Annotated in this window: 40 protein-coding genes and 2 tRNA genes (1 of these 42 cut by a window edge); 8 read left to right on the top strand and 34 right to left on the bottom strand. The window is 71.1% G+C overall.

Annotated elements, in window-relative coordinates; translation table 11 throughout:
• Nucleotides 1–763: 763 nt before the first annotated feature.
• From ACFY3J_RS01175 to leuS, 3 genes are all read right to left on the bottom strand, one after another.
• Nucleotides 764–1609 carry a DegV family protein gene (locus ACFY3J_RS01175; RefSeq protein ID WP_384173149.1) on the bottom strand — a complete coding sequence of 282 codons (846 nt, stop codon included), beginning with the start codon at nucleotides 1607–1609 and terminating at the stop codon, nucleotides 764–766.
• Nucleotides 1610–1691: 82 nt separating this feature from the next.
• Nucleotides 1692–2438, bottom strand: coding sequence for a hypothetical protein (locus tag ACFY3J_RS01180; protein ID WP_384173146.1), 747 nt, complete (start codon nucleotides 2436–2438; stop codon nucleotides 1692–1694).
• Between the two features lie 213 nt (nucleotides 2439–2651).
• On the bottom strand, nucleotides 2652–5525 hold the full coding sequence (gene leuS / locus ACFY3J_RS01185; RefSeq protein WP_384173143.1) for a leucine--tRNA ligase: 2874 nt from the start codon (nucleotides 5523–5525) through the stop codon (nucleotides 2652–2654).
• A 447-nt stretch (nucleotides 5526–5972) separates the two neighbouring features.
• Here leuS and ACFY3J_RS01190 point away from each other — a divergent pair, with 447 nt between their 5' ends.
• Nucleotides 5973–7298, top strand: coding sequence for a cytochrome b/b6 domain-containing protein (locus tag ACFY3J_RS01190; RefSeq protein ID WP_384173140.1), 1326 nt, complete (start codon nucleotides 5973–5975; stop codon nucleotides 7296–7298).
• Nucleotides 7295–8905: an NADH-ubiquinone oxidoreductase-F iron-sulfur binding region domain-containing protein gene (locus ACFY3J_RS01195; protein ID WP_384173138.1), complete on the top strand. Its 1611-nt coding sequence runs from the start codon at nucleotides 7295–7297 to the stop codon at nucleotides 8903–8905. Before ACFY3J_RS01190 ends, ACFY3J_RS01195 begins: the two co-directional genes overlap by 4 nt.
• A 133-nt stretch (nucleotides 8906–9038) precedes the next feature.
• Here ACFY3J_RS01195 and ACFY3J_RS01200 read toward each other — a convergent pair.
• From ACFY3J_RS01200 to ACFY3J_RS01245, 10 genes are all read right to left on the bottom strand, one after another.
• A tRNA-Ala gene (locus ACFY3J_RS01200) sits at nucleotides 9039–9111 on the bottom strand.
• A gap of 141 nt (nucleotides 9112–9252) precedes the next feature.
• A complete protein-coding gene (locus ACFY3J_RS01205; protein ID WP_100566877.1) occupies nucleotides 9253–9486 on the bottom strand; it encodes a hypothetical protein in 234 nt (77 codons plus the stop codon).
• A gap of 3 nt (nucleotides 9487–9489) precedes the next feature.
• On the bottom strand, nucleotides 9490–9663 hold the full coding sequence (locus tag ACFY3J_RS01210) for a hypothetical protein (RefSeq protein ID WP_361408565.1): 174 nt from the start codon (nucleotides 9661–9663) through the stop codon (nucleotides 9490–9492).
• 280 nt (nucleotides 9664–9943) lie between these two features.
• A tRNA-Ala gene (locus tag ACFY3J_RS01215) sits at nucleotides 9944–10016 on the bottom strand.
• A 119-nt stretch (nucleotides 10017–10135) separates the two neighbouring features.
• Complete coding sequence (locus ACFY3J_RS01220) at nucleotides 10136–10813, bottom strand: histidine phosphatase family protein (RefSeq protein WP_384173133.1); 678 nt, start codon at nucleotides 10811–10813, stop codon at nucleotides 10136–10138.
• Nucleotides 10804–11250 (bottom strand): ribosome silencing factor, encoded by a 447-nt coding sequence (rsfS, locus tag ACFY3J_RS01225; RefSeq protein ID WP_384173130.1) that lies wholly within the window; start codon nucleotides 11248–11250, stop codon nucleotides 10804–10806. The genes ACFY3J_RS01220 and rsfS overlap by 10 nt, the downstream gene beginning before the upstream one ends.
• A 77-nt stretch (nucleotides 11251–11327) precedes the next feature.
• Nucleotides 11328–13091 (bottom strand): LCP family protein, encoded by a 1764-nt coding sequence (locus ACFY3J_RS01230; protein WP_390839742.1) that lies wholly within the window; start codon nucleotides 13089–13091, stop codon nucleotides 11328–11330.
• A gap of 16 nt (nucleotides 13092–13107) precedes the next feature.
• Nucleotides 13108–13782 carry a nicotinate-nucleotide adenylyltransferase gene (gene nadD / locus ACFY3J_RS01235; protein ID WP_384173124.1) on the bottom strand — a complete coding sequence of 225 codons (675 nt, stop codon included), beginning with the start codon at nucleotides 13780–13782 and terminating at the stop codon, nucleotides 13108–13110.
• A 70-nt stretch (nucleotides 13783–13852) separates the two neighbouring features.
• Entirely contained in the window at nucleotides 13853–14008 is a 156-nt protein-coding gene (locus ACFY3J_RS01240; protein WP_225075111.1) for a hypothetical protein, read from the bottom strand.
• 186 nt (nucleotides 14009–14194) lie between these two features.
• Complete coding sequence (locus ACFY3J_RS01245) at nucleotides 14195–14359, bottom strand: hypothetical protein (RefSeq protein ID WP_384173121.1); 165 nt, start codon at nucleotides 14357–14359, stop codon at nucleotides 14195–14197.
• A gap of 89 nt (nucleotides 14360–14448) precedes the next feature.
• Between ACFY3J_RS01245 and ACFY3J_RS01250 the strand changes: the two genes are divergently transcribed.
• Nucleotides 14449–15570 (top strand): M48 family metallopeptidase, encoded by a 1122-nt coding sequence (locus ACFY3J_RS01250; protein ID WP_384173118.1) that lies wholly within the window; start codon nucleotides 14449–14451, stop codon nucleotides 15568–15570.
• A 51-nt stretch (nucleotides 15571–15621) separates the two neighbouring features.
• Here ACFY3J_RS01250 and ACFY3J_RS01255 read toward each other — a convergent pair whose 3' ends face one another.
• The 7 genes from ACFY3J_RS01255 to ACFY3J_RS01285 all read right to left on the bottom strand — a co-directional run bounded on the left by ACFY3J_RS01255 (nucleotide 15622) and on the right by ACFY3J_RS01285 (nucleotide 26281).
• Nucleotides 15622–16692 carry a hypothetical protein gene (locus ACFY3J_RS01255; protein ID WP_384173115.1) on the bottom strand — a complete coding sequence of 357 codons (1071 nt, stop codon included), beginning with the start codon at nucleotides 16690–16692 and terminating at the stop codon, nucleotides 15622–15624.
• A gap of 89 nt (nucleotides 16693–16781) precedes the next feature.
• Entirely contained in the window at nucleotides 16782–17372 is a 591-nt protein-coding gene (locus ACFY3J_RS01260) for a hypothetical protein (RefSeq protein ID WP_384173112.1), read from the bottom strand.
• A 63-nt stretch (nucleotides 17373–17435) separates the two neighbouring features.
• Nucleotides 17436–18722, bottom strand: coding sequence for a glutamate-5-semialdehyde dehydrogenase (locus ACFY3J_RS01265; RefSeq protein WP_384173109.1), 1287 nt, complete (start codon nucleotides 18720–18722; stop codon nucleotides 17436–17438).
• Nucleotides 18723–18782: 60 nt separating this feature from the next.
• Entirely contained in the window at nucleotides 18783–19202 is a 420-nt protein-coding gene (locus ACFY3J_RS01270; RefSeq protein WP_373996244.1) for a hypothetical protein, read from the bottom strand.
• A gap of 165 nt (nucleotides 19203–19367) precedes the next feature.
• Nucleotides 19368–20546 (bottom strand): glutamate 5-kinase, encoded by a 1179-nt coding sequence (proB, locus tag ACFY3J_RS01275; protein ID WP_384173106.1) that lies wholly within the window; start codon nucleotides 20544–20546, stop codon nucleotides 19368–19370.
• Between the two features lie 346 nt (nucleotides 20547–20892).
• Nucleotides 20893–21879, bottom strand: a complete 987-nt coding sequence (galE, locus tag ACFY3J_RS01280; RefSeq protein WP_390839745.1) for a UDP-glucose 4-epimerase GalE — start codon at nucleotides 21877–21879, stop codon at nucleotides 20893–20895.
• Between the two features lie 7 nt (nucleotides 21880–21886).
• Nucleotides 21887–26281 (bottom strand): glycosyltransferase, encoded by a 4395-nt coding sequence (locus tag ACFY3J_RS01285; RefSeq protein WP_390839747.1) that lies wholly within the window; start codon nucleotides 26279–26281, stop codon nucleotides 21887–21889.
• 546 nt (nucleotides 26282–26827) lie between these two features.
• Between ACFY3J_RS01285 and ACFY3J_RS01290 the strand changes: the two genes are divergently transcribed.
• Nucleotides 26828–27817 (top strand): CDP-alcohol phosphatidyltransferase family protein, encoded by a 990-nt coding sequence (locus tag ACFY3J_RS01290; protein WP_384173096.1) that lies wholly within the window; start codon nucleotides 26828–26830, stop codon nucleotides 27815–27817.
• Nucleotides 27818–27934: 117 nt separating this feature from the next.
• Nucleotides 27935–29341 carry a glycosyltransferase family 2 protein gene (locus tag ACFY3J_RS01295; protein WP_384173093.1) on the top strand — a complete coding sequence of 469 codons (1407 nt, stop codon included), beginning with the start codon at nucleotides 27935–27937 and terminating at the stop codon, nucleotides 29339–29341.
• A gap of 7 nt (nucleotides 29342–29348) precedes the next feature.
• Here ACFY3J_RS01295 and obgE read toward each other — a convergent pair whose 3' ends face one another.
• From obgE to ACFY3J_RS01335, 8 genes are all read right to left on the bottom strand, one after another.
• On the bottom strand, nucleotides 29349–30791 hold the full coding sequence (gene obgE / locus ACFY3J_RS01300; RefSeq protein ID WP_390839750.1) for a GTPase ObgE: 1443 nt from the start codon (nucleotides 30789–30791) through the stop codon (nucleotides 29349–29351).
• A 113-nt stretch (nucleotides 30792–30904) separates the two neighbouring features.
• Nucleotides 30905–31159, bottom strand: coding sequence for a 50S ribosomal protein L27 (rpmA, locus tag ACFY3J_RS01305; protein WP_030051735.1), 255 nt, complete (start codon nucleotides 31157–31159; stop codon nucleotides 30905–30907).
• A gap of 14 nt (nucleotides 31160–31173) precedes the next feature.
• A complete protein-coding gene (rplU, locus tag ACFY3J_RS01310) occupies nucleotides 31174–31494 on the bottom strand; it encodes a 50S ribosomal protein L21 (RefSeq protein ID WP_030749991.1) in 321 nt (106 codons plus the stop codon).
• A 218-nt stretch (nucleotides 31495–31712) separates the two neighbouring features.
• Complete coding sequence (locus ACFY3J_RS01315) at nucleotides 31713–32084, bottom strand: hypothetical protein (RefSeq protein ID WP_384173086.1); 372 nt, start codon at nucleotides 32082–32084, stop codon at nucleotides 31713–31715.
• An 8-nt stretch (nucleotides 32085–32092) separates the two neighbouring features.
• The gene (locus tag ACFY3J_RS01320; protein WP_390839752.1) at nucleotides 32093–39010 is read right to left on the bottom strand and encodes a polymorphic toxin-type HINT domain-containing protein; all 6918 of its coding nucleotides are present in this window, start codon (nucleotides 39008–39010) and stop codon (nucleotides 32093–32095) included.
• A 157-nt stretch (nucleotides 39011–39167) separates the two neighbouring features.
• Nucleotides 39168–42896, bottom strand: a complete 3729-nt coding sequence (locus ACFY3J_RS01325) for a LamG domain-containing protein (RefSeq protein WP_390839754.1) — start codon at nucleotides 42894–42896, stop codon at nucleotides 39168–39170.
• A gap of 92 nt (nucleotides 42897–42988) precedes the next feature.
• A complete protein-coding gene (locus ACFY3J_RS01330; protein WP_390839756.1) occupies nucleotides 42989–44485 on the bottom strand; it encodes an FG-GAP repeat protein in 1497 nt (498 codons plus the stop codon).
• A gap of 164 nt (nucleotides 44486–44649) precedes the next feature.
• Entirely contained in the window at nucleotides 44650–46143 is a 1494-nt protein-coding gene (locus ACFY3J_RS01335; RefSeq protein WP_384173074.1) for an FG-GAP repeat protein, read from the bottom strand.
• A 280-nt stretch (nucleotides 46144–46423) separates the two neighbouring features.
• Here ACFY3J_RS01335 and ACFY3J_RS01340 point away from each other — a divergent pair, with 280 nt between their 5' ends.
• The gene (locus ACFY3J_RS01340; protein WP_384173071.1) at nucleotides 46424–47020 is read left to right on the top strand and encodes an acyltransferase; all 597 of its coding nucleotides are present in this window, start codon (nucleotides 46424–46426) and stop codon (nucleotides 47018–47020) included.
• Nucleotides 47021–47126: 106 nt separating this feature from the next.
• Here the strand turns inward: ACFY3J_RS01340 and ACFY3J_RS01345 are convergent, their stop codons facing one another.
• Nucleotides 47127–49217, bottom strand: a complete 2091-nt coding sequence (locus ACFY3J_RS01345; RefSeq protein ID WP_390839991.1) for a glycosyltransferase family 1 protein — start codon at nucleotides 49215–49217, stop codon at nucleotides 47127–47129.
• Complete coding sequence (locus ACFY3J_RS01350) at nucleotides 49217–50596, bottom strand: glycosyltransferase (RefSeq protein WP_384173065.1); 1380 nt, start codon at nucleotides 50594–50596, stop codon at nucleotides 49217–49219. The genes ACFY3J_RS01345 and ACFY3J_RS01350 overlap by 1 nt, the downstream gene beginning before the upstream one ends.
• Nucleotides 50597–50915: 319 nt before the next feature.
• Here ACFY3J_RS01350 and ACFY3J_RS01355 point away from each other — a divergent pair, with 319 nt between their 5' ends.
• The gene (locus tag ACFY3J_RS01355) at nucleotides 50916–52067 is read left to right on the top strand and encodes an acyltransferase family protein (RefSeq protein WP_384173062.1); all 1152 of its coding nucleotides are present in this window, start codon (nucleotides 50916–50918) and stop codon (nucleotides 52065–52067) included.
• Between the two features lie 47 nt (nucleotides 52068–52114).
• Entirely contained in the window at nucleotides 52115–53206 is a 1092-nt protein-coding gene (gene wecB, locus ACFY3J_RS01360) for a non-hydrolyzing UDP-N-acetylglucosamine 2-epimerase (RefSeq protein ID WP_384173059.1), read from the top strand.
• A gap of 71 nt (nucleotides 53207–53277) precedes the next feature.
• Here the strand turns inward: wecB and ACFY3J_RS01365 are convergent, their stop codons facing one another.
• The 4 genes from ACFY3J_RS01365 to ACFY3J_RS01380 form a co-directional block, all read right to left on the bottom strand.
• Complete coding sequence (locus tag ACFY3J_RS01365; protein WP_390839759.1) at nucleotides 53278–54561, bottom strand: nucleotide sugar dehydrogenase; 1284 nt, start codon at nucleotides 54559–54561, stop codon at nucleotides 53278–53280.
• Nucleotides 54562–54636: 75 nt separating this feature from the next.
• Nucleotides 54637–55662, bottom strand: a complete 1026-nt coding sequence (locus ACFY3J_RS01370) for a Gfo/Idh/MocA family protein (protein ID WP_384173053.1) — start codon at nucleotides 55660–55662, stop codon at nucleotides 54637–54639.
• Complete coding sequence (locus ACFY3J_RS01375) at nucleotides 55659–56774, bottom strand: DegT/DnrJ/EryC1/StrS family aminotransferase (RefSeq protein WP_384173050.1); 1116 nt, start codon at nucleotides 56772–56774, stop codon at nucleotides 55659–55661. Before ACFY3J_RS01375 ends, ACFY3J_RS01370 begins: the two co-directional genes overlap by 4 nt.
• Before the next feature lie 688 nt (nucleotides 56775–57462).
• Nucleotides 57463–57671, bottom strand: the final stretch of a protein-coding gene (locus tag ACFY3J_RS01380) for a ribonuclease E/G (RefSeq protein WP_390839761.1). The gene runs 4357 nt beyond the window's last position; only the last 209 of its 4566 coding nucleotides appear in the window; its start codon lies off the right edge, out of view; its stop codon occupies nucleotides 57463–57465.

Consider the following 57671-nt stretch of genomic DNA (forward strand, 5'->3'; position numbering starts at 1 on the left):
CCACAACGCCAAGTCCCACATCAGCCACACCATTCGGATCCGCACCACCCGCCACAAGCAGGCCCGTGACCGCCGCACTCGGCTCACTCGTGGCAACAACGGCGTCGGCCAGGACAGGCGGCGCCGCACCACCCGACGCAAGCGGGCCCACGGCAGCCACGCCCGTCCTCCCCACAACGCCAAGTCCCACATCAGCCACACCATTCGGATCCGCACCACCCGCCACAAGCAGGCCCGTGACCGCCGCACTCGGCTCACTCGTGGCAGCGCGGCCGAAGTCGCCCCCGGCCATCGCCCCCTCAGCACCCACAGGGGCCGACCCCGCGCCAACCGCCGCAGCCGCGCTTGCCGCGTCCGGTGGGCGGCCCGTCCGCCCAGGCGTCGCGGTGGCCCAGGACGGCCCAGGACGAGGGGGCCGAATCGGCGTCGCCGGGTCAGGGCCGGTCTTGTGCTTGCCCGCGACCTCCCAGGAATCACTTCCCGGTTCCCCCGCCCGCGCCGCGCGTTCGGCGAACAGTGCCTGCGCGCGTCGGTGCAGATCCTCCGCCGAGGCATGGGAGCCCCGGCGGGCCGGTGGGCGGCGGTGGCGGGTGCGGCCGTCCGAGTCGGGGGCGCGGCCCGGGCCGCTGGTCGCCGCCGCTGTGCGTGAGCGTGATCGAAGTGCCATGCCAGGAGCATCCGGCAACCCGGCACATCCGCGATGATCTTGCTCAATTCCCGGGGACTACCGCCCAGTTGTGGACAACTCGCTCACCCGTACGGGTCAGCGCGGCGAGACCACGACCCCCAGCAGCCCCGGACCGGTGTGCGCGCCGATCACCGCTCCGACCTCGCTGACGTGCAGGTCGGCCAGGCCGGGCACCCGTGTGCGCAGCCGGTCCGCGAGGGCCGACGCCCGTTCGGGAGCGGCGAGATGGTGGACGGCGACATCGACGTCGGCGCCGCCCGCGCGCTCGGCCACGATCTCCTCCAGGCGGGCGATCGCCTTCGAGGCGGTGCGCACCTTCTCCAGGAGTTCGATCCGGCCGTCCTGCAGCTGGAGCAGCGGTTTCACGGCGAGCGCGGAACCCAGCAACGCCTGCGCCGCGCCGATGCGGCCGCCGCGGCGCAGATAGTCGAGGGTGTCGACGTAGAAGAAGGCGGAGGTGCCCCCGGCACGCTTCTCCGCGGCCGCGACCGCCTCGTCCACCGTGCCGCCGCCCTCCGCGGTCTCGGCCGCGGCCAGGGCGCAGAAGCCGAGCGCCATCGCGACCATCCCGGTGTCCACCACCCGTACCGGCACCGGCGCCTCACGCGTGGCGAGCACCGCGGCGTCGTACGTGCCGGAGAGCTCCGCGGACAGGTGCAGGGAGACGATGCCGCTCGCGCCGGACGCCGCGACCCTGCGGTAGGTCTCGGCGAACAGCTCGGGGCTGGGCCGCGAGGTGGTGACGGGCCGCCGCTTCTGCAGCGCCTGGGCGAGTGAACGCGTCGAGATCTCGGTGCCCTCTTCGAGCGCCTGGTCGCCGAGGACCACGGTCAGCGGAACCGCGGTGATGCCGTGGCGCTCCATCGTCCGCGGCGGCAGGTAGGCCGTTGAATCGGTGACGATCGCGACATGGCGGGACATGAGCTGGAGGTTACCTGCCGTAGTGCCCCGACGGCAGCCCAGCCCCTCTCACCGGGTCACGTGTGGCCGGATCGGGCCGTGTTCAAGTCGTGCTCTCGGGCCGGGGCTTCTTCTGCCAGGGGTAGACGGGGCGACGGCCCGACGGGGTGATGGCGGGCCGGGCCGGCTCCTCGGCGGAGGCCTGCCGTGGGGCCCCGTGCCAGGTCCGGGGGTCCGGCGCGGCGGCCGGTGGCTCGGTCGTCGGCTCGGAGGGCTCGGTCCTGGCCGTCGGCTCGGACGGCTCGGTCCTGGTCCAGTGGCGCAGCGCGCCGGCCTCCACGTCGATCTGGGCGCTCAGCGTGTCCAGGTCGTCGTCGGCGAAGCGGCGGGCGCGGTCGCGGGCCGCCCAGCGCAGGGAGTCGGCTGATTCCGTGATGCGCCGGGTGCGTTCGCGCAGGGCCGGGAGCCGCTCGGTGAGCGTCGTCCGGTCCGGGTCGGCCTCCAGTCGCCTGAGGTCGCCCTCGAGTTCGCGCCCGTGCACGCTGAGCCGCTCGAACAGGGCGATGGATTCCTTGAGGGACTCGTCCTCGTGCACGCCCGCGTACAGGGCGTCCTGGGTGGCGCGCATCGAGGTGCGCAGGGTGAGCCGCAGCTGGGCCAGTTCGCCCCCCGGGCCGGGCTGGGCGAAGGACTTGGCCCGCAGCGTGTGGTCCTCGACCGTGCGGCGGGCCTGGGTGATGGTGCGGTCCACACTGCGCTTGGCCGCCCCGACCACCTTCACCGCGGCGTAGGCGCCGAGCACCACGAAGACCGCGAAGAGGAGGACGAGGACGGTGACGACTGTTTCCACAGCGCTCCTCCTCCGGCTCGCGCGGCACCGGTCGCGCCGCCCTTCCACGGTAAACGCAACGGGCAGGCCCCGGGTTCCAAAAGAACCCCGAACCTGCCCGTAGGGGACTACCCCGAGGCACTCACACCCCGGCCCCCACGCGTACACGTACACACGCGCTCACGCGCACGGCACCTCGCGCCCCGGCCCACACGCACTCACGCACTCACGCACTCACGCAGGAACGATGTTCACCAGCTTCGGCGCCCGCACGATCACCTTGCGGATGCCCGCGCCCTCCAGGGCCGCGACGACCTTCTCGTCGGCCAGCGCCACCTTCTCCAGCTCCTCCTCGGAGATGGCCGGGGAGACCTCCAGACGCGCCTTCACCTTGCCCTTGACCTGGACGACGCAGGTCACGGTCTCGTCGACGACGTACGCCGGGTCGGCGACGGGGAAGTCCTGGTGGACGACCGAGCCGGAGTGGCCCAGCTTGTGCCACAGCTCCTCGGCGATGTGCGGGGCCAGCGGGGCGGCCATCAGCACCAGCGCCCCGGCGACCGAGCGCGGCACGGGCCGGCCCGTCTTGGTCAGGTGGTTGTTCAGCTCCGTCACCTTGGCGATGGCGGTGTTGAAGCGCAGCCCCTCCAGGTCCTGACGGACGCCGTCGATCGCCTTGTGCAGGGCGCGCAGCGTCTCCTCGTCCGGCTCGGCGTCGACGACGGTGACCTCGCCGGTCGCCTCGTCGACGATGTTGCGCCACAGCCGCTGCAGCAGCCGGAACTGGCCCACCACCGCGCGCGTGTCCCACGGCCGGGACACGTCCAGCGGGCCCATCGCCATCTCGTACAGGCGCAGCGTGTCGGCCCCGTACTCGGCGCAGATCTCGTCCGGAGTGACCGCGTTCTTCAGGGACTTGCCCATCTTGCCCAGCAGCCGGGAGACCTTCTCGCCCTGGTAGTGGTAGGCGCCGTCGCGCTCCTCGACCTCGGCGGCCGGCACCGCGATGCCGCGGGCGTCCCGGTAGACGTAGGCCTGGATCATGCCCTGGTTGAACAGCTTGTGGAACGGCTCCGCGGAGGAGACGTGCCCCAGGTCGTACAGGACCTTGGACCAGAAGCGTGCGTACAGCAGGTGCAGCACGGCGTGCTCGGCGCCGCCGACGTACAGGTCGACGCCGCCGTGGGGCATGCCCTCGCGCGGGCCCATCCAGTAGCGCTCGATCTCCGGGTCGACCAGCTGCCGGTCGTTGTGCGGGTCCAGGTAGCGGAACTCGTACCAGCAGGAACCGGCCCAGTTGGGCATGGTGTTGGTCTCGCGGCGGTACTTCTTCGGTCCGTCGCCCAGGTCCAGGGTGACGTTGACCCAGTCCTCGTTGCGCGACAGCGGCGTCTCGGGCTGGGTGTCGGCGTCGTCCGGGTCGAAGGTGCGCGGCGAGTAGTCCTCGACCTCGGGCAGCTCCAGCGGCAGCATCGACTCGGGCAGCGCGTGGGCCACGCCGTCCTCGTCGTAGACGATCGGGAAGGGCTCGCCCCAGTAGCGCTGGCGGCTGAACAGCCAGTCGCGCAGGCGGAAGTTGACGGTGCCCTCGCCGATGCCCTTGCGCTCCAGCCACTCGGTGACGCGCGCCTTGGCGTCGACGACGCCCAGGCCGTCCAGCTTCACGTCGTCGCCGGCGGAGTTCACGATCTTCGCGTCGTACGAAGCGAAGGCGTCGTCCCAGGTCGAGGGGTCCGTGCCACGGTCGTCGGCCGGCTCGACCACGCAGCGCATCGGCAGTTCGAAGGCGCGCGCGAAGGCGAAGTCGCGGCTGTCGTGGGCGGGGACGGCCATGATCGCGCCGGTGCCGTAGCCCATCAGGACGTAGTCGGCGATGAAGACCGGGACCTTCTCGCCGTTGACCGGGTTGACGGCGAACGCGCCGGTGAAGACGCCGGTCTTGTCCTTGGCCTCGGCCTGGCGCTCCACGTCCGACTTCGAGGCGGCCTGGGCGCGGTAGGCGGCGACGGCCTCGGCCGGGGTGGCGTGGCCGCCCGTCCACACCTCGTGGGTGCCCTCCGGCCAGGCGGCCGGGGTGAACTTCTCCACCAGCGGGTGCTCGGGCGCCAGCACCATGTAGGTGGCGCCGAACAGGGTGTCCTGGCGGGTGGTGAAGATCGTGATCCGCTCGCCGTCGATCGGGAAGTCGACGCGGGCGCCCTCGGAGCGGCCGATCCAGTTGCGCTGCTGGAGCTTGATGGCCTCGGGCCAGTCCAACTCCTCCAGGTCGTCCAGCAGCCGGTCGGCGTAGGCGGTGATGCGCATGTTCCACTGGCGCAGCTTGGCCTTGAAGACCGGGAAGTTGCCGCGCTCGGAGCGGCCGTCGGCGGTGACCTCCTCGTTGGCCAGCACGGTGCCGAGGCCGGGGCACCAGTTGACGGGCGCGTCGGAGGCGTAGGCCAGGCGGAACTCGCCCAGGACCTCGGCGCGCTCGGCGGCGCTCAGCTCGGGCCACGCGCGCGTGTGCCCCGGCACGGCCCGCTCACCGGACTCGAACTGGGCGATCAGCTGCGAGATCGGACGGGCCTTCCCGGCCTCGTCGTCGTACCAGGAGTTGAAGATCTGCAGGAAGATCCACTGGGTCCACTTGTAGTAGTCCGGGTCGATCGTGGCGAACGACCGGCGCTTGTCGTGGCCCAGGCCCAGCCGGCGCAGCTGCGCCTTCATGTTCTCGATGTTGGCCTCGGTGGACACCCGCGGGTGGGTGCCGGTCTGCACGGCGTACTGCTCGGCGGGCAGGCCGAAGGCGTCGAAGCCCAGGGTGTGCAGGACGTTGTGGCCGGTCATCCGCTGGAAGCGGGCGTACACGTCGGTGGCGATGTACCCGAGCGGGTGACCGACGTGCAGGCCCGCACCGGAGGGGTACGGGAACATGTCCATGATGAACTTCTTGGGCCGGGCGACCAGCCCGGGGTCGCCCGCCAGGTCACCCTTGGGGTTCGGCGCCGCGTAGGTGCCGTCGGCGTCCCAGAAGTCCTGCCAGCGTGCCTCGATGTCGGCCGCCACGGCGGCCGTGTAGCGGTGCGGCGCTGCCACCTCGGAGGGGGCAGCGGGGTTCGTCTCGCTCATGGTCCTCAAAGCTCCATCGATCGTCTCTGCCCACGGCTGCGACTTTCGGAAACGAAAAATCCCCTCGCACAGGAGGGGACGCCGCGCCGATGCCGACCATCCGATTGGTCCGGCGGTCGGGACTGATCAGCGCGGCTCGCTAAGCAGAAGGCGTACGGCACGCATGGCGTCAGGGTACCGCAGCCGTCGAGTGCGGGGCGACGGGCGTCCGCGGGGCGGGACGCCGGCCCCGGCGAGCCGCGAGGGACCGGGGGTCCGTTTGTGAAGGTTCAGAAAAACTGAACATCGTTCAAATTTAACCCGGCGTAATGGATCCTATGGGGACAACACGAGCCCCGGCAGCGCCGTTGGTAACAACGCAATAACTCAAACGGCGTACTGCTCGGTTTGGAGCCACTTAGAGTTCGTGCCCGGGACCGCTTTCCCGAACCGCTCGGAGTCGCCCCCATGAACCCTCGTCGCAGTAACAGCTCCCTCCCCAAACCGGGCCGCTCGGCCTATGGGGTGGCGTCGGCTGTCGTCCTGCTCCTCATACCCGTGGTCGTGCTGGCCGGAGGCAGCCAGTTCCGCGAGTTCCTGAACTTCGGCGCGGGTGTGCTCTCCCTCGTCTCGCTCAGCTGCTCGGTGATCTGGGGCCTGGTCGCCCAGGACCGGATCATCCTCAACACGCGCCAGCGGATCGTGGGCCAGGCGGTGCACCGGACCACCGCGGTCGCCTCGATCGCGTTCCTCCTGGTGCACATCACCACCAAGATCGTGCTGGGGCACACCCAGCTGATCGCCGCGCTGATCCCGTTCTCGCTCGGCCTCACCGGGATCGAGGGCCTGGTCGGCCTCGGCTCCCTGGCCGGCCTGCTGATGATCTTCGTGGGCATCACCGGGGCACTGCGCAGCAACTTCGCCACCCCCGCCCCGGTCGCGGCGCGCTGGCGGGCGATGCACATGCTGGCCTACCCGGCCTGGTGCGCGGCGCTGATCCACGGCCTGTACGCGGGCCGGGAGGCCAAGCCGATCTTCTTCATCCTCTACGGCCTGTCCCTGCTGGGCGTCATGGCGGCCCTGGCCGTGCGCGCGGCGCCGCGCCCGGTCAAGCGCAGGCTCGCCGACCGGCTCGTGGCGGCCCTGGGCGGCGGCGAGCGGCCGGAGCTGGACGACCTGGACGCGAGCCGGGCCAGGGCCTCCGAGTCCGGGCTGCCGGGCTACGAGAACGCACGCGGCGCGACGCCCCTCCGGGCCGACGCGACGAGGCCGGCGCCGCGCGGTCCGCGGCCCTCCTCCCCGCTGTACGACACCCCGGCGTCCGCCGCGGGGCCCGAGCCCACCCCCGGCTTCGCCGCCGCCTACCGGGCCGTCGCGACGCCGCCGCGCGACCGGCAGCCCTTCGCGGCCGACCAGACCGCGCGCATGAACATGCCGTTCGACCCGCAGGCCGCGGGCACGACGCCGCGCGTGGACGGCCCCGGCAGCACCTCGGGCAGCTGGCCGATCCCCTCGCCGCCGCCGGTCGGCGAGGCGCCCCCGTCGGCCTACGACCCGCTGAACGACACGGGGTACAACATCCCGGCCTACAACAATCCGGGCGCGGCCGCGGGCACCACCGGCTACGGCGGACGTGATGTGTACGACACCGCTGAGTCGAACGCCCCCTACGGCACGTACAACCCGAACGACACGTACAACAGCGGTCCCGCCACTGAAACACCGCCCGGCGCCTCCTACGGAGCGCCGGGTTCGGGCGAACCTTGGAACACGCCTTCCGGAGGCTACAGGTGAACGAGGCCCTGCCCGACGTCCCCGAAGTCCGCGTGGTCGGGCTTCCCCAGCTCACGTCGGGCTTCGACCTTGTCGAAAGACTCGATCTGCCCATGCACCTGAAGGTGCACGGGCCGCTCGAACCGATGGGCGGCGAGCAGCTCGCGCAGCTCTCCGAGGCCATCAATCTGAAGGGCCGCGGCGGCGCGGGCTTCCCCTTCCACAGGAAGCTGCGCTCGGTCGCCGAGGCGGCGATCAAACGCGGCGTACGGCCGGTGGTCGTCGTCAACGGCAGCGAGGACGAGCCGGCCTGCCGCAAGGACACGGTCCTGATCAACCGTGCCCCGCACCTCATCCTGGACGGCGCCCTGCTGGTCGCGGAGGCCCTCGGCGCCCGCACGCTCGTCGTGGGGGTCACGCGGGAGTCCACCCAGCGCTCCATGGAGGCCGCGCTCGCCGAGCGCGGCCTGAGCAACAGCCGCAGGTCGGCTCTGCGCGCGAGCGTGCAGCGCAACCCGGTGCGCATGGTCACGGGCGCGGCCGCGTCGCTGATCCGTTCCATCGACGGCGGCCCCGCGATCCCGCCGGGCCGCAAGACCAGCGCCTCGCAGAACGGCGTGGGCGGCGCACCCACCCTGCTGTCCAACGCGGAGACCTTCGCCCAGCTGGCGATCGCCGCCCGCATCGGCCCGGAGCGCTACGGCAACACCGGCCTGTACGACGAGCCGGGCACTGTGATGCTGACCATCTCCGGCGCCGTCGCCCGCCCCATGGTGGTCGAGGCGCCCACCGGGGTGCCGCTGCGCTACGTCCTCCAGCTCGCCGGCGCCCCGCCGGTGCCGCAGGGCGTGCTGACCGGCGGCTACCACGGCAAGTGGATCGACGCGGCGACCGTCAACGAGGCGATCGTCTCGCGCAACTCCCTGGACGCGGTGGGCGGTTCGCTCGGCGCCGGGGCGATTCTGCCGATCAGTCAGGAGACCTGCCCGCTGGGCGAGTCGCTCCAGGTGGCGAAGTGGCTGGCGGAGGAGAGCGCGGGCCAGTGCGGTCCCTGCTACCTCGGTCTGCCGGCCGCCGCGCGCGGTATGGAGGACATCCTGAACGGCGGCGGCCCGGCCGCCCTGGAGGCCCTCAAGCAGGTCGCCAAGAACGTCAAGCGGCGCGGCGCCTGCTCGCATCCCGACGGCTCGGCGATGTTCCTGGAATCGACCATCAAGGCGTTCACCGACGACCTGGCCGCGCACGTCCTCGGCAACGGATGCGGACGCCCCGTGGAGGGCGTCCTGCCGCTCTTCGAGGGCGGCAGGGCTCCCACCGGCGTCCCCGGCGGCGGCGAGGCCGAGGAGTCCGGCTCCAGCCGTCAGAAGATCTACGTCGACTGGACGCTGTGCCGGGGACACGGCCTGTGCGCGGACATCCTCCCGGAGGTCTTCGAACTGGGCGCCGACGGCTTTCCGACCGTCGCCCAGGCGAAGGTTCCGCGCTACGCGGAGGACAAGGCCCTGCGCGCCGTGCGCCGCTGCCCGGCGCTGGCCCTGCGCCTCGAGGAGGACACCCGCTCGCAGGCTCCGTCGCGCAACCTGCCGGTCCTCTCCCAGGGCCGCGGCCGCCGCGCTCTGGGCCGCTGAACGCACGCGACGGCGGGTCGCCCTCCCAGGGGGGCGACCCGCCGTCGCGTCTTCGCTGCCGATGCCGCCGCGTACGCGTGCGGACATACGTCGAGGGCGAGTCATCCGGTGGATGACTCGCCCTCACTTTCTGTGGAGCTAAGGAGAATTGAACTCCTGACCTCCTGCATGCCATGCAGGCGCTCTACCAACTGAGCTATAGCCCCTCGTGGCCACGCGGCTGGGCCGCGTATTCGACCGTGTCGCCCGGTTTCCCCGGCGGCGACGCCAACATTACACGGTCCAGGGGGTGGAACACCAAATCGGTTTCGCTCCACCCCGCACGGCCCCCGAGAGCAGGGCCGGCGTCACGCCGTCACGAACGAATAGAACCGCTTCAGCGTGCAGTGCTCCTCCAGGAGCCGGCCGTAGATCGGCTCGCCCTCGAGTTCGCGGTAGGTCTCGATCGGGTCGCCTTTTATGATCAGCGCCCGCGCGCACTCCTCGCACCAGTACTGGTAGTCGGGGTTGATCGGCTCCATGTCGCGGACGATCGGGGTGCCGCCGCCGCACCAGTCGCACTTCCGCCTGTGTGCACCCATGGGTCAGCTCCAGCTGTGGCCGCAGGCCGTGCACACGTACGAGATCCCCCCGTTGTCGCCGAGGACTTGGGCCACATGGAGGGAGCCGCAGGAGGGGCAGACGAGGCGGGTGACCGTGTCTCGTATCAACGCCGCACCGAGGAGGTGATCGACCTCCTCGAGGATGCAGGCAGGCATCGCTACTCCCTCCCGTCGGGCCGCGCCCCCTTCCGGCCGTTTGATTCTGCCACGGCCGGGCCGATACGGTCAGCGACGCCTTGGTACCAGTACGGCCACGGCCTGCACCGGGGACGTCCGGGCCGGCGCGTCCAGGCACTCCGAGGCGCACTCGCAGAGGTATACGCCCCCGGAGCCCCAAGTGACTCAAGCCGGTTCACGGGAATACAGAAAATCCCGCCCCTGAACGGGACGGGATCCTGACGAACGATCTTCGGCGACTCAACCGAGTGCCGGTCCGTGGAGCTAAGGAGAATTGAACTCCTGACCTCCTGCATGCCATGCAGGCGCTCTACCAACTGAGCTATAGCCCCTTGCCGCCACGCGAACCTGCCGCGTGGTGTTTCGCCCCGCTCGGCGGGGCGAACAAGAAGAACTTTAGCCTGCGACCTGCCGGAAAGTGAAATCCGGGTCCCGTGGGCCGCGGGGCGGCTCAGTCGTCGTCGCCGAGGACGGGCTCGGGCAGGGTGCCGGCGTTGTGCTCCAGCAGCCGCCAGCCGCGGGCGCCCTCGCCGAGGACCGACCAGCAGCAGTTGGACAGGCCGCCCAGGCTCTCCCAGTGGTGGGGGTCGAGGCCGAGGAGGCGACCGAGGGTGGTGCGGATGGTGCCGCCGTGGCTGACCACGACGAGCGTGCCGTCCTCGGGCACCTTCTCCACGTGCCGGAGCACGACGGGGGCGGCGCGGTCGGCGACCTCGGTCTCCAGTTCGCCGCCGCCGCGGCGCACCGGCTCACCGCGCTTCCACGCGGCGTACTGGTCGCCGTACCGGCCGATGATCTCCTCGTGCGTCAGGCCCTGCCAGACGCCCGCGTAGGTCTCGCGCAGGCCCTCGTCCCGGGCGACCTCAAGGCCGGTGAGCGCGGCCAGCTCGGCGGCCGTGCGGGTGGCCCGCAGGAGGTCGGAGGAGACGATCGCGTCGGGCCGCAGGGAGGCCAGCAGGCGGGCGGCACGGCGGGCCTGGCCGACACCGGTCTCGGTCAGCTCGACGTCCGTGCTGCCCTGGAAGCGCCGTTCCACGTTCCAGGGAGTCTGGCCGTGGCGCCACAGGATGACGCGGCGGCCACGGCCCGGCGCCCGGCCGGGCCCCTCGGCGGTGCCGCTCACCGCCACTCACCGCCGGGCTCCGCCGTCTCCTCGGCGGCCTGCTGCTTGGCGTGCTCCTCGGCCCTGCCCCGGGTGGCCTTGGCGTCGGCGGGCAGTTCGAGCTCGGGGCAGTCCTTCCACAGCCGCTCCAGGGCGTAGAAGACGCGCTCCTCGCTGTGCTGGACGTGCACGACGATGTCCACGTAGTCGAGCAGGACCCAGCGGGCCTCACGGTCGCCCTCGCGGCGCACCGGCTTGGCGCCGAGTTCCTTCTGCAGCCGCTCCTCGATCTCGTCGACGATCGACTTGACCTGGCGGTCACTGGGAGCGGACGCCAGCAGGAAGGCGTCCGTGATCGACAGCACGTCGCTGACGTCATACGCGATGATGTCGTGCGCGAGTTTGTCGGCGGCCGCCTGGGCGGCGGTGTTGATGAGGTCGAGAGAGCGGTCGGTCGCGGTCACTACAGGGCTTTCCTTCGGCGGTCACTTGACACCAAGGGTCTCACGGACCGCCGAGGACACCCCACGCAATTGAGGGATCACTGCTCCGAGGAGCCTCGGTAGTCCTGACCGAGGACGACCGAGACGTCGGCGTTCGAGGTGACCGTGCCCTTCGTCACGGCGCTGTCGGGCAGTCCCAGGGTCTTGGCGACCTCAGTGGCCTTCTCCTTGTTCGCGGCGTCGGCGTAGACGACCTGGGACGCCGAGCGGACCTCGGACGCGGTGCCGCCCTCCAGGAAGGTGAAGCCGCCGCCCAGGAGGACGATCCGGGCCTTCTCGGTGTTGTCCTTGGCGCCGGTGGCGTTCCGCACGGAGACCCGGACGGCGGACGACTGGTCGGGGCTCTTCGCGGTGCCGCCCAGGACGTCCTTGACCACGCTCTCGCTGGTCTGCGCGCTCAGCGTGCCGTCCGTCCGCACCGGCAGCAGCGCCGTCGTGTAGTCGCCGCCCTTGGCGAACTCGGCCAGCTTGGCGAGGAAGGTGCCGAGGTCCTCGTCGGTGAGCGAGGGGTCGAGGATCTGCTGAAGCGTCTGCACCGTCGTCGTCGCGCCCGTGGCGTCGGAGGAGACCTTGCGCAGCACGCTCTGCATCACCTGGCCGAACCGTTCGAGCTGGGCGTTCTCCTCCTCGCCCGAGGCGTGGTAGGTGGCGTAGGCGACGGCCATGTTGCCGCTGAGGGTCTGCGCCTTGCCCTTGCGGACCAGGGGCGAGGCGCCCTTCTTCTTGGCGTCCGGGTCGGGTACGTCGGCGTTGGTGTCGACGTCGACGTTGCCGACCAGGTCGACGAGGTTCTGGAGGTATGGGGTGTCCAGGCGCCAGGTGCCCTCGATGTCGGTGCCGAGGACCGTGTCGAGCTGCTCGCGGGTGCCCGAGGAGCCGTCACCCTTGACCGACTTGGCGAGGGTCGTGACGGTGCCGTCGTCGCCCGTCAGGGCGAGGGAGTTGGGCAGCAGGACGGTGGTGCCCTGCTTGCTGGTGGTGTTGCCGACGAGCAGCGCCGTGGACGTGCCGCCCCGTTCGGTGTCGTGCAGGTGGACGACGATCACGTCGCGCTTCTGGGCGCCGGTCGCGGTCGCGGTGCCGGTCTCGGAGCCGGACGACGACAGGCCGGGCAGCTTCCCGGCGTACCAGAGGTAGCCGACACCGCCCGCCGCGAGCAGGGCCAGCACGACCGTCAGGGCGATGACGCGGCTGCGGGCGCGGCGGCGGGCCTCCTCGCGGCGCTCGGTGCGGTTCTCGGTGAACTTCAGCCAGTCGATGACGTCCTCGGAGTCGTCGCTGGGCTCCTCGACGAAGGCGAACTGCTCGGTGCGGTAGTCGGGTTCGTCCGCGCCGTCCGGGTCGGGTCCCTGTGTCGCCCGGTCGGCGTCCGCCGGGCCGGTCTGCTGCGGGATGTGGGCGGTCTGCTCGGGGACCCGGGGCTGCTGTCCGCTGGTCGCGGCCCGGCCGTACGGGTCGTACGGCGCCGTCGTCGCGCCGGAACCGTATGTGTCGTAGGAGCCGTGGGCGCCGGGGGCTCCGTGGCTGGAGGGGTCGGGCGCCTGCCGGCCGGGGTCGTAGCCGGTGCCGTAGGCGCCCTGGTAGGCGCCGTCGTGACCGCCCTGGTAGGTCGTGGGATCGAGCTGCTGCTGGCCGCCGGTCGCGTACGGGTCGTAGCCGTAGCCCTGCTGTCCGTACGCGTCGTAGGCCTGCTGCGGAGTCTGCTGGACGGGGACCGGCCGGTACACAGGCCGGCCGTACTCGTCGTAGCCGACGAGTTCGTACTGGTCGCCCCCGTGACCAGCGTCGTATCGGTCGTTCACCGGTGCCCCTCTCGGCTTACTCGCCTCGGTACAGCTGGCGTTTGGCGATGTAGCGCACGACTCCGTCAGGCACCAGATACCAGACCGGGTCGCCCTTGGCGACTCTCGCCCGGCAGTCCGTGGAGGAGATGGCGAGGGCGGGGACCTCGACGAGCGAGACGCCGCCTTCCGGCAGGCCGGGGTCGGTCAGATGGTGGCCGGGCCGGGTGACGCCGATGAAGTGCGCGAGGGAGAACAGTTCCTCGGAGTCCCGCCAGGTGAGGATCTGGCCGAGCGCGTCGGCGCCGGTGATGAAGAACAGGTCGGTGTCGGGGTTGAGCGCGCGCAGGTCGCGCAGGGTGTCCACGGTATAGGTGGGACCGCCGCGGTCGATGTCGATGCGGCTCACGGAGAACTGCGGGTTCTCGGCGGTCGCGATGACCGTCATCAGATAGCGGTCCTCCGCCGGGGAGACATGGCGGTGGGACTTCTGCCAGGGCTGTCCGGTGGGCACGAACACCACCTCGTCCAGGTGGAACTGCGCGGCGACCTCGCTGGCCGCCACGAGGTGCCCGTGGTGGATCGGGTCGAACGTTCCGCCCATGACGCCGAGGCGCCGCTTGCCCGACGCCGAAAGCCCGCCGCCGGGCCCGTGTTCGAGGGGGTTCACCGTGTCACTCGCCGGACCGGTAGGCATGTCCTGCTCTCCCATGCGTGCAGACCCTACCGGCCCGGCCTGAGGACTCCATGAGCCAGATCCCGGGGACGGGCCGGACAGGGCTTCAGCGGTCGCGGTTGAAACGCGTGGTGATCCACAGCAGGAGCAGCAGGATGAACAGCGCGCCACCGCCGGTGAGGAAGGGGCTGAGGCTCTCGTGGTTGCCCCCCTCGGCCTCGGCGAGGTTGACCAACTGGGCAGCGGTGCTGGGGTAGCTCATCTTTGGCAGGACCTATCCGGGAGTGAGCGGGACAAGGATGTCGGCCCATCGTAAGCAACCCCCGGCGCACCGCTCACCTCGACTCCACCGTTGGCACCGCGGGCGCTTGCGCCCCACCCTCACCCGCGCGGCCCCGCCGGTGCGGGCGCGACGGCCGCGGGAGCCCTCGGGAACCTTTCCGCCGCGTCAGTCGTCGTTCCGCTTGTAGCCGCGGAGGAGGAACCAGCCGGTGAGGACGCAGCCCAGGACCATCACGATCAGGACGACCCGGAGCAGGTAACCCGCCCCCTGGTGCTGGGCGGCGGCGCTCGCGGCCTCGGTGAGCCAGGCGGCTGCGGGGTGGTGCTCCATGACGTGGACTCCTTCGTTGCACTGCCCGTCCACGGTATCTCCGCCTAGGCTGGGCCCTGCCTCGGGGGCGCATTGGGACACTGACACACATGGGGGACCACATGTCCGACGACGGCCGCGAACAAGACGCGCAGGAGCACGTGCCGAGCCGGCAGCGCAGGCGCTTCCCGGAGATCTCCTCGCGTGCGTACGAACACCCTGCCGACCGCTCCGCCCTGGTCGCGCTGCGCAAGCTGAGCGGCTTCGACACGGTGTTCAAGGCCCTCAGCGGCCTGCTGCCCGAGCGCAGTCTCCGGCTGCTGTTCCTGTCCGACTCCGTACGCGTCTCCGACCAGCAGTTCGCACACCTGAACGACATGCTGCGGGACGCCTGCTACATCCTGGACCTGGAGAAGGTCCCGCCGATGTACGTGACCCAGGATCCCCAGCCCAACGCGATGTGCATCGGCCTGGACGAGCCGATCATCGTCGTCACCACGGGCCTGGTCGAGCTGCTCGACGAGGAGGAGATGCGGGCGGTCGTCGGCCACGAGGTGGGCCACGCCCTGTCCGGGCACGCCGTGTACCGCACGATCCTGCTGTTCCTGACGAGCCTGGCCCTCCGGGTCGCCTGGATCCCGCTGGGCAACCTCGCGATCATGGCGATCGTCACCGGGCTGCGCGAGTGGTTCCGCAAGTCCGAGCTGTCGGCGGACCGGGCCGGTCTGCTCGTCGGCCAGGACCTGAAGGCGTCCATGCGTGGCCTGATGAAGATCGCGGGCGGCAACCACCTGCACCAGATGAACGTGGACGCGTTCCTCCAGCAGGCCGAGGAGTACGAGGCCGGGGGCGACCTGCGCGACTCCGTGCTGAAGATCCTCAACGTGCTGCCGCGTTCGCATCCCTTCACCACCGTGCGGGCGGCCGAGCTGAAGAAGTGGGCCGAGTCCCGCGACTACCAGCGGATCATGGACGGCCACTACCCGCGCCGCACCGAGGACAAGGACACCTCGGTCACCGACTCCTTCCGCGAGTCGGCGGCCCACTACGCCAACAACGTCAGGAGCTCGAAGGACCCGCTGATGAAGCTGGTCAGCGATCTGGCGGGCGGCGCCGGCGACCTGGGTGACCGGGTGCGGCGCGGCTTCGGAGGCTTCACGGGATCGGCCCCGCCCAGGGACCGGGGCAAGGACCAGCCGTCCGCCGACACCCCGCCGCGCGACGAGGACTGACCTTCCGGGCGAGCGCGGGCCGGTCCCGCGTGGCCACCGCCCGCAGCGGCGTCACACCTTCGGCTCGGCGCTGTGCGCCAGGGAGCCGCACAGGGCCGCCGCGGTGTCCATGGCGTACGGGTCCGTGCCGGGCGGGCTGCCCGCCTTGGCGGTCTGGCCTGCCAGCAGCGGCTCGAGGCGCCTCGCGGAGTCCCCGGCGCAGGAGAGCGGGCCGGCCTGCACATAGGAGACGACGATCTGGACCTGGTGCAGCCGCAGGTCGTCCTGGGTGAAGCGGAACTGCAGCTCGCGCCGGACGGTGAACAGCGAGGCCGGCGCGTGCGCCGCGGAGCCGGCCGGCTTCAGCGCGTAGACGAAGGTGTGGTCCGCGCCGACCTCCAGGGTGGACGAGTCGGTCTCGGCGGCCTGGAGGCTGCCCTGCACCCGTATCTCGCGGTCGGCCAGCTCGGCCCGGGCCGGGTCGAAGCGGACGAGCCAGCCGGTGGGCGCGTGCCGGCCGTCGGCGGCGGGGCGGTCGAAGCTCTGGTCGAACTGGTCGAGCTGACCGGGGTCGAGCAGCACCCGCACAGGGCGGGTCTGGCCGCTGGTGAGCACCTCCGGGTAGAGGGAGGACGCGACGATGTACTCCTTCGCGATGGTCAGCGCGGCGACGACCTGGCTGTCGGAGAAGTGCGCGGTGCGCCGGACGACGGGCAGCGGTACGCCCTCCGCGCCGACGGCGAACTGAGCGGCCGGGCTGTGCGCGTACAGGTACCCGGGGTCGGCCGCGCCGGGCACCTTGCCCTGCGGGGCGAGCGGGATGACGGTCATCCGCAGCGGCTCCACGGGCCGCTGCGCCTGCGCGCTCTCGTAGGGGTGCCGTACGCCCATGTAGATCGCGGTGCCGAAGGCGACGATGATCAGCAGGACCAGCAGCAGCGCCTGCCGGGACAGCCCTCGGCGCAGTGGCGGGCGGCGGCGCACGGCCGGAGTGTGGTCGGTCATCCGTTCTCGCGCGGAATACTCCTGGAGGCGGGCAGCCCGGACGAACGACTCGTCGAAGACGACGGATCGGTATTCGTCCTCCGCACCTCCCGGGACGCCCTCGGGTGTCCCCTCAGGTGGCTCTCCAGGCCCTCCCATATCTTCAGGGTAGGTCTCCGGAAGCCCTGGTAAACGCCCTGATGTGCGACAAGTTCTGACAGGTTCTCACCAGAACCGCCGCCCCGCCGTCAGGGCGTGCGCGGGACCGCGGGGACGGGTGGCTGGGAGTAGTCGGCGGACGCGGAGGGCGCCGCGGCGCTGCCCTGCTCCAGGCCGGTCGAGGCGGGCGGCGGGGCCTGCTCCCGGGTGCCCGAGGAGCCGCCCCGGTAGACCGCCGCGAAGGCCAGGGCGACCATGCCGATGCCCATGACGAGGGCGAGCACCCAGGCGACGGGGCGGTGCCAGCGGACGTGCTTGCCGAAGGTCCCCGGGGCGCCGTGGCGGCCTTCGAGGACGTCGGGGTCGTCCAGGTCGCCGTAGGGGTGGTCGGGGCCGAGGCCGGGTCCGTACCCGTCCTCGTAGCGCTCGCCTCTGGCGTGGGCGCGGCGGGCCTCCGCCTCGGAGGCCTCGGCTCTGGCCTGCGCGGCGGCCAGGAGGCGTTCGACGGCGGTCGGCTCGTGGATCACGGCCGAGCGCACGAAGGCCTCGTCGAAGACCACGGAGGCGAACTCTTCGTCCGACACCCCGTGGTCGTGGTCGTCGTCGGGCTCCCAGCCGTCAGGGAACGGCGTGCCCCCCACGTCCTCCGGCACGGATCCAGAGTAGACCTGAGGGGTCAATTTGGGCAGACGGTATGGAAATTCATCCGACTGCTGAGACGCCCCGCCATGGGCCGGGCGGCGTCAGCGCCGGGTGTGCCCGTCCCCCGTGAGGATGTACTTCGTGCTGGTCAGCTCCGGCAGCCCCATCGGGCCGCGGGCGTGCAGCTTCTGGGTGGAGATGCCGATCTCGGCGCCGAAGCCGAACTGGCCGCCGTCGGTGAAGCGGGTGGAGGCGTTGACGGCGACGGTCGTGGAGTCGACCAGCTGGGTGAAGCGGCGGGCGGCCTGCTGCGAGGTGGTGACGATCGCCTCGGTGTGCCCCGAGCTCCACAGCCGGATGTGCTCGACGGCCCGGTCCAGGGAGTCGACCACGGCGGCGGCGATGTCGTACGACAGGTACTCGGTCTCCCAGTCCTCCGGGGTGGCCTCGACGACCGTGGCCCGGGAGTCCTTGGCGTGGGCCATGACCCGCTCGTCGGCGTGGACGGTGACCCCGGCCTCGGCGAGCGCGTCCAGGGCGCGCGGCAGGAACTCGGCGGCGATGTCCTGGTGGACCAGCAGCGTCTCGGCGGCGTTGCAGACGCTGGGCCGCTGCGCCTTGGAGTTGATCAGGATGTCGACGGCCGTGTCCACGTCGGCCTGCGCGTCGACGTAGACGTGGCAGTTGCCGGTGCCGGTCTCGATCACCGGGACCGTGGACTCGTTCACCACCGTCCGGATCAGCGAGGCGCCGCCGCGCGGGATCAGCACGTCGACCAGGCCACGGGCGCGCATCAGCTCGCGCACGCTCTCGCGGCTCTCGCCGGGCACCAGCTGCACGGCGTCGGCGGGCAGGCCCGCCCCGCCCACGGCGTCGCGGATGACCCGGACCAGGGCGGTGTTCGACTCGTAGGCGGAGGCCGAGCCGCGCAGCAGCACCGCGTTGCCCGACTTCAGGCAGAGGGCGGCGGCGTCCACGGTGACGTTCGGGCGGGCCTCGTAGATGATGCCGACCACGCCGAGCGGGACGCGGACCTGCCGCAGGTCGAGCCCGTTCGGCAGCGTGTTGCCGCGGACGACCTCGCCGACCGGGTCGGGCAGCGCCGCCACGTCCCGCACGTCGGCGGCGATGGCGCGGACCCGCTCGGGGGTGAGCGTGAGCCGGTCGACGATGGCGTCGCTCGTGCCGGCCTCGCGGGCCTTGGCGACGTCCTTGGCGTTGGCCTCGAGGATCTCGCCGGTACGGACCTCCAGGGCGTCCGCGACGGCCAGCAGGGCGTCGTCCTTCGCCACCCGCGGCAGCGGCGCGAGGTCGGCGGCGGCGGCCTTGGCGCGGTACGCGGCCTGGGTGACCGGGGACATCGAGTCGTACGGCGAGAGCGTGGTCATGAGGGAAGGGTAGTGCGCCACGAGGGGCGGACACCGGTCATCCCACACCGCGAGACGGGGTCAAAAGGGGTGTACTCCGACCGGTGTCGCCGGCGGCGCTCCGTACCCCTCGGCGAGGCGCTGGTGATAGGTCTCGCGGTCGATGACCTCGAGGCCGACGATCTCCCAGGGCGGCAGCCGGGCGCTCTGCCGGTGCTCACCCCACAGGCGCAGGGCGACGGCGGCCGCGTCGTGGAGGTCGCGGGCCTCCTCCCAGTAGCGGATCTCGGCGTGGTCGCCCGCGTACCGGCTGGTCAGCAGGAAGGGGTGGTCGTGAGCGAGCTGCTCGAGGCCGCGCCGCACCTCCTTCAGCGGGGCCTGGGCACCGGAGACGCTGAGCGTGACGTGCCACAGCCGGGGCAGATCCCGCGGCTCCTCGTAGCCGGCTCCGGCCGCCACGCTCGTCAGGCCACCGCGGGACGCCGCCGCCCCAGGGCGCACTCGTCTCACGACGTCCTCCTTCACACAGCGCTCACTCGCATCGCTGGTCCCGCTCATGCGGAATGCGTCACTGCCTCAAAGTGGAACAGGCCGCACGGCTCCATGGGGCGGTTTTACGGAACGTCCCCCACCTTCGGCCCCCGGCCGGTCGGACGTTTCGGCGCATTACGGCTCCAGGAGCACCAGGTCGTCCCTGTGTACGACCTCGCGTTCGTACGCCGGTCCCAGCTCGCGGGCGAGTTCGCGGGTGGAGTGGCCGATCAGCCGGGGGATCTCCCTGGCATCGAAGTTGACGAGGCCGCGGGCCACCGCGCGCCCCGCGCCGTCGCGCAGCTCGACCGGGTCACCGGCGGTGAACTCGCCCTCCACGGCGGCGATCCCGGCCGGCAGCAGCGACTTGCGGCCCTCCACGATCGCGCGGACCGCACCGTCGTCGAGGGTGAGCGACCCCTGCGGGGTGGAGGCGTGCTGCAACCACAGCAGCCGGTCGGCGGAGCGCTTGCCGGTGGGGTGGAAGTAGGTGCCGGTGTCGCCGCCGGACAGGGCGTCGGCGGCGTGGACGGCGCTGGTGAGCACCACGGGGATGCCGGCGGCGGCCGCGATCCGGGCCGCCTCCACCTTGGTGACCATGCCACCGGTGCCGACGCCGGCCTTGCCGGCGCTGCCGATCTCGATGCCCGCCAGGTCGCCGGAGCCCCGGACCTCCGCCAGCCGGGACGTGCCCGGCCTGCTCGGGTCGCCGTCGTAGAGCCCGTCCACGTCGGACAGCAGCACCAGCAGGTCGGCGCGGACCAGGTGGGCGACGAGCGCGGCGAGCCGGTCGTTGTCACCGAAGCGGATCTCGTCGGTGGCGACGGTGTCGTTCTCGTTGACCACCGGGAGGGCGCCCATCGCGAGCAGCTTGTCGAGGGTGCGGGAGGCGTTGCGGTGGTGGGCGCGGCGGCTGGTGTCGTCGCCGGTCAGCAGGACCTGGCCGACGCGGATGCCGTAGCGGGCGAAGGAGGCGGTGTAGCGGGCCACGAGCAGGCCCTGGCCGACGCTGGCCGCGGCCTGCTGGCGGGCGAGGTCGCGGGGGCGGCGGCGCAGGCCCAGCGGGGCGAGGCCGGCGGCGATGGCACCGGAGGAGACGAGGACGATCTCCTTCTGTCCCGCGCCCGCGCGTCCCCCGCCGCCCTCGGCCGGGGCCGTGCGGGCACCGCCCTCCTTGAGGCTCTTGCCGAGAACGTCCACGAGCGCGTCCACGCGGTCGGCGTCAAGGCCGCCCGACGCGGTGGTCAGCGACGAGGAACCCACCTTGACGACGATCCTGCGGGCCTCGCACACGGCTTGCCTTGCCCTTGCCACCGTGCCCTCTCCTCACCTCGTCCACGTCCGGACGCCTCGCACGGCAATCTACGCGAAGGGCACCGGGCGGCGTGTGTCGGTCCAGCCTGCGGACTGCCGTCCGTGGCGCGGCGGGCACGCCGTGTGTTCCCACGGGTGCGGCGTGCTCTTGACCCGCACCTGGATCTTGGAGGCGTCCCGCCCGATGCCTGTGGCCGGGAATCAGTGACGGCTGTCGCGTAGGTGTGGGCGGTGCCTACAGAGATACCGAAGCCGTGTGGTGGGGGGAGACAAGGGCGGCCTGCGGGCCTGACGGCACGTCTGCCGGAGGAGGCCGCCGGGCGCGGTCCTCCCCCGGGTCCGGTCCTCAGCCGTGGCGGTGGCGGTGGCGGTGGCGGTGGCGCCAGCCCTGCCAGGCGGACTCGATCATGTCGTCCAGGCCGTGGCGGGCGGACCAGCCGAGTTCCTCGCGGACGCGGTCGGCGGAGGCGACGACGCGGGCCGGGTCCCCGGGACGGCGTTCGGTGACCTCCGGGACCGTGCCCTCCCGGCCGGTGACCTTCAGGATGCGGTCGACCATCTCCTGGACGGAACTTCCCTCACCCCGCCCGATGTTGAGCGTCAGAGCGGTGCCCGCCGGCGCCGTCTCCAGACGTGTGGCGGCGGCCAGGTGGGCGGAGGCGATGTCCTGGACGTGGATGTAGTCGCGGACACAGGTGCCGTCGGGCGTGGCGTAGTCGTCGCCGAAGATCCGCGGAGCCTCGCCGGCCTCAAGGCGTTCGAAGACCATCGGGATCAGGTTGAACACGCCGGAGTCGGACAGCTCCGGGGACGCGGCACCGGCGACGTTGAAGTAGCGCAGGGACGCGCTGCGGATGCCGTGGGCCCGGGCGGCGGCGTTGATCAGCCACTCACCGATGAGCTTGCTCTCGCCGTACGGGCTCATCGGGACGCACTCGGTCTCCTCGGTGACCAGGTCGACGTCCGGCATGCCGTACACGGCCGCGGAGGAGGAGAAGACCAGCCGTTCGACGCCGGTCCCGGTCATCGCCTCCAGCAGGGTCTGCAGGCCGGTGACGTTCTCCCGGTAGTAGTACAGGGGCCGTTCCACGGACTCGCCGACCTGCTTCTTGGCGGCGATGTGCACGACGCCGGTCACGCCGTGCTCGCGGATCGCCGTCTCCAGCCGGGGCCGGTCGAGGACGCTGCCGACCACCAGGGGCACCCCGGCGGGTACCCGGTCCCGGCTGCCGGTCGACAGATCGTCGTAGACCATGACCTTCCGGCCGCCCTCGGTCATCGCGCGCACGACGTGCGCCCCGATGAAACCGGCACCGCCCGTGATCATCCACATGCTTGGGTCATCCCTTTCCGTCGTGCCGCCCGTCCAGACCGTCGATGGCCCGGAAGACACGTGCGCAGTTCTCCGTGTCGCGCTGACCGAAGAAGTCTTCGACGCGCTGAGCGTACGGTTCGCCGACCGAGAAGCCGCGGTCGATCGCCGCGACGATCTCGTCGACGGCGTCCTCCACCGTCCGGCACACCGGCCCGAACCCGTCGTGGGTCAGGTCGAAGTAGCCGCGGCGGTAGTGCTGGCCGTAGAAGTCGTCCTCGTCGAAGGGCACGTAGACGAGGGGCTTGCCCATGTAGGCCACGTCGAAGAAGACGGACGAGTAGTCGGTGACGAGGAGCGAGCACTCCTTCATCGCCTCCTGCACACCCCGCTTGGTCTGGTCCGCGACGGTGATGTTGAGGTGGTCGACCTTGAAGTGGCGCAGGTACGGACGGATCTCGTAGTGCGGGTAGAACTCCAGCCGGACGCCGGAGCGTTCCAGCCCGGCCCGCAGCCGTTCGTCCTCCAGCAGCCGGGAGAAGAACCGGAAGTACTCCGAGGCCGGGAACTGGACGCGCGGCCGGCGCCTGCGGTTGTACGACGGGACCACGATGTCGCGTCGCCACGTCGGCATGAGCAGCACGGTGGGCCGGCCCTCGACGGGCTGAAGCTTGTCGAACCGGGGGAAGCCCAGGGCCTGGACCTCGTCGGGGCGGTAGCCCATCTCCTCGCGGATGTAGGCGGCCTCGTCCTCGGACACGGCCACGAACAGGTCGACGCTCGTGGACTGACGGTGCGCGGACTGCGAGACGTCGTTGTACGTCACGCCGTGCTGAAGGAACACCCGGCGGTACTTCAGCAGGTCGCCGAAGATGCGCAGGTAGTTGAGCTTGCCCATGCTGGGCGGCGCGAGGTAGGCCTCGAGGTCGTACGGCGATATCAGCCGGGTCGCGTTGAGCAGGTAGAGCCGGTGCTTGAGCGAGCCGAGCGCGAGGATGTTGCCGCAGTCCTGGACCTTCGCGCGATCGGCCGCCTTCGCGTCGATGACGTAGTAGACGTTGCGCCTGGGGTGGTTCTGACGCATCCACCGGAAGAAGTGGTGGCCGTTGTCCTGCGCGGTGTCGTGGCGCTCGCCGACGATCCAGATGTCGCGGCGGGCGAGCACGGGGCGGGTGAGCCAGTAGAGCAGCCGCAGCAGCCAGCCCGGCTGCCGGGTGACGATCCGGCCCGTCTCACGGCCCAGGCGCCGCATCCGGTCGGCGACGCCCGCCGCCGAGCGCCGCCGGGCCACTCGCACGTGGGCCACGTTCTCCGTGTCCGCCGACACCTCGTAGCGGAAGGCGCCGATGCGGTCCACGCCCTTGAAGCGGTGGAACGCGGGGCGGGCGGTCACCGGGATGTCGACGAAGCCGCCGGGGCCGTGCAGCCGGACCGCGAGGGAGTACGCGCCGCCGTGCAGGGCAGCCAGCTCGTCGCGGCCGAGGTCGGCCCGCCAGCCGCTGTGCAGGTCCTGCTGCTTGCGGACGTGCCAGCGGTCGCGGCGGTACACCTGCCGCGCCGGTACGGTGTGCTCCCGGCCGCCGGGCGCGCTGAACACGAGCTCCAGCCGGTTGCCGAAGTCCTCGGAGATGTCGACGTCGCCAAGGGTCAGGAACCCCTCGACGCGCAATGCGCCGTCGACGGGACGGACGGACTCCGCCTGGGCCGACCGGGTTATGACGCGCAGCAGCGTGGAGTCGTCCACGTCGCCCTCGGTCCTGCGGAAGAGAACCGGGCCGGCGACCGACAGCTCCGGCAGGAAACGGGGCTCCTCGAACGGACGGGTGAAGAGCGCGGCGTTGCCCGCCTTCACGGCGTGATGCGTGCGGAGGGAGGCGTTCGGACCGGCGCAGTCCAGGACGACGTCGTCCGGGATGTCCCGGTAGAGGGTCCGCAGCTTCGGGTAGAGGGCTTCGAGCTCCTCGCCGACCATCATCTTGGGCATGCCGACCAGGTACGGGTGGAAGCTGCCCGCCACGAAGCGCTGGAGCGCGGCCCGCCGCTCCGGGCCCGCCGTCGCATGGGCGTCCAGCAGCGACTGGTGCAGGGCCAGCAGGTTCCGTGCGGTCTCCCGCCGGTCACGGGCGGGGAGTCCGGAGCGGGCGTCGTCGGTGACTCCGTAGACCAGCGCCGCGGTCACGCGGATGCGGCGGGCCCTCAGCAGAGCGGTGGCCACGGGGGTGATGTGCTCGATGTCCCAGCCGTCCCCGACGTGGAAGCCGCACTCGCGCAGCAGGTCGCAGCGGAACAGCTTGCCGCCGGGCGACGCGGCGAAGAGCAGGTCGGGGGCGCCGGCGAGGCCGTCGACGGTCCGGTCGCCGGCCTCGAAGCACTCGCGCAGGAACACGTCGGCCTCGCGTAGCGCCTCGGAGGCCTGCCAGGTGTCCCCGACCACGACGTCGGCGTCGTCCGCGGTCGCGGCGAGCAGCCCGGCCAGCGCGCCTTCGGCCAGGACACCGGATCCGTCCATGAAGGCCGCGTACGGACCCGCCAGTCGGTCGAGGACCGCCTGCCGGGAGGCCCGGGCGTCGCGGCCGTCCGGGGTGCGGACGAGACTCGCGTTGCCGTAGCGGTCGGCGAACTCGACCGCGGCGGGCGCGTCCGTACCGGTCCCGGCGGTGACCAGGAGCACCCGGGTACGGCCGAACTCCTCTTGGCAGGCCAGGGAGTTCAGGGCGGCCCGCAGCGCGTCGTCGCCGTATCCGGCGCAGAACACCACGACGGTCGCGGCGGGTTCCGCGGGCTCCGCGGCGTTCGCCGGCAGCTCGCGCCCCTGCCACCACAGCCAGTGCCCGGCGTCCGGCGCCTTGCGCGTCGCCCCCCTGGCGTCGGCCGGTTCGGCCGGACGCCACACGAGGTTGCCGCTGCCCGTGATGTCCGGCCACAGACCGGAGGGCTCCAGCACGCGACCGAGTGGTGCCAGGTCGCTGCCGCGGACGCAGAGGGCGGTGGTGTGCTTGCGGCCCTTCCACAGGACCTGCATGTTGAGGTTGACCAGGCTCCGCGAGGAGAGCACGGCGGCGGCCGAACCCAGGTCGAACGAGACCTGGTAGGAGATCCGGGACCCGTCCACCCGGACGTCCGGCACCTCCACGACGGTCCGCTCACCGGTGTCCTTGGCCCGTACGTGCAGCGCCAGCCGTACCTCGTCGCCGGTTCCGATGCGCTGGAACTGGTTGAGGATCTCGCCCCCGAGCGTGACCGTCGTGCCGTCGACGGCGAGGGAGGTGACCCGGTTGAACAGCTTGCAGTTCTCGAACGACTCGTCCTGCAGGCCGAGTTCGGTCACGTCGAGGAACTCGTCCGCCCCCGGCAGGTCGGCATGGCGTGCCGACCAGTACACGCGGTCTCCGCGGCGCACCAGGTCGGTGGAGACGACGCCCCGGCGCTGCTCGAAGTCGGCGACCGTGAGGGCCTCGTCCACCAGCCGGTTCCGGAGGTAGAAGGCGCGCACCCGGTCCAGCGGCCCGCTCAGCGGGTAGGCCCGCTCGTCGATCTCGGTCAGGTACTCCGAGACGATGTCCAGGAAGGCGGTGCGGAACCGCTCGTCGCCGGCACGGAGTTCCTTCGCGTACAGCCGGATGTCGTGGCTGATGAAGCGGGCGTCCTTGTAGACCTTGATGTCCTCGGCGCCCGCATCGCGCAGGAACTCGTCCGCCAGCCGGTGCACCGCCACCCGGTCGGAAATGCTGCGGATCTCCCCGCGCCGGTTGGTGATCGAGGCGCTGCCGTCCTGCGGGTCCTCCCAGACCCACCGGTAGACCGGTTCGGCGAGGACGGAGATACCGGAGGCGAGGGTGCAGGACTTGGCCGAGAAGAAGGTGTCCTCGTAGAAGACTCCCTCGGGGAAGAAGATCTCGTTCTCGAGCAGGAAGTCCCGCCGGTACAACTTCGCGGCGGCGATGGGGTCGTTGATCAGCTCCGGCCAGCTCCGGATGCCGTCCACGGTCCGGTCGACGCCGTAGAGCATGGGCTGCCACACCTGCGTCGTGTCACGCTGCAGGTTGATCCGGAGGGCGCGCCCGGCGGTGATGTCGGCACCTGTGTTCCGGGCCGACTCCAGCAGCAGTTCGCACGCCTTGACCGGCAGTTCGTCGTCGGAGTCCAGGAACATCACGTATTCGCCGCGTGCCGCGCGAATTCCGTCATTGCGGGGTGCTCCCACGCCCCCGCTGTTGGTCTGCCGGGATATGACCCGCAGCCGCGGAATTCGGTCCGCGTAACTCTCCGCGACGGCCCGGCTACCATCTTGGGACGCGTCGTCGACGACCACGGCCTCGAAGTCCTGGCACGTCTGCACCACCAGGGAGTCGAGGGCTCTGCCGAGGGTCGCCGCGGCGTTGTACGCGGGGACGACGACGGTGATGCCAGGTGCAGCGTCCACGCGCGGGAACATCACGCCTCCATTGCCAAGGACTGAAAAGTCGGAGATCACAGCTCCCACGCCAAACGCCCTCGCGTCGGCACTGGCCCGGAAGGCGCCGAAACCTCGGCTCGCACGGCAAGGGGGCTCCGGGAGGAACTCCGCCACGGAGGCGCGCCAGGCGGCAAAAGCCAAGTGGCACAAGGAAGCGGCTGACTCATGAGCAGATTAGCCTAACCCGCGCGTCCAGCCTGTTCCCAATCAGGGACGATTCAGACACCATCCACCTTATGTCCCGGCCCCATGTGATTCTTGACACAGCTTCGGATGAACGGGGCAACCACCGCCACCCAAGCATTGCCTTAAGCCTTGGCGAACGGCGTATGGTTGGCCGCGCCCGGGCCACCCTACGATGGCATTTGACTGTTGGATTACCGTGGTAAAACCAACGTCCTTTGACGTAAGGCGCACCGGCATGCCCCGGCCGCCTCGTGTGGCACGTCCGACCACTCCGCGCGCTCCTCGGTGCCTCGCCGAGGGCCACCCCGAAAGGGCTTCCTGCCGACCATGGACATACCTCCGCTCGCCGAAGTGCGCCGCCGCACTGAGAAGAAGCGGGACGCCTGGTGGACCGTTCTGCTCGTCGACCCGGTGGCCACGCCCCTGGTCCGGTGGACCGCCAAGTGGACCAGGGTCACTCCGAACCAGATCACCTGGGCCGCGCTCGTACTCGGCCTCGGAGCGGCCGCCTGCTTCGCCCAGGGCGGGTGGCTCTGGCTGATCGTCGGCGCGGTCGTGTACCACTGCAGCTTCATCCTGGACTGCATGGACGGGAAGCTCGCCCGGCTCACCGGCAACGGATCCGAGTTCGGCGCCTGGCTGGACTACGTCTTCGACCGCATCCGGGTCCTCGTCTGCGCCGTCGCCCTCATGGGCGGTCAGTACCACCAGACCGGCAACGTCGCGTACATCTGGCTGGCGCTGGCCGTCGTCTTCCTGGACATGCTCCGGTACATCGACGCCCTGCAGATCTACAAGGTCCGTCAGGGCATGCGGACCAAGCTCCAGCAGGCCGCGGCCGAGGTCGCCGAGGTGACCCAGGCGCCCGCGCCCCGCGTCGCCGCGGCCGCGCGCATCACCGCCGAGGCGAAGGACGAGGCCGTGGAGGCCGGCGAGGAGGAGAGCGCGGCCGACCAGCGCGCCGAGGAGCCCGCGGCCCCCGCCCTCGGGGTGGTCACGCAGCAGTCGTTCGTGCGCCGGTTCACGCGCTACAACCGCATCCGCGACCTCCTGATCAGCCACCGCATCCGCACCCACCTGGTCAGCGGCATCGAGTTCCAGATGGCGGTGTTCATCATCGGCCCGCTCGCCGGGGCGATCATGGGCGTGACGATCGGGGCCGGTGTCCTGCTGGTGCTCTTCGAACTCGCCATCATCTACAAGCTGATGCTCTCGACCCGCGACTTCGAGAACGCCATGGACTCGTACCGCCGTACCGCCGCGGCCGCCACAGCGGTAGCGGAGCCGGTCACCGCGTCCGTCCCCGTCAAGAGCTGACTCTCGCACGCGACCCACCGCGATGCCGGTCTCCTGAGCACGTCGGAGACCGGCATCGGCGTTTTTCCCGGCCGCGCGCCCGCAGGCATCGCCCCTCCCCCAGCACTGGAGCCCTCGGTGACGGACCAGTCCTCGTACGACGCCGCGCTCGTCGTGCCCTGCTTCGACGTGGCCGGGCACGTGCCCCGCTTCCTGGACTCGGTCGCCGCCCTCGACGGGTTCGACCGGACCCAGGTGATCCTCGTCGACGACGGATCGACCGACGGCACCCGCGAGCTGCTCGCCGCGTTCGCCGACCGCCATCCGCAGGCCGAGCTGATCACCCAGTCCAACGCGGGCCCCGGGGCGGCCCGCAACCGCGGGCTGCGCGAGGTCCGCGCCGCCCACGTCGCCTTCGCCGACGCGGACGACGTGATGGTGCCCGACGGGCTGTCCGCGATGCTGGCCTCGGCCCGCGGCAACGACGCCGACATGGTCGTCGCCGACTTCACCAATGTCCCGCTGCGCCCCTACGGCCGCTGGAAGCGGTACTTCGGAGACGGCGGCCGGTGCGTCGAGGACATCACCGAGTACCCGGACCTGGTGTTCTCGGCGAGCGTGTGGAACAAGCTGTTCTCCGTGCCGTTCCTGCGGCGTATCCGGGCGTCCTTCCCGGAGGGCGTGCTGTTCGAGGACGCCTGGTTCAGCGTTCCGGCGCTGCTGTCCGCGCGCCGCGTCAACCTGCTGGACCGCTCCGTCTACCTCTACCGGCAGCGCGGCGACGGTTCCTCGATCATGGACTCCCTGCGGGCCAACGCGGGCAACTACCGCGACCACCTCGACCTCAACCTGCACCTGCTCGACGTGGGCACGCGCCACGGACCCGGGGTGCGGCGGTTGATGGAGCGGTACGCCGCCTTCACCTATCTCGGCTTCCTCAGAAGGCTCTCCGAGGCGCCGCCGGAACTCGACGTCGCGGCACTCCTGCCCGACGTGGGCAGGCTCTACGAGGGCATCCGCGACGACGTACTGCGGGAGTTCGTCACCGGCCGCAGGGACGCGGCGCTACAGGCGGCGGCGAAGTCGGGCAGGCTCGGCGAGTGGCTCGCGGACCCCTGGCCCCTGCTGCCCGAGGGCGCTCGGCCGGCCGACCGCGTATGGCGGGAGCTGCCGCTGAATCCGGCCGTCGCCGCTCACGGCGACCCGCCCCGCTACCGGCTGAACGGCGACCGGGTCGAACTCACGGGCTCGATCGCCCCCGCCGACGGCGGCGGCTTCGGATCCCGATGGACCTCCAGTACGACGCCCGTCAGCGCGGTGCTGGACACGGCGGTGAGCCCGGCCCGCACCCACCGCGGTGTCGCTCTGCTGCAGACCCTGCCGGCGTCCACGGTCAACGTGGCCACCCTGCAGATCTCGCGGGGCGGCGTGCTGGCCCTGTCACTGCCCCGCTTGGAGGCCCTGCCGGGCTGGGTCGACCTGTCGGCGATGGCATGGCCGCTGCCGGAGCCGGAGCCGGTGGAACGACCGGCGCCGGCACCGTGAAGCCGGTCTACGAGGCGAAGGGGTCGAACCCTTCGTACCCCTGCTCCGCCTCGTCCCGCTCGGCCTGCCGGTTCCGGCGCCGCTGGGCGGCCGGACGCGGCGCCTCGAAGCGGTGGTCCTCGCCACGGCGCCCCAGCATCTCCGCGCCCGCCGTGACCGACGGCTCCCAGTCGAAGACGACCGCGTTGTCCTCGGGTCCGATGGCGACGCCGTCGCCGGACCGGGCGCCCGCCTTCATCAACGCCTCCTCGACACCGAGGCGGTTGAGCCGGTCGGCGAGGTAACCGACCGCCTCGTCGTTGTTGAAGTCGGTCTGGCGCACCCAGCGTTCGGGCTTCTCGCCACGGACACGGAAGAGGCCGTCGTCCTCGCGGACGGCGGTGAAGCCGGCGTCGTCCACCGCCTTCGGGCAGATGACGATCCGGGTCGCCTCCTCCTTCGGACGTGCGGCACGCGCGTTCGCGACCAGTTCGGCGAGCGCGTAGGACAGCTCCTTGAGTCCCGTGCGCGCCACCGCCGACACCTCGAAGACGCGGTAGCCGCGGGCCTGGAGATCGGGCCGGACCATCTCGGCGAGGTCCTTGCCGTCGGGCACGTCGATCTTGTTCAGGACCACGATGCGCGGGCGGTTGTCGAGACCGCCGTACTGCCGCAGCTCCTCCTCGATGACGTCGAGGTCGGAGACCGGGTCGCGGTCGGACTCCAGGGTCGCCGTGTCCAGCACGTGCACGAGTACGCTGCACCGCTCCACGTGGCGCAGGAACTCCAGTCCCAGGCCCTTGCCCCGGCTGGCGCCCGGAATGAGTCCGGGCACGTCGGCGATGGTGTAGACGGTCGAACCGGCCGTCACCACGCCCAGGTTGGGCACCAGGGTGGTGAACGGGTAGTCGGCGATCTTCGGCTTGGCGGCGGAGAGGACGGAGATCAGAGAGGACTTTCCGGCACTCGGGTAGCCGACCAGCGCCACGTCGGCGACGGTCTTCAGCTCCAGGACGATGTCCTGGAGGTCCCCCGGCTCGCCCAGCAGCGCGAAGCCGGGCGCCTTGCGCCGGGCGGAGGCCAGCGCCGCGTTGCCCAGGCCGCCCCGGCCGCCCTGCGCGGCGATGAACGAGGTGCCGTGGCCGACCAGGTCGGCGAGCACGTTGCCCTGCTTGTCCAGGACCACCGTGCCGTCCGGCACCGCCAGCACCAGGTCCTCGCCGTCCTTGCCGGAGCGGTTGCCGCCCTCGCCGGGCTTGCCGTTGGTGGCCTTGCGGTGCGGGGAGTGGTGGTACTCGAGCAGCGTCGTGACGGACTGGTCGACGGTGAGGATCACGTCGCCGCCGCGCCCGCCGTTGCCGCCGTCCGGGCCGCCCAGCGGCTTGAACTTCTCACGGTGCACGGAGGCACAGCCGTGGCCTCCGTTACCCGCGGCGACGTGCAGTTCGACGCGGTCCACGAAGGTGGTCATGGTGTGTGCCTCCAGCACTGCGCAAATGTACGGATGTGGTTACTGCGTAACACGCGAAAGGCGGACCCGCCTTCCCGCCGGGGAAGTGAGGTCCGCCTCGCGAAGAATTCCGATCAGGCGACCGGAACGATGTTCACGACCTTGCGGCCACGGCTGGTGCCGAACTCCACCGCACCGGCCTGCAGCGCGAACAGCGTGTCGTCGCCGCCACGGCCGACGCCGGCGCCCGGGTGGAAGTGGGTGCCGCGCTGGCGGACCAGGATCTCACCCGCGTTGACGACCTGACCGCCGAAGCGCTTCACGCCGAGCCGCTGGGCATTGGAGTCGCGACCGTTCCGGGTGGACGATGCGCCCTTCTTGTGTGCCATGTCTCCTCAGTCCCTTACTTCGCAGCCGCGGGGATCGACGTGACCTTGATCGCCGTGTACTGCTGGCGGTGGCCCTGCCGACGGCGGTAGCCGGTCTTGTTCTTGTAGCGCAGAATGTCGATCTTCTGGCCCTTGTGGTGGTCCACGACCTCGGCCTGGACCTTGATGCCGGCCAGCACCCACGGGTCGCTGGTCACAGCGTCGCCGTCGACAACGAGCAGGGTCGAGAGCTCGACCGTGTCGCCAACCTTGGCAGTGGAAATCTTGTCAACCTCAACGATGTCGCCGACAGCAACCTTGTGCTGGCGACCACCGCTGCGCACGATGGCGTACACGCGGATCTCACTCTCTCGCTCGGAACGGCATCCCCGCAGTCCAGCCGCCCCGCGACACGCGCGAACGGCCTCTCCCGGCCACGGCCCGTGCGGGCCCGTTCCCGGGAGGAAGAGGTTTACGGGGATGAGACGCATCTGGCGACACGCCGACGGTCAAGGTTACGGGGCCCGGCTTGAGGGGTCAAACCGGGCCCCGTCTCATCTTCTGCCGACCAGTCCTACCCCTCGCCGGCGTCCAATCGGCGAGGTTCCGCCTGGATGCCGTGCAGCCGGGCGACCGCGACGACTCCCTCCACCGCGTCCGTCAGCGAGGCCTGAAGCCTGCGCAGCTCAGGAACACGCCGTTCGATGTCCGGAGCGGCGGCCACCGCCCGCCAGGCGGAGTGATACGCCTCCTCCAGCGGCAGGACAGCCTCCACGATCCCGACACGCGCGTCCAATGAGAGTCCGGCCCGCCCCTGCATGCCCATGCTGAGCTGGGCCTGCACGGAGATGAGGTCGCCGACCAGCCGCGTATGCGCCACCCCTACCTTCCTGCTCAGCAGGATCTCGGCGAGAACCGCGTTACGGTGCTCTTGTTCCTCGGTCAAGACGCTCCCTATCCCAGTGTCTTCTTCAAGGCCAGCATGCCTCGCGCGCCCGGAGGAATGTCCACGCCGCCGGCTCTGAGGATGCCCACGCAGTATGTGACGCAACTGTTGTGGATTCCGTCGTAGGCGTCGAGGTCCGCGCCGATGGAGTCCTCCTGAGCCTTCAACGCCGCTCGGACGTTGGGCAGCCGGAACGTGCGCTCGATCGTGTTCGGCCCCAGGGGCTCGGCGACAGCAGCGCTGGTGGGGTAGCCGTTGGGGCTCTCCGGAGGTCCGCCCCAGCCGTTCACCACCTGCTCCGTCTCCACCGCCTTGCCGCCGTCGGGCTCCACCCTGATCGTCGCGTGCTCCATGTCCGGGTCCCAGCGCACCGTCGCCGTGCCGTCGCAGTTGTGCACCAGCAGTGGCGTGCGGCCCGCCAGGACGTAGTAGGCGTGGATCCCGGTGACCGTGAGGTCGTGTGTCCGCTGTCGTTCCTCGAACAGTCGGATCGCCGTCAGCTCGACACTCTCGCCAGACGCCGTGCGCAGCTTCATGCCGGGCTCAAGGTCGCCCGCCTTGATCCACTCGCCCTTCGACTCCACCCAGAACGGATGGGTCGTCGTGGCGATCAGCGCCTCCGGTTTGCCCGCCTTGCCCTTGATCGCGAGATCGGCGAAGGATTTGTCGTCCTCGGTGACAATGGTGCCGGCGATCTCCCGGACCACCGTCTTGCCGGTTTTCGCGTCGGTTGTGACGACCTTGTCGCCGAGACGTACCTTCTGGATGGGCTTGGTACTGCCGTCGGCCAGCAAGACCTTCGTGCCGGGGAGGAAGCTGTGGCACTCGGGGTCGGACTTCTTGCTCTTCTTTAGGGCCTCCGCCGCCTTCTTTCTGGCGTCCGCCAGTTTGTCCACGGCCTTGGCCAGGCCGGCCTTCGCCTTGCCGACCGCCTTGTTCGCCTTCCAGAGGTCCTTCACGCCGCCGATCAGGGTGCCGACCAGGCCCTTGACGCGTTTGGCGAGCTTCCACCCCTTCATCCAGTTCCAGGGCGTGCCGTACTTGGCCAGGACCTTGCCCGCCAGGCCGCCCGCGAAGCTGCCGGCGATGTTCAGCAGCGTCTCGCCGCAGGCGCCGACGTCACCGGTGGAGATGCAGTCCAGGGCCGCGTCGACGCCGAGGATGTCCCGGACGATCTTGACGAGCGCCTTGCCCGCGGACTTGATGCGCTGCTTGGCCGCGGACTGCTGGGACTGTGCCGCCGCCACATTCGAGGCGGCCTTGCTGACCCCCGACTGGGCCTCCGAGACCTTGTCCTTGTTGATGACGGGCTTGCCACCGCTGCACTCGATCAGCCCCTCCCAGCACTCCGGGATGATCATGCCGCTGGGGTCCGCGTGCGTGACCGGGGAGTTGTTGGCGTAGGCGTAGCCGTTGATCTGCTGCGGCTGTGTGTAGTCGATGATCGGATCGACCGAGATGAACTTGCCTATCTGGGCGTCGTACTCCCGTGCCCCCAGATGCGTCAGCCCTGTCGAGGCGTCGATCGTGCCGCCGACGAAGCCCTTCTCCCCCGGCCAGGTGCCGGTCTTCTCACCGCGCTCCACTCCGAAGGGGTCGAAGCGCCGCTGGGAGACCGCGCCGGTCACCGCGTCGATCGCCAGCTCGCCCGTGCCGTGGTGGTCGGAGGCGACGAAGGACAGCTTGCCGCCGGTACGCACCGCGACCGTCTGGCCGGCGTACTCGTAATAGCGGGTGGCCTCCTTCTTCGTGCCGCCGGCCGACAGCTTCAACTCGGTGCCCGGCAGATACACGGTGGTGCCGGAGGAGTCCTTGCGGACGAGGCGGTTGCCGGAGCCGTCGTACAGGTACGAGGTCTTCGAGCCGCTCGCCTCGGTGACCTCGCTGAGCTTGCCCGTGTCCGTCCAGACCAGCGTCTGCGCGTTGCCGCCGATCGTGCGCTTGGTGGTGTTGCCGGAGGCGTCGTACTCGTACGTCGACTGCCGGTCCCCCGTCGGGGTCTTCTCCACCACCTTCGTGACCTGGTGCGGGCCGCTGCCCTGGGCGCCCGCGCCGCCGTACTCGTAGCCGCGGGTGATGTTCTTCGCGGCGACCAGGCCGGTGTCGTGGATCGTCTCGGAGACCCGGTTCCCGATGGCGTCGGTCTCGTACGACTTCCAGTACGGGGCCGGGCCGCCGAGCGCCTTCGCACCCGGAGCGCTCTCGCACGCCTTCGGGCCTGTGCCCTCCACCGGCGCGACGGACCCACGCGAACCCGTGCCGGCCGCGTCGGCCGCCGACGACGCCGGTGTCCACGCGTCCGCCAGCCGCTGCCGGCTGTCGTAGGCGAAGCACTGCACGTCCGGCGAGACGGAGTTCGCCGTGTCCGCGATGGACAGGACGTTGCCCGCCTGGTCGTAGGAGTAGTTCGACTCCTTGGCCGGGGCGGTCGCGCCGTAGACGTCGACCACCGAGCGGGTCAGCCGGTCGGTGCCCGTCTCGTAGTCGAAGGTCTGCCAGACCTTCTTGCCGCTGCCCGTGAACAGCTCCAGCTGCTGGAGCCGGCTGTTCTTCGAGTAGACGGTGTTGGTGACGTACGACGTGGTGCCCTTCATCGCCGTCGGGCGCTGCAGCTCGTCGTAGGTGTAGGTCAGCGCCTCCGCCGGCAGGTCGCCGATGGCGGGCAGGCCGGTGGACTGCAGGGTGCCGTCACGGTTGTACGCCGATGTGAACTCGTACGTGCCGGCGAGATCACCCTGGGAGGCGGGCACCTGGTACGCCGTCTTCAGCGGGCGGTAGAAGTCGTCCATCGACTTGACGGCGCTCGCGAAGTACTCCGTCGGCGAGATGTAGCTCAGGAAGCCGTAAGCCTGACCGAGCCATTCGGCCCGGTCGTACTTCGTCTCGGTCAGCTTCGTGCCGGTGCCGGCGTCGCCCTGCCAGGTCGACACCACCCGGCCGAGCTTGTCGTAGACCGTGGACGTCTTCTTGTTGCGGCCGTCCCAGGAGGCGACCGGCCGGTCCAGTTCGTCGTACTCCGCGCGCGAGGTGCCGGCGTCGGGGTCGACGGACTTCGTCTGGCGGCCCAGCTGGTCGTACTCGTACCGCCACACGTTGTCCTTGGAGTCGGTGACCGTCTCCAGCCTGCCCGCGGGCGTGTAGGTGTACTTCGTCGCGTCGTAGGGCACGCCCGCGCTCGGTGAGGAGCCCCGGTAGTGCCGGATCTCGGCGGTGTTGCCCTGGCCGTCCGTGATCGTCGTGGTGGGCACACCGCCGGTCGGCGGGTCGACGTGGGTCAGCTCGCCGTCGTACCTGGTCGTGGTGCGCCACTGCTCGGCACCCCCGACCGCGAAGATCTGAGCCGTGGTCCGGCCCAGGCCGTCGTACTCCAGCAGACTCTGCGCGCCGACCTCGCCGTTGCGGACGGACAGCAGCTCGTCGGACGGGGAGCCCGCCGCGTTGTAGGTGGAGTTGGTCTTCTTGATGTTGCCGGTGCCGTCGTAGAACGTGTCGGCGACCATGCGGGTGCCGTTCGCGCCCTCGGTCTGGATCTGCCGGGGCCTGAGCAGGCTGTCGTAGAGCTGGTACTCGGCGCCGTAGGAGCCGTCGTTCTCGATCTTCTCCGTCCTGATCGAGGTGACCTTGTCCTTGCGGACGTTGTACGAGTACTTGATGCTCGGCGTCTGCTTGCTGGTCCGGTCGGGCAGCCACACCGAGGTCAGGCGGCCCAGCGCGTCGTAGGCGAGGTCCGTCCGCTTGCCGTTCGGGTCGGTCTGGCCGGCCGACATGCCCCAGGCCGGGGCGTAGTCGGTGGTCGTGACGTGGTCGAACGCGTTGGTGAAGACCGTCTTCGTCAGCAGGCCGTTGGTCTCGGTGTACCCGATCCTCGTCGGGTTCTGCTGGGCGTCCCTCTGCAGCGTCGGGCGGCCGAACGAGTCGTAGGTCGTGGTGCCGGTGACCTGGTACGTCGCCGTGGTGCCGTTGTGCGCGGTCAGCCGCTCGGTCTTGGTCGCGTCGCCCTTGGTGGGAGCCGCGCCGAACGCCCCGCTGTCGTACGACGTGCGCTCGTCCGCCAGGACCTGCGTCCTGCGGTCCGGTGTCGCCGAACAGCGGACGGAGACGGCCTCGCTGCGCGCGGGCAGCGAGAGGATGTTCTTCGCCGTGTTGTCCGCGTACGTGGTACGGGTGCAGCTGTCGTCCTTGGTGGTGGACACGTCGCCCTGGTCGTCGACCTGCAGGACCCGGCCGGTGCGGTTGGCCGTGTCGTACGTCGTCGTCGACTTGGTCTCGCGCCAGGTGCCGTCGGCCTTCAGGTCGAAGCCGCGGCCGACCTGGGTCCGGACGATCGCCGCACGGGTGGTGCCCCAGCTCCTGGTCTGGGTGGCCGTGTAGTGCTTCCACGGCGTCTGGATCGTCTTGGAGACGAGCTTGTCACCGTCGTAGGCGGCCGTCTCCAGCTCGTGGCCGGTGAACTCCTCCGCGTCCGTGTACTCGGCGCCGGTGGAGTCCTTCACCTTCACGGACCGGGCGCTGCCGTCGGCGGCCTTGTCCCCGTCCATGCCCTGCAGGAACGTGTAGTCGACCCGCGTGCTCTGCTTGTCGGACGTGCCGCTGGTGACCTTGACCTTGCCGTAGCCCTGCCAGCCGCCCCAGGTCAGGTACTTGTCGTCGGTGATGCCGTCCGGCTTGGCCTTACGCCAGGCAGCGTCGCCCTGGTAGGTGTAGCGGGTGACCATCGAGTCGCTGCCGCCGGTGCGGTCGGTCTCGATGACCGCCGCGACGACGTACTTGTGGAACCAGTCCGTGATCGGGTCCACGTAGCCGGGCGGGGCCCACTTCACCGGGTAGCAGCGCTTGGTGGACTCGCCCGGCTTGGGCAGCGCGCTCTTGGCGCAGTCGGTGGGCGCGTAGTTCACGTCGAGCTGGGCGCCGGTCTCGCTCAGGACCGCCGAGAGCCGGAACCGGTGGAAGGGCGCGATGTTGTCACCGATCGCGTCCACGCGGTTGGCGAGCTGCTCGCCGAACAGGTCCACCGTCGGCAGTTTCACGGCCGTGCCCGCGCGGCCCTCGTGCTCGATCTTCGAAAGCCACAGCGTCTTGGAGTCGTCGCCGTTGTCGGTGAACAGGTGGGTGAAGGTCCAGGCGTCCACGTCCGTGTAGGAGGTGGCGTCCTTGCGCATCTGCGTGACGATCGACGTCAGCCGCTTGGTGGTCCAGAAGGTCTGGACGGGGACGGTGCACTTGGTGCCGGACTTGCACTCCTGGTCGACCGGGACGTCCGGCCAGTGGGCGGCGTTCGCCTTGGTGCGCTTGCTCTCCGCGCAGTCGAAGCCGTCGGTGGGCAGGCAGCGTTCGGCGGTGTTGAAGACGACTCGGGCCGGGGCCTTCGCCGCGTAGACCTTGCCGTCCGTCTGGCCGTAGTCGATGCGCTTGAGGTAGCCGCCGCGGTGGTACGCGGTGCCGTTGACGTCCGTCTTGCCGTTGAGCGCGTAGTAGTTGGTCTCGCGGTCGTAGAAGTAGGACATCACGTTGCCGTGCGTGTCCTTGACGTAGTCCAGGCTCCAGCGCCACGCCTGCTGGCAGTGAGCGCTCGCGAAGGTGGCGTTGTAGCAGGGCTCACCGGAGTCGTCGCCGAAGACCGGGGCCGTCCAGACGGAGTTGGTCTCCTCGTTTCCGGCGGCCCAGCCCGGCAGCCGGTTCAGGCCGAAGTAGTACTCGGTGCCCTCGGGTGTGGTGACCTTCCAGTGCTCGCCCTTGTCGCCCGAGCCTCCCTCGTCGCCGTTGGTGGCGCCGGTCAGCTTCTCGACCTTCGTGCCGTCGTCGGCCGACAGGTGCCAGTCACCCGTGGTGTCGTCCTTGACCAGCTCGCCGGACATGCCGTTGAGCATGATCGTGGCGTTGTCGAACGCCCAGCACTGCTCGCCGGAGTTGCTGTGTCCGTCGTCGGAACACGGCTTGTAACGGCGCTCGATGTAGCCGGGGTCGTACGAGAAGCCCTCGCCGATCCAGGAGCCCTGGTTGTTGGTGGCCGAGGTGCGTCCGTCCGCCGACTGGGAGGAGTAGCCGAGGCCCACGGTGGGGACCATGCCGCCCGGGGTCGGGACCGTGCGCAGCGGGTAGTTCCAGTTGAAGGCGCCCGAGGAAGTGGACACGTTCCAACTGGCCGACGGTGAAAGGGCGGTGGCCGCGTATGTGCCCTGCGCGCCCGAGGGTCCCGCCGCGACCGCCACCAGGGAGGTCGCCGTGGCCGCCATGGTGGAGACGCCCTCGGCGGGGGCCGGGGCGGCGGTCACGTCGGCGGAGACGGTACCGGTCCGCACGTCGTTCACCGTGGGCAGCACCTTGGGCTGCTCGGGACAGTCCTCGCTGCCGGGGGTGGCGACCGCAGCGCAGGCCGGCAGCTGGAGGAGTTGCAGGCGGGAGGCGTAGGAGCCGCCGAAGCCCTCGGCGAACTCGGAATAGTCGACGGTGAGACGAACCTTGGCGGATGTGTCGCCGCCGTCGGCACGCTGGACGTCGAGGAGTACGCCGGCGCCGAGCTTCGCCGCCCGGTGCGGGTCGAGGACGTCGACGCGCACCTTGCCCGGTGCCCCGGTGTCCTGGGCGCGGGCAGCGGGCCCGGCCTTGCCACTGCCGTGGGTTCCGGTCTCGCGGACCGTGACCGGCAGGCCGCCCGCTTCCGCGGTCGCCCCCAGCCTCACCTCGGCGCCGCCCTGCCGGGGCCACACCGCCCTGTCGAGCCCCACGACCGCGGCCTTGCGCGCCGGATCGGTGGGGCGGGGCTTGGACTTGGCGGCGAATCCCTTGGCGGGATCCCCGTCGTCCTGGACACCGGGGCGGCTGGTGCGGCCCCGGTTGCCGTCGTCGAACGCCACTGCCTGGACCGACGACGCGGACAGTGCGAGCGAGAGCCCGAACACCGTCACGGCGACCGCCCGTCCGGGCATGCGGCGGCTCAGTGAGCGGCCACGGAATAACATCGGACAACTCCCTGGTCGGAGGAGAGAGCCGCCGGCGTCCCCGAGGGTCCGGCGGGCTCGTGAGGGGCCGGGGTGCCGGACGGCGTGCGTCCGGGCACCCCGGGACATGAAGTGGCGCGGTGCGTCACATGTCGGGCAGCGCCGTCAGCGCGGCCATCTGCTGCACCGCCACCTGGTCGGCCGCCCCGCTGTAGACACGCACCTCGTCGATGGCGCCGGCGAAGTACTCGTTCGCCCCGCGCAGCGCGCGGCCCACCTGCAGACCGCCGGTGGCGGGCCACAGGGTGTCGTCCGTGCCGTGGGCACCGGCGACGAGCTGGCCCTGGACGTACAGCCGGACCGAGTTGGCGAAGGCGTCGTAGACGACCGCCAGGTGCTGGCCCGAGCCGCCGGTGTCGGGCAGTTCCTGGTCGTCGGTGAAGGTGACGACCTCCGCGTCGGCGGCGTCGGTGGTGGCGACGGCGAGTTCCCACTGGCCGGTGGCCGCCTGGTAGCGGACCTGGACGCGGTTGGCCTTCGCGCCCGGCAGCGACAGCACCGTCTGCGACTTCTCCGGGTCCAGCGAGGAGAGCTGGGCGCGGGCGGTCACGGTGAAGCTGCTGTTCCCGGTGACCGGGGCGGTCGTGGTCGACGCGTAGTCGCCGTCGCCGTCCAGCACCAGGTTGCCGTCGCCGACCAGCGCGGCGATGTCGAACAGCGGGTCGACCGGGCGGTAGATGGAGGCGTCGCCCGCCAGGGTGAGCGCCTGGCCGCCGCCGGTCTCGGCGGAGGCACCGCCGGTGGCGTCGTCGAGCTGCCAGTAGCCCTTGCGTTCGGGTTTGACCGTCATCAGCTCGGCGACCTGGGCCGCCGGCAGGACCCGGTCGAAGACACGGACCTCGGCGAGGTCGCCCGTGAAGTGGTCGCGGTAGCCGCTCTTGGCCGTGGCGCGGCCGATCTGCAGCGGACCGTACGACTTCCAGGTGGACCGCCGCTGGGCGACGCCCTTGGAGTCCTTGTTGACGTAGAGGCGCAGCTCGGGGCCGCCGCTCTTCTGCGCGTCGTACACACCGGTCAGCAGGACCCACTGGTCCTTGACCACGGTCAGTCCGGTGGAGACGGCCTTCCACTCGCCGAGCGAGTCCACGTCGTTGACCGGGACGGAGAACTTCCAGGTCTGCGCGGACGCGTCGTAGCCGAAGGTGAAACCGGGTTCGCCGGTGCCGTCCTGGCTGACGACCGCCATGTCACGGCCCAGTGCGGTGGGCCGTACCCAGGCGCTGACGCTGAAGCTCTTGGCGGTGTCGAGCACGGTCTCGTTCGTATCGAGGTACGACTCGGGGGTGCCGTCGAAGTGCGCCGCGCTGTCCGCCTTCCCGCCGGGGCCGTCCACGCCGAACGTGACGGCGTTGCCCGCGGTCGCCGCGTACTGGCCGCTCTCCTCGTTGGCCTCCGTGCTGCCCGGCTCGTCGGCGAGGTTCCACTGGCCGGTGACCGGCTTGCCCTCGCTCACCAGGAACTCGTAGTGGGCCTTGCTGCTGGAGTGCGCGGCCTTGTCGACCGCGACGACGTCGACCCAGTGCCGCCCGGAACGGGTCGGCATCCACGACACGCTGACGGAGCCCCCGGCCTTGCTCGGAGTGAGGGCGGTCGTCGGGTCGGCGGTGCCGTCGAAGGCGTAGAGGTACTTGACGACGTCGGTGTCCGGGACCGAGTCGTTCGGGTTGGGCGCGAAGGTGAAGGTGCCGTAGGTGCCCACGCCGTCGTGGTAGACGGTGTCGGACGGGTACTCCTTGGACACGACGACCGGCTTTCCGGGCCACGTCTTGTCGTAGATGAACTCGCAGCGCTGCGCCGGGTCGCCCTCCCAGCTCCACGGGCCGTAGCCGTCACCGTCGTAGGCCCGGGCGCTCCAGTAGACGACGGTGTTCTGCGGGATCGTCGACTTGACGGTGTGGGTGAACTTGGTGCTGCTCGTCGGGGAGAGCCAGTCCGGTGTGGTGTAGCTGTAGGACTTGGCCTCCTTCGTGGTGGGGTCGGTCCACTCCACCTTGAACTCGACCTTCACCTTGTCGGTCTGGCCGTTGCCGTGGTCCGGGTCGCTCGCGATGGCCTGGAGTTTCGGCGGCACGTCGGTGTACGGCCGGCCGGAGCCCCACTTGCACAGGCCGCCCGGGTCGGTGAACATGTCGGACGTCTTGATCTGCCGCGGCAGGTTGTTGTACTGGATCGACAGGTAGGCGTTGCCGCAGATCCGCTTCCACTCGGCGAAGCGGGTCTCGTCGGCCGCCCTGAGACCCAGCGTCATCGAGGTCCAGCCGTCGGCGGCGGCCGTCTTGATCTGGCTGGTCAGCGCGCCGCTCGCCCCGCTCTCGAAGTGCAGGTTGGCCTGACTGGAGCAGGAGGTCGGGGAGATCGCCTTGTCGACGGTCTGCAGGTTGCTGTCCCAGTGGTCCTTGGTGTTGGACCAGTTGCTGGACGACGTGATCGTGTGGTTCTTGCCGCCGACCCGGTACAGCCGGATGGGCTCCGCGGTCGGAGAGGCGCTGTAGATGTGCTCGACCCGGGCGGAGAAGGTCGCGCCCAGGATCTGCTTCCCCTTGTAGTAGGAGAGCGGCATGGTGAACAGCACACGGCGGACGCCGACTCCGTTGCAGGAGACCGGGCTGTAGTCGGTGGGGCACCGGCCGACGCCCGCGCTGCCCGAGTACTTCCAGTCCTGCTCGTTCGGCATCCCCGACATGACGCCGGTCCACGCGGTGCGTGAGGTGGTGCGCTGGATCGGGTCGATGACGACGGGGAAGACGGTGCCCGCGTCCTTGAGGAAGCCCTGGTCGGGGATGAGGCTCAGCTTGCCCTTGCCGACCTCGACGTCCAGCGGCGCCACGCGTCCGCCGCCGCCCGGGCCTTCGAGGGCTGCCTTCGGGGCCTGACGTGCTCCGGGGTCGCCGGTCGGGGCCGCCGTGGCGGCGCCGTCGGTCCGGTCCGCCGCGCCGGCCTCCTGTGTCCCGACGGCCGCGGCGGGCCGGTCTGCCCCGGCCGCCGCGGACTTCAGGGCCTTCGCGACGGCCTTGGGGCCCTGCGCTCCGGCGGCGGCCTCCGCGACGGCGGCCGAGTCCCACATGGCGGGCTTTCCGGCCTGGAACACGGTGCCGCCCACCGCGGAGTCCTCGGCGGTGAGCGCGCCGGAGGGGTCCTCGGTGACCTTCAGGCCGTCCGTGGTCAGGCCCAGATCGACCCTGGCCAGCTTCGGGTTCGCCGCCGCTTCCGGTGTCCTGACCACCAGCAGGTGGCCGAAGCCGTCGGGCTCGGCGCGGACGGTCAGGTCGACTCCGGGCAGGGCGTCGGTGTAGGTGGCGGTGTCCCCCTCGACCCGCGGCGCCGGCAGTTCGCCGTACGGCCAGGTCAGGGCGAACTCACGGCCCGCCCGTCGCATCGTCACGAAGGGCTTGTCCGCCTGCCCGGTGGAGAAGTTGAGGTCGACCGTGGTGGCCCTGGGCCCCCAGCTGCCGTCGGCCCGCTTCACCAGGGTGGCATCGATGTCCACCCACGTGCCGTCCCGGACCGTGCGGACCGGTTCGGTGTACTCACGGGCCGTGAAGGTTCCGTCGGGCTCGGCGAAGATCTCCCTGCGCTCGGTGCGCAGTCCGACGGCCTCGGACTTCTTGCCGCTCTTCCTGGCCATGGCCAGGGCCTGCTGTTCGGTCTGCGCCGGCTGGTCGGCGGCGACCGGGGCCTGGTCGCGCCCCGGGTCTCCACCACCCTTCGGCAGGACGGCCAGGCTGCCCGCCACCACCGCGCCGGTGACGGCGGCCGCCACGGCGGCACGCAGCAGCACGGCTCGCCGTATCGGTCTCTGTCTGTCTGCGGACACGCGTCCACTCCCCAGTCGCTTCATACAGGTCTCAGAAATCCACCGGCCGGGCCTGCTCGCCCGGCGGAACGCCGCGAGCGGCCGGCGGGGCGTCATCGCACGGCGGCACCGAAGGCGGCGCCGCCCGCGGGAATGCCGCCCTCGCCGGGCCTCCAGGTCTGCGTCGGCGCGCCGCCCGAGGCGGTGTTCCACGGGAACGCGTGGACCGCGTGCCCCTCGACCGGCCCGTAGGGAACCCCCACGTACAGCGAGGAGGGACTGCTCCCGAGGCTGATGCCCGCGTAGGTCCGAGAAGCTGGTCCGGACGGGATGCCTTCACCGGGCGCGATCCAGGCGTCGGAGGCACCGGGCGGTCCGAGCATCGGGAAGATCTGGACGCCACCGGCCTCGGGGGTCTCCTCCGTCGCCTCGTCGCCCGGCACGCCCACCGCCAGGCGCATCGTGGCCGCCGTACTCACCACGTTGGTGGCGGTGTTGACCGCCGCGAGCCGCTGGCCGAAGAAGTCGCCGGGCTCGGCTTCCCCCTCGACGTCGGCCGTGTTCTGGTCGATCCAGTTGACCAGCGTGACGGTGCCGTCCGCCTTGAGGTGGTAGACGTGCACGGCTCCGGCGTCGACGGCGGTGCCGAGGTCCTCTCCGGGGACGCCCACCGCGAGCAGCGCGTCGGTGATCGTGGCCGCCCCGGCCGGGCGGTAAGGGGCCATCGCGAGCGCGCTGCCGTAGCGGTCGTCGGTCTGGGCGGCGCTGTCGGGTCCAGGTACACGGCCCTGGCCCATTCCGAAGAGCGGGTCGGGTATGCCGTTCGAGTTGATCGACGGCCTGAACGCCTGCACCCCTCCGGCGAAGGCGACGGTTCCGGTGCTCTCGCCGGGAGCACCGACCACGAAGAAGCGGTCGGTGGCGGCGATCGAGGCGCCGAAACGGTCGTACGGCTCCGCGTCCTCCCACACCCCGGTGCTGTTCTGACTCACGGACGCCGCTTTGAAGTCGGTCCCGTAGACGTAGCCGATCAGGCCCATGTCCACGCCGCCCGCGCCGTCCTCGCCGGGAACCCCGATGACCAGAAACGGGTGGCCGGTCGTGGACATACCGGCCGCCACCGCGTATCCGAGCCAGTCGTCCTCCTCGGGCCCACCGCCCAGCGGCTGGTTCGCACCCTGGATGAAGCCCTTGCTGGGGAACTCCTGACCGACAGCGGTGGTCGAACCGAAGACGACCTGAACGTAGCCCGCGTCCCGCACGGTGCCCACGTCCTCGTAGGGGATGCCGACGGCCAGGTCGCTGCAGCCGTCCTTGTTCGCGTCGTACACCGCCACGGAGAAGCCGAACTGGTCCCCGGTCTCCGGGCTGTCGGCCACGTTCGGCGTGTCCTGGGATATCTCGACGACTCCCTTGCCTCCGCCGAGCACGATGTGGACCAGTCCGGCCCGTTCCTTGCCCGCCACAGTGGCGTCGGGATCGGCGATCACCGTGTCGCGTATTCCGTCGCCGTTGAAGTCGGACTGGACCCCGGCGCAGGTGGCCGCCGCCGCGGCCGGGGTGCCTCCGGTCCCCAGCCCCAGCAGCAACAGCGCTCCGACCAGCGCCACGGAAGCGGTACGCCGGCCGCGGTGCGCCGTCTGTCGTCGCCCTCCGCCTAATCGCCGGTGACGCACTGTAGTGATCTGTCCGCTCGCGGACATGAGTTCGCCCCTCCTCTTGCTGTGATGACGTCGCCGTACGGCCGAGCACCGCCGGCGCGGGAGCGCGACGGTCAGCCGACGACCGCGCCGAAGGCGACGCCCGCCGCCGGGATGCCGCCCACGCCGGGCCTGAACGTCTGGGTCGGCGCCCCGCCGGAGGCGACATTCCAGGGGAAGCCGTGGACGGCCCTGTTCCCGGGCGGCCCGTAGGGCACCCCGACGTACAGCAGCGAGGGTGTCGCGCCCAGGGACAGGCCGCTGAGCATGTGCGGTGCGGGCTCGGCGGGGATGCCGTGCCCGGGTTCGACCCAGGAGTCGGAGGCGCCGGGATCGCCGACCAGGGGGACGATCAGGACCCCGCCCTTGTCCGGGTACTCCTCCTCCGCTTCCTCGCCGGGCACGCCGATCGCCAGCCGGGTGGTGGCGCCGGTGGAGGTGGTGTTCGGGGAGGTGTTGACCGCGGCGAGCCGCCGGCCGAAGAAGTCGCCGGCCTCTGCCTCGCCCTCCACCCCGGCGGTGTTCTGGTCGATCCAGGCGACCTCGGTGAAGCCGGTCGCGGTGAGCCGGAAGACCTGGACGGCACCGGCGTCGACGGTGGTCGACAGGTCCTCGCCCGGAACGCCGACCGCGAGCAGCGACTCGGTGGTGGAGGTGGCGCCCGCGGGCCGGTACGGGACCATGGCGACCGCGGCGCCGAACTGGTCGCCGACCTCCTCGGCCCCGCTGACGGCGGCCTGGTCCTGGGCGATCCCGGCGATCGGCTTGGGGTAACCGGAGACGAGCGTGTGGCTGAACTCCGCCACCCCGCCGGCGAAGGTCGTGGTCCCGAGCGCCTCGCCGGGCGTGCCCACGGCGAAGTGGGTCGGCGTCGCGGCGAGGGCGGAACCGTAACGGTCGTCCACCTCGACCACACCGGGCACGGCACCGGCCTTGTCGGTGTCCTGGGTGACGAAGACGACCGTCTGCGCGGTGCCGCTCACGTAGTAGAAGCCTCCGGCGTCCTCCACCGTGCCGATGGATTCGCCGGGGCTGCCGATGATCAGGTAGGGCGTGCCGCCGGAGGTCTTTCCGGCCGCGAGGGCGTAACCGACCCAGTCGTCGGTCTCCGGACCGCCGCCGAGCGCCTTGCCGCTGCCCTGGTAGAACTCCTTCACGGCCTTGCCGCCGGCGTTCAGGCCCTTGGTGGAGCCGTAGTACACGTGCACGGACCCGGAGTCGGGCGTGGTGCCGATGTCCTCGAAGGGATTGCCGACGACCAGGTCGCTGCAGCCGTCCAGGTCGGCGTCGTAGACGGCGAGCGAGTAACCGAACCGGTCGCCCTCCTCCGGGACTCCCGGAACGGAGTCGGAGGACTGGAGGAGGGTGAGTGTGCCCTTGCCCCCGCCGTAGACGACGTGCACAGCGCCCGATTTCGGGACGCCCTCGTCGCTCGCCTCGGGGTCGGAGATCGCCGTGTCCCTGATGCCGTCGCCGTTGAAGTCGGACTCAACCCCCGAGGGGCACGCGACGGCGGCCGCGGCCGGTGTTCCCCCAGGTCCGAGTCCCCAGACCGATAACGCTGCCATCAGGACAGCGGCGGCCGCGCGCCGCCATCCTTTCCCCGCCCTTGGCACAAATACCCCGCAAGTAAAGAGGGTTCAAAAAAGGTCAAGTGATCATCCCCTCACTTGAGGTGAGCATGCAATAGACGCGACGGCGGCACCCGAGTGGCGAGAGTCACACTCTGGTCACATCTCGTTCATGACACCTGCATGCGCTGCACACGCGAGCGACAGAGGGCGGACGCGGGTCCTCCCGCGGCGGGGAATATGCTCGCTGCCGAAGCCAACAGGGGAAGGCAGCCAGGTGAACTACAGGGTCCAGCCCAGTGCCCAGGTCGACGAGAGCGCCGAGATCGGTGCCGGCAGCAGTGTGTGGGACCTCGCGCAGATCCGTGAGGACGCCCGTCTGGGCGAGGGGTGCGTGATCGGCCGCGGCGCGTACGTCGGCTCGGGCGTGCGCATGGGCGACAACTGCAAGCTGCAGAACTACGCACTCGTCTACGAGCCGGCCGAACTCGGGGACGGCGTCTTCATCGGCCCGGCCGTCGTTCTCACCAACGACCACAACCCGCGCTCCGTCGACCCCGAGGGCATGCAGAAGCGCGGCGGCGACTGGGAGGCCGTCGGCGTGAAGATCGCCGACGGGGCCTCGATCGGCGCACGTTCCGTGTGCGTCGCACCACTGACCATCGGCCGCTGGGCGATGGTCGCCGCCGGCGCCGTCGTCACCAAGGACGTCCCGGATTTCGCCCTGGTCATGGGCGTGCCGGCGCGGCAGACCGGCTGGGTGGGGCGCGCCGGGCACAAGCTCGTGCAGAAGGAGGCCGGGGTGTGGCAGTGCCCGCAGACGGGCGCGCTGTACGACGAGAGGGACGGCGTCCTCACCGAGCGCGATGCCTGAGCGCGACGCCTGAGGAAGTGGACGAACGGCCCGTGGTCCGCAGGAACGTGCCTGCGGACCACGGGCCGTCTCGTACTCTCCTGGCCCAAGGGCCGGGCTCCCTGCGTCAGCCGATGCCGAAGAGCCGGTCGAACTCTCCCCGGACCACCGGCCAGTCCCACGAGGCCAGGGCGTACTTCTCGCTCTCGCGGCCGTGCCCCGCCCACGTCTCCTCGTCGGCGGTGACGGCGAGGATCCGGTCCGCGGCCGCCTCCGGGGTGCTCACCACCCAGTCCGCCGGGTAGAGCGTCGAGGCGCCGTGCTTCTGCCCGGCGAAGAAGGGCCAGTCGCGGACGACGGGAACCGCCCCGCTGGCTGCGCCCTCCATTACGCCGACGTGGCAGCCTTCGCGCACGGAGCTGCTGAGGATGACGCCGATGTCCCGCAGATTGCCGGGCACGTCGTTGGTGGCTCCCCGGCGCTCCACGACGCCCTCGGCCTCCAGCGCGCTCACCTTGCGCTGGAAGGAGCGCTGGTAGGCGGCGGCCGCCTGACTCGCCTTCGTGTCCATGTTGCCGCCGATCATCACCAGCCGGTAGCGCTCGTCGCGGTCGCGCAGTTCCCGGATGACGCGCAGGGCCCACAGGGGGTCCTTGGCGACCTGCCCGATGCCCACCACGCCCACGGTGAAGCGGGCGTCGGGGTTCTTCGGCTGGGCGAAGCCGGCGAGGTCCATGCCGTTGTCGACGACGTGTGTGCGCGGCGCCCGCGGTCCGGTCAGGGCCGGCACGGAGCGCAGGGCCAGGTCACGGATGTGGTCCGCGACGAAGACCAGGTCGTCGACGCGGGAGAAGTCCGTCATCCGGGGCCAGGACGAGAACGCCTCGTAGCTGTGCAGCCGCACGACGATGCGGGCGGTGCCCGGGTCCACGGAGGTGAACAGCGCCGCGGCGGCGGCGCACCAGTCGACGAACACCGTGTCGGCCCAGTCGAGGTAGGGGCGCAGGTGCTGCTCGGCGGTGAAACCGTACATGGCGTCGCCGCCGAGGCGGTGCGCGATCAGACCCCGGCGGTTGCGGGCGAGCCGCTTGATGCCGGGGTAGTCGGCGATGTCGAGGAACCTCAGCTCGACATCCGGGTTCGACTCGTAGTGGTTCCTGATCAGGCCGAGGAAGTTGTCGTTTCCGTCCGTCACGACCAGCAGGCGCCGCGGCCGGCCCGGCTCCGGCTCGGCCGCCGGACGCTCCCGGCCCTGCGCCGCGGTCGCCGCCGCAGCCGCGGTGGACGACGTGACCAGACGGGCGAACTCCTCCGCGCGCTTCGGCAGCGGGCTCTCCCGCTGATCTATGTGGGCGACCCGGTGGAACGCCGTCTGCAGCGCGTGGTGCACGAACTCCGCCGCACCGGCGGCGTCGCCGGCCGCGAACAGGCTGTCGGCGTGGGCGAGATCGGCCTCGGCGGACGCGAGCAGTGTGTTGGGGGTGAATCCCTGGCTCAGCGCGCGCCGCGTCGCCGTGCGCAGCACCTCGGCCCGCGACTCCGTGTCCCGCAGCCGCTGGGCGACCGCGCCGGCGGTCGCCACCGCGGCCTGTGCCTGGCGGAGGCCGAACAGGCCGGTCATGACACTGCGCGTCACATCGACCCGGGTCCGGCGAGGCAGCGGAAGCAGCGGCACCCGCCGGGCGACGGCGGAACCGATCCGGGAGCCGAGCACCTTCTCATGGCCCAGGAGCAGCGCGCCGTCGGAGATCCGGTCGCGCTGGGGGCCGTCGTCCACCGCGTCGGGCACGGACACGGCCGGGGCGTCGCCGTCCTTCAGTGCCCGCACCAGGCGCTGGGCCGCGCCGAAGCCGACGCAGGCGTGTGCACCGGTGTTCAGCCGCGCCAGTTCCCAGCCGCTGTAGTAGGCCTTGGAGTCGGCCGCGACGATGACATCGGCTGCCCTGGCGAGGCGCAGGACCTTGTCGTCCCCGCCGACGTAGGCCCAGAAGCGCTCGTGCGGGTGCGCGTGCACGGCACGGCCACGGGCGCGCCAGTCCAGGTTGGCGCCGTCGGTCGCGACCCGGTGGACGGTGTCGATCCCCCACTCCGCGTCGATCCGGTTCTGCGCGAACGTCCCGACCAGATGCACGCGGACGTCCAGCTTCTTCATCTCGCCGACGAACGTCTGGAAGATGTCGGTGTTGGGCGTGCGCCCCACCACGACGAGCACGTCCATCACGATTCCACCTTCTCCTTCGCCGCGTTCTGCGCGTCGAGAACCAGTTCGGTCAGTTCGCGGACCGCGGGCGCCATCACTGCGCCCCGCTGGTAGGACGCCCCGTGTGCCTTGGCCGCCTGGCGCTGCTCGTGCGTGGCCGACGTCGCCATGTGCGCGGCCCGGCAGAAGGACTCCGTGAGCTTCTCGACGTCGAGGCCGTACGCGCCGGTCCACAGCGGATGGCCCTCGAGCAGGTCCGAGGCGTCGTGCTCACGCTCGTGGACCGAGACGACGGGCAGCCCGGTGGCCATGTACTCGTAGACCTTCCCGGACGTGACGTACTTGCCGCCGACGATGATCAGCAGCAGGGCGTTCCACCGTCCGTAGAGCTCGGAAACCTGCCCCTTGGGCACCGGTCCGCCGACGACCACGCCGTCGGCGGCGGCCTCGTGCAGCATCTCCATGTGCCGGTTCGCCCCCTGGTGCGCTCCGACACCGATGTGTCCGCGCACTTCGAGGGTGGCGTCGGCCAGCAGCGGCTCGCGTTCGCGGGCCGCCTTCCAGGAGTCGAGGACCTTGGCCAGCAGAGGCGCCGGGAACGTCACGGTCCCGAGGTAGCCGAAGACCAGCGGGGCGTCGGGGTCGCGCACGGTGGTCGGCAGGTCGACGCTGTCGGCGTCGTAGCCGTTGCGCACGATGTGGATCCGGGAGCGGGCGTCGGGGTAACGCTTGCGGTAGTGCTCGGCGATCGGGTCGTTGACGCACCAGAAGGCCGTCGCGTCGGCCAGCATCCGGGACTCCCAGGCACCCGCGGGAGAGTCCTCCAGGAACGCCTCGACACCCTCCACGACGTCGAGCGACCAGCCGTCGCGGAAGTCGACCGCGTAGGGGACCTGGTGGTCGTCGTAGAGGCGCCGGATCGCGGCGAGTTGCACGTAGGGCACGCAACTGGCCATCGAGAGGGTCACCGGGTTCTCGGCATGGATGCGGAGGGCGGCTTCCTCCAGGGCGGGGCGCCAGGCGCCGAACACCGGGTCGGGGAAGATCTCCTGGACGTCCTCCCGGGCCTGGCGCAGCCAGGCCTCGGGGTCCAGTGCCCGCTCCCGCGAGAACTTCCGCAGGTCCGTCTCGAGGTCGTCGCGGGACAGCGGCAGCTTCACCACGTCGATCCTGGGGTCGACCGGCTCGGACAGCGTCGGGTCGATGCCCGAGTCGATCATCCAGGACTCGTCCTCGATGGTGACCACGGTGACCCGCCACCCGTGAGCCGCGAACTGGTTGGCGGTCTCCCGCATGCGGTAGGCACAGCTCTTGGCCGCGGGCGGGAAACCGATCGCGAAGTACAGCAGATGCGGCTTGTCCTGGCCCTCGGCGGATGTCAGGTCGGCGGGTGGCACAGACTTGTCCTCGACTGGAGTGGTTGACTCTGGCGGCCGTGCTTCCTCGCTCAGCCATGGTGGAGGCGGGGGCGCACACCGACCGGGGGCCCGGCCGGTTCCCTGGTGGTCGTGGCCTTCCTCCACCGTGCGGTGATGTGTCGGTCCCGCCGCCTCCAAATGGATGGATTATCACACACGTTCGACAAGACTTTCCCTCGCCGACGGCCACCGTCCGTCTCACGGCAACGCCTGACCCCCCGCCGCGCGTCGCCGGGCGGATCGTATGCTCGGTCGGCACTGCGACGACGAGGGGATGCAGGATGACGGGGGGGCACACGTGGCACTGAGACCCGCGAGACACCAGGGAGCCGGTGCCGCACCGAGCCGGGACCGGCTGCCCTCTCTCACCGGTCTGCGCTTCTGGGCCGCGCTGGCCGTGGTCCTGTACCACCTGTCCCGGCAGGCGGGAAAGATCCCGGGGCTCAGCGACGCGGTGTGGTACGGCCGCACCGGCGTGACCTTCTTCTTCGTCCTCTCCGGGTTCGTCCTCGCCTGGACGTACGACGGGGCGGGCGTCGCCGCGAAGGTCTTCATGTGGCGGCGGTTCGCCCGGATCTGGCCGATGATGGTGGTGAGCACCGCCCTGTCGCTGGCCGTCATGGCCGTCCAGAACGTCGCGATCCCGGGTGCGGCGGTCACCACGTCACTGGTCCTGCTGCACGCCTGGGTGCCCGACCCGGTCTACGCGTCCGCGGGGAACCCGGCCGCCTGGTCACTGAGTGACGAGGCCTTCTTCTATGCGGTCTTCCCGCTGCTCCTGGCCGCTCTCGCGCCCCGCAGGGCACGGACGTGGGCGTGGACGGCGGCGGTCTGCTGCGCGGCCCTGCTCCTGGTGTGGCCGGTGGCCTCCACCGTCTCGGACACGTTCCTGCGGGTGTGGGCACTGGACTACGTACCGCTGACCCGCTCGCTGCAGTTCGTCGTGGGTGTGGCGGCCGGGCTCGCCGTCAAGCGCGGATGGCGTCCCCGCGTGCCCCTGTCGGTCGCCGTCGGCCTGGTCGTCGCCTGGCACCTGCTGCTGATCCCCTGGTCCCGTGCCGTACCGGACGCCTTCTGGTACAGCCCGTACAGCGCCTCCCAGTTGCTGTCCACCCCGCTCTTCGCCCTGCTCGTCGTCGCGGCCGCCCGCTCGGATCTCGACGGCCGCCGCACGGGACTGGGCGGTACCTGGATGATCCGGCTGGGACACTGGTCGTTCGCCTGGTACCTGATCCATGAAATAGTCATCCGAATCGTCAAGGGCTCCAGCGGTCACCCCGTGTCGCTTTCGGAGACCATCGAGGTCTGGACGCTCGTCCTGGTGATCAGCCTGGCGTTGTCCGCGGCCGCCTACCAGTGGATCGAACGCCCTGCCGAACGCACGCTGCGCAGACTCGGCCCGCGCCCCGCGGCGCCGAGGCCGCGGCCGCAGACCGCATGCGCCGAGTGAGGCCGCACGCCCGGACCAACCGCCCCTGACCGAGAAGAAGAGACGCCGTGAAAGTCATCAGCATCGTCGGAGCCCGCCCCCAACTGGTGAAGCTGGCCCCCATAGCCGCCGCGTTCGCGGAGACCGAGCACGAGCACGTCATCGTGCACACCGGCCAGCACTACGACGCCGACCTGTCGGACGTCTTCTTCAGCGGGCTGGGCATCCCGGACCCGGACGTGCACCTCGGGGTCGGATCCGGCAGCCACGGCGTGCAGACCGGCGCGGTGCTGTCCGCCCTGGACCCCGTCCTCGACGAGCACCGGCCCGACTGGGTCCTGGTGTACGGCGACACCAACTCGACCATCGCGGGCGCCCTGTCCGCCGTGAAGCAGCACATCCCCGTCGCCCATCTCGAGGCGGGGCTGCGCTCGTTCAACCGCCGCATGCCGGAGGAGCACAACCGCGTGCTCACCGACCACTGCGCCGACCTGCTGCTCGCGCCCACCGAGGAGGCCATGCGCCACCTCGCCGGCGAGGGGCTGGAGCACCGCGCCCGGCTGTCCGGCGACGTCATGGTCGACATCTGCCTGCGCATCCGGGACGCCGTGCTCGCCGGGGAGCACCCGGCGCCGGCGCTGCCCGAGGGCATCGACCCGGCACAGCCGTTCCTGCTGGCCACCCTGCACCGGCCGGACAACACCGACGATCCGGAGCGCCTCTCCGCGCTCGTGGGGTCGCTGGCCGGGCTTCCGCTGCCCGTGGCCCTGCTCGCCCATCCGCGCCTCGTCGCCCGCGCCGAGCAGCACGGCATCAAGCTGGAGCATGGATCCGTCCACGTGGGCCGTCCGCTGCCGTACGCGGGTCTGGTCGCCGCTGTGCTCGCGTCCACCGGTGTGGTCACCGACTCCGGCGGGCTGCAGAAGGAGGCGTACCTGCTCGACCGGGCGTGCACCACGGTGCGGCCGGAGACCGAGTGGGTCGAGACCCTGGAGGGCGGCTGGAACGTCCTCGTGCCCGATCCGCACGAGAAGCCGGCCGCCGAGTGGGCCGGCATCGCCTGCCGCCCCGCGCCGCGGACGCCGCGCGGCACTCCGTACGGTGACGGCACCGCGGCCCGCCGTGTCGTGCGGCTCATGGAGGAGGCGGCCGGCGCCTGACCGGAGCCCGCGTACGGATCTGAGCCCCCGCCCGGTGGTCCGGGACGGGGGCTCAGCGCCTTACGGAGCGGTCAGCCGCCGATGACGACCCGGCGCACGCCCTCCCAGCGGGCCGGGTCGGTGGTGCGGCGGCCGTCGACCAGGACGCGTACGTCGGGCAGGTCGGTTGCGGACATCTCGCGGTACTCGGCGTGGTCGGCCTGGAGGATGGCGGCGGTCACGGTCTGGCCCTCGTGCGGGGGCAGGCCGTGCGCGGTCAGCTCCTCGGCGGTGTACATCGGGTCGGAGACGCAGGGCACCGCGCCGCGCTCGCGCAGCGCCTCCACCGTGCCGTAGACGCCGGAGAACGCGGTCTCCTTGACACCGCCCCGGTAGGCGGCGCCCAGCACGAGGACGTTCACGCCGGTCAGGTCGCCGTAGGCGGCCGCGAGGAGGTCGACGGCGTACGCCGGCATGGCCGCGTTGGCCTCGCGGGCGGCGCGTACCACGGTGGCCTGCGGGTCGTTCCACAGGTACATCCGCGGGTAGATCGGGATGCAGTGGCCGCCGACGGCGATGCCCGGCTGGTGGATGTGGCTGTAGGGCTGGCTGTTGCAGGCCTCGATGACCTTCTTGACGTCGATGCCCGCGGTGTCGGCGAAGCGTGCGAACTGGTTGGCCAGGCCGATGTTGACGTCCCGGTAGGTGGTCTCGGCGAGCTTGGCCATCTCGGACGCCTCCGAGGTGCCCAGGTCCCACACGCCGTTGGGCCGCGGCAGGTCGTCGCGTTCGTCGAAGTCGAGGACCTGCTGGTAGAAGTCCACGCCGCGCCGGGTCGACGCCTCGTCGATGCCGCCGACCAGCTTCGGGTAGCGCCGCAGGTCGGCGAAGACCCGGCCGGTGAGGACCCGTTCCGGGGAGAACACCAGGTGGAAGTCCTCGCCCGCGGTCAGCCCCGAGCCCTCGGCGAGCATCGGCGCCCAGCGGTCGCGGGTCGTGCCGACGGGGAGCGTGGTCTCGTACGACACCAGGGTGCCCGGCTTCAGCCCCTGTGCGATGGCCTTGGTCGCCGCGTCCATCCAGCCGAAGTCCGGCACGCCCTCGGCGTCCACGAACAGCGGCACGACCACGACGACGGCCTCGGACCGGGCCACCGCGTCGGCGGTGTCGGTGGTGGCGGACAGCAGCCCGTCGTCGACGGCCCGCTTGAGCCGGACGTCGAGGGCGTGCTCGCCGGGGAAGGGCTCGGTACCGGCGTTGACCAGGTCGACGACCTTCTCGTTGACGTCGGCGCCGATCACCCGGTGGCCCTTGGAGGCGAACTGCACGGCGAGCGGCAGGCCGATCTTCCCGAGGGCGACTACGCAGATGTTCATGGACGGGGTGCCTCTTTCTCGGGGCGGTCTGCGGGACCGGGACACGGGACCCGGCAGGAAGCGATGGGCCGAGCGTCAGGCCCCGGACGGCACGGCGTCGTCGGCCGTGTCCAGCCGCACGGTGTCGCCGGTGGCGGCGGATTCGAGCACCGCGGCGGCCACCTCGACCGTCCGCAGGCCCTGGCGGAGCGTCGAGATCTCGTGCGAGCGGCCGAGCACGGCGTCCCGGAAGAACTCGTGCTCGACGAGGAGCGGCTCCCGCTTGGGGATCGCGTAGCGGATCATGTCGCCCTCGGCGACGCCGCGGAACGCCTGCAGGGCCTCCCACTCGGTCGCGACCGCCGCGTTGGAGTGGAAGGTCAGGTCCGCGGTGAGGGTGTCGGCGATGAAGCAGCCGCGCTCGCCGGTGACCGAGGTGAACCGCTCCTTGAGCGGGCTCAGCCAGTTGACGAGGTGGTTGACCATGGTGCCGTCGACCAGCTGCCCGACGGCGGCGACCATGTCCTCGTGCGGGCGGCCGCTCTTGGAGACGGTGTGCGCGGAGACCGACACGTAGGGCTGGCCGGTGACCCAGGCGGTCAGGTCGATGTCGTGGGTCGCCAGATCCTTGACCACGCCCACGTCGGCTATGCGGTGCGGGAACGGCCCCTGACGGCGGGTCACGACCTGGAACACCTCGCCCAGCTCACCCGCCTCCAGGCGGGCCCGCAGGCTCTGCAGCGCCGGGTTGTAGCGCTCGATGTGGCCGACGCCGGCCACCAGGCCGCGGGCCTCGAACGCCTCGACCAGGCGCCGCGCGCCCTCGACGGTGTCGGCCACCGGCTTCTCGACCAGCGCGTGCACCCCGGCCTCGGCGAGCTGCAGGCCGATCTCCTCGTGGAGCGCGGTCGGGCAGGCCACCACGGTGTAGTCGACGCCCAGCGCGACGAGCTGCTCGACGGACTCCAGGACCGGCACGCCCCGCGAGACGCCGAACTTGTCGCCCATCGGGTCGACGACGGCGACCAGCTCCACGCCGTCGAGTTCGGACAGGATCCGGCAGTGGTGGCGGCCCATGGACCCCAGGCCGACGAGACCGGCCCGCAGCTTCGCCTTGCTCACAGTGCGTCTCCCAGGGTGTTCACGGCGTCGGCGATGCGCGCGAGGTCGGCGTCGGTCAGCGACGGGTGGACCGGCAGCGACACGACCTGGGCGGCGGCCAGGTCGGTCTGAGGCAGGTCCCAGGTCCGGCCGGCCTTGCGGTCCGGCTCCCAGTACGGCGTGAGCCGGTGGATGGGGGTCGGGTAGTAGACGGCGTTGCCCACTCCGGCGGCCGTGAGCCGCTCCTGCACCGCGTCCCGGTCCATGCCCTCGGGCACCCGCACGGTGTACTGGTGGTAGACGTGCCGCGCGCCCTCGGCGACCGGCGGCGTCACCAGCGCGGTGATGTGCTCGTCGAGGTGGGCGGCGTTGGCACGGCGGCGGTCCGTCCACTCGGCGAGCCGCCCGAGCTGCACCCGCCCGATGGCCGCGGCGACGTCCGTCATCCGCATGTTGGCGCCGACGATCTCGTTGGCGTAGCGCTGCTCCATGCCCTGGTTGCGCAGCAGCCTGAGGGTGCGTGCCACCTGGGGGTCGGCGGTGGTGACCATGCCGCCCTCCAGGGCGTGCATGTTCTTCGTCGGGTAGAAGCTGAACGTTCCGGCGGTGCCGAACGCGCCGACCGGGGTGCCGTTCAGCTGCGCCGCGTGGGCCTGACAGGCGTCCTCGACGACGGCGAGGCCGTGCTTCTCGGCGATCGGCAGAAGCCGGTCCATGGCCGCCGGGTGCCCGTACAGGTGGACCGGCATGACGGCGGCGGTGCGCGGGGTGACGGCCGCCTCGACCGCGTCGGGATCGAGGCAGAAGCTTCCGGGTTCGATGTCGGCGAAGACGACGTCGGCGCCGACCAGGCGGACGGCGTTGGCGGAAGCGGCGAAGGAGAACGAGGGCACGATCACCTCGTCGCCCGGGCCGATACCGAGGGCCATCAGGGTCAGTTGGAGCGCGGAGGTCCCGGAGTTGACGGCGACGCAGTGGCGCCCGTCGACCAACTCGGAGAACTCCGACTCGAAGGCGGCCACTTCGGGCCCCTGCACGACCCTGCCGCTGCGCAGCACGCGCACCGCGGCCTCGATCTCCTCGTCGCCGATCACCGGCCGAGCAGCCGGGATGGACTCCAGGGCGTCCGCCATCGGCGTCCTCCTCTTCAACGGCCTTGTCGCCGCACGACATACCTGAGCCGGGAGGTGGCCGCCGTGACACGTTCGTCCGCTTCCCGTGGATCACCGGCGCTACGGGACGGCGTACAGGTCTCCGCCGAATCCCCCGCCGACGGGGTGCTCTTGGGGGGAGCCAGCCGCGAGCGAGATGTCCGGCGTGCTCGTCGGCTGTGGTCCTCGGCAAACGCCTGGGTGTACGTCTCGGCAGCGGCCGATACCGCCGTTCAGGCTATCAAAGGTGCACGTGTGTTCCCTTGTCCGCCATCTCTCCGTAACCTCCGACGTTCGAAGGGGGTCCGGGCAGGCAGGCAGGCAGGCAGGCAGGCAGGCGGGCGGACGGGCGGACGGACAGACCGGACGGGGGGCCGGGCGGGGCGGACCGGCGGACGGACGGGCCGGACGGACGAGCCGGACGAGCCGAACGAGCCGAACGGACGGGCCGAACGGACGAGCCGGACGAGCCGAACGGACGAGCCGAACGGACGGGCCGGACGGACGGGCCGGACGGACGAGCCGGACGAGCCGGCTGTGCTCGCGCGGGCAGCGGTGATGCGGCACCGGACACCCCTGCGGTGTGCCGGGCCGGAAACAGCCGCGTGCCCCGGCCCGGCACACCGCAGGGGTGTCCGGGCCGGGGCACGCGGCCGGGGCTAGGCCCTCGTCACTCCTCCACCGACGAGCCGACCGAGGACGGCGCCTGCTGGGCCGCCGCCGCGGTCTTCTTGGCCGTCGCCTTCTTCGCCGTCGTCTTCTTGGCCGCGGTCTTCTTGGCGGTCGTCGTCTTCGCCGCCTTCTTGGCCGTGGCCTTCTTCACGGCCGTCTTCTTGGCCGCGGTCTTCTTGGTGGCGGCCTTCTTCGCCGTCGCCTTCT

The sequence above is a fragment of the Streptomyces sp. NPDC001231 genome (genome assembly GCF_042896885.1).
Lineage (GTDB): Bacteria > Actinomycetota > Actinomycetes > Streptomycetales > Streptomycetaceae > Streptomyces.

What these genes read in the sequence shown, in the direction of transcription:
- ACFY3J_RS01175 (WP_384173149.1), bottom strand. Translation starts at nt 1,609, where the DNA reads ATGTCCCGCCATGTCGCGATCGTCACCGATTCAACGGCCTACCTGCCG.
- leuS (WP_384173143.1), bottom strand. Translation starts at nt 5,525, where the DNA reads ATGAGCGAGACGAACCCCGCTGCCCCCTCCGAGGTGGCAGCGCCGCAC.
- ACFY3J_RS01190 (WP_384173140.1), top strand. Translation starts at nt 5,973, where the DNA reads ATGAACCCTCGTCGCAGTAACAGCTCCCTCCCCAAACCGGGCCGCTCG.
- ACFY3J_RS01205 (WP_100566877.1), bottom strand. Translation starts at nt 9,486, where the DNA reads ATGGGTGCACACAGGCGGAAGTGCGACTGGTGCGGCGGCGGCACCCCG.
- ACFY3J_RS01210 (WP_361408565.1), bottom strand. Translation starts at nt 9,663, where the DNA reads ATGCCTGCCTGCATCCTCGAGGAGGTCGATCACCTCCTCGGTGCGGCG.
- nadD (WP_384173124.1), bottom strand. Translation starts at nt 13,782, where the DNA reads ATGGGAGAGCAGGACATGCCTACCGGTCCGGCGAGTGACACGGTGAAC.
- ACFY3J_RS01240 (WP_225075111.1), bottom strand. Translation starts at nt 14,008, where the DNA reads ATGAGCTACCCCAGCACCGCTGCCCAGTTGGTCAACCTCGCCGAGGCC.
- ACFY3J_RS01245 (WP_384173121.1), bottom strand. Translation starts at nt 14,359, where the DNA reads ATGGAGCACCACCCCGCAGCCGCCTGGCTCACCGAGGCCGCGAGCGCC.
- ACFY3J_RS01250 (WP_384173118.1), top strand. Translation starts at nt 14,449, where the DNA reads ATGGGGGACCACATGTCCGACGACGGCCGCGAACAAGACGCGCAGGAG.
- ACFY3J_RS01255 (WP_384173115.1), bottom strand. Translation starts at nt 16,692, where the DNA reads ATGGGAGGGCCTGGAGAGCCACCTGAGGGGACACCCGAGGGCGTCCCG.
- ACFY3J_RS01265 (WP_384173109.1), bottom strand. Translation starts at nt 18,722, where the DNA reads ATGACCACGCTCTCGCCGTACGACTCGATGTCCCCGGTCACCCAGGCC.
- galE (WP_390839745.1), bottom strand. Translation starts at nt 21,879, where the DNA reads ATGTGGATGATCACGGGCGGTGCCGGTTTCATCGGGGCGCACGTCGTG.
- ACFY3J_RS01290 (WP_384173096.1), top strand. Translation starts at nt 26,828, where the DNA reads ATGGACATACCTCCGCTCGCCGAAGTGCGCCGCCGCACTGAGAAGAAG.
- obgE (WP_390839750.1), bottom strand. Translation starts at nt 30,791, where the DNA reads ATGACCACCTTCGTGGACCGCGTCGAACTGCACGTCGCCGCGGGTAAC.
- rpmA (WP_030051735.1), bottom strand. Translation starts at nt 31,159, where the DNA reads ATGGCACACAAGAAGGGCGCATCGTCCACCCGGAACGGTCGCGACTCC.
- ACFY3J_RS01320 (WP_390839752.1), bottom strand. Translation starts at nt 39,010, where the DNA reads ATGCCCGGACGGGCGGTCGCCGTGACGGTGTTCGGGCTCTCGCTCGCA.
- ACFY3J_RS01335 (WP_384173074.1), bottom strand. Translation starts at nt 46,143, where the DNA reads ATGGCAGCGTTATCGGTCTGGGGACTCGGACCTGGGGGAACACCGGCC.
- ACFY3J_RS01345 (WP_390839991.1), bottom strand. Translation starts at nt 49,217, where the DNA reads ATGGACGTGCTCGTCGTGGTGGGGCGCACGCCCAACACCGACATCTTC.
- ACFY3J_RS01365 (WP_390839759.1), bottom strand. Translation starts at nt 54,561, where the DNA reads ATGAACATCTGCGTAGTCGCCCTCGGGAAGATCGGCCTGCCGCTCGCC.
- ACFY3J_RS01375 (WP_384173050.1), bottom strand. Translation starts at nt 56,774, where the DNA reads ATGGCGGACGCCCTGGAGTCCATCCCGGCTGCTCGGCCGGTGATCGGC.